Origin of the sequence: Bacillus sp. AR8-1 (assembly GCF_008042345.1) — a bacterium.
GTDB lineage: Bacteria > Bacillota > Bacilli > Bacillales > Bacillaceae_G > Bacillus_A > Bacillus_A cereus.
The window spans coordinates 171,066-228,736 of sequence record NZ_QNUB01000018.1 but is presented as its reverse complement, the minus strand read 5'-3'; the positions used below and the strand labels follow the sequence as shown (position 1 = coordinate 228,736).

Below are 57,671 nucleotides of genomic sequence, written 5' to 3'. Positions count from 1 at the left end.
TTCTAGTTTTGAGTGAAAGGAGAAACCATAATTATGAAAAAATTTCATTCCAATTATAATTTGAGCTCCAAAAAACAAAGAAATTCCAAATTGAAAAAATAATAAATCAGGCCCTCTCTTAATAACAAAAGTAATGAACGAAATGAAAAGTAAAAATACCCCTAAATAAATTGTTACATTTAATAATCGATCTAATGTAAGCATGAATAGTTTCCCCTTTAATAGCATATTCATATATAAATAACAATTTTATATAATTATAATATAACAATAAAATATTTTAAATGTTGGAAGTGTTGAGTTTTATAAATAAACTGTACAGACACAAACAACCTCAAGCCCACATACACATAATAAAGACCACTATTTTGGCGGAGGTGAAAGGTTTGAGTCTATTCGCCGCAATTGGATATATGGTTCGAGAAGTGTTTGTCTTTGTTTCTTATGTGAAAAATAATGCGTTTCCGCAGCCGTTATCATCAGATGATGAGAGAAAGTACTTAGAGTTAATGGAGCAAGGTGATGCTCAAGCGAGAAATCTTTTAATTGAACATAATTTACGGCTTGTAGCTCATATCGTTAAAAAATTTGAGAACACAGGAGAAGATGCAGAAGATTTAATTTCAATTGGTACGATCGGGCTCATTAAAGCGATCGAGAGCTATTCTGCAGGAAAGGGAACGAAGCTTGCGACGTATGCAGCACGCTGTATTGAAAATGAAATTTTGATGCATTTACGTGTACTAAAGAAAACGAAAAAAGATGTTTCACTTCATGATCCGATCGGGCAAGATAAAGAGGGCAATGAAATATCGCTTATTGATATATTAAAATCAGAGTCTGAAGATGTAATTGATATGATTCAGCTTAGTATGGAGTTAGAAAAAATTAAAGAGTATATCGATATTTTAGACGAAAGAGAAAAAGAAGTGATTGTGAAACGTTTTGGACTTGGGCTAGATAAGGAGAAAACACAGCGGGAAATCGCTAAGGCGCTTGGCATTTCTAGAAGTTACGTATCACGGATCGAAAAGCGTGCTTTAATGAAAATGTTCCACGAGTTTGTAAGGGCAGAGAAAGAGAAAAAAGCGAAAGAGTAAAGTGTATTAGAAGCAGCCATATTTTAAAATAGGCTGCTTTTCTTATTGTAAATAAGAAAAGAAAACGCGTTATGCTAAGAAGAAATACATGTTCACTGTTGAAAATGACGGATTCTATCTGTAATATTAGAAGGTGCTAAATAATTTAAGAATAATACCATACTTAGTTTTCTGTATGTATAATAAGGCTGCTTTATATGATATGTGGGAATAAGAACCAATTTTACGTATGATATAGAAAGAAAATAAGGGAAAACTAAAGTTATAGACTGATTAGGGGGTTTCGCAATTTGCGACGTACATTATATCGACTTATGATAGAACTTACAAATGGTCGCTTTACTTCTTATATATTACGTAAATTTGCACAATCTCGTTTGAGCTCTATCATTATTCCATCGTATGCGAAAGTTTTTCAAATTAATCAAGATGAGATGGAAAAGGGTTTGAAGGAATATAGAACGTTGCATGAATTATTTACGCGTAAGCTAAAAGAAGGAAAGCGTAGTATTGATACAGATGCATCGAGTATTGTTAGTCCTGTTGATGGTGTTTTTGCAGATTATGGTCCTATTGAGGATACAAAAACATTTGATATTAAAGGAAAGCGCTATTCAATTGTGGATATGCTAGGTAATGAGGAACGTGCAACGCGATATGCAGGCGGTACATATATGGTAATTTATTTGAGTCCAAGTCACTATCATCGCATTCATAGTCCGCTTTCTGGTTCTGTGACTGAAAGATTTGCACTCGGTAGAAAATCGTATCCGGTAAATGCAGCTGGTATGGAATATGGGAAAGAACCGTTGTCAAAAAATTATCGTTCTGTTACAGAAGTAAGCAGTGATGGCGAACATATGGCTCTTGTAAAAGTAGGGGCCATGTTTGTTAATAGTATTGAGCTTTTGCATGAGAGAGACACTGTTCAAAAAGGTGAAGAAATGGCATACTTTACATTTGGTTCAACAGTTGTGTTATTGTTTGAAAAAGATATGATAGAAGTAGTGCAGGAATTAAAGAGTGGGCAAGAGCTGCGTCTTGGTGAAAAAATAGCTACTCGATTAGCTCATAAATAAAGAAACGCTTTTATAACCGTAAGTAAGAGTTATGGGCAAAGATACTTAATGATGAAATCCCCTAGATGGGAGTACTTGTTTATTCGAGAGCCATCGTAGGATGGCTCTTTTTACAGGGCATTCAATAATGTATCCTGTAACTGTTTGATTGGTACGGGCTGATTAAACTTTCACTTTATATATAATCAAGAAGATTTGACAAGCTTGTCCTCTAATGAGCGTCTAATGATTTCTTGTTTTATAAGTAAAATGAAGTCGGGATTTAATTTTAGTTCTTTTGCTTTATAATAAGACTCAGTGAGTAACTCAGTGGATAACTGTTCCATATGTTTTGTTTTCAAGGTGAGTCACCTCCTAATAATATAAGGATTGATTCGTTGATGCATTTAATGTACCAAAAAAATATGACAGTCACAAACGAGTGGTTATCCACATACCTAGGTGGATAAAGTGTGTATAGTTTGTTAGTAAATTCCAAATTAACTGAAAAATTAATGTGGAAAATGTGTACAATTTTATCCACAGGTTATATATCGAAAAATGTTGTCGAAAAATTTTATGAAAAATCCTCAAAGAGGTGAAAGAAATTGAAACTATTTTTACCAAATGAATACGTGAAAAATGTATATCATGTTCAACCAGAAGATTTAAAAAAACGTGGGATTAAAGGTGTTATTACTGATTTAGATAACACTTTAATTGAATGGGATCGTCCAAATGCAACCCCGCAACTTGAAGAATGGTTCTTAAAAATGAAAGAGCAAGGCATCCAAGTAACGGTTGTTTCAAATAATAATGAGCAACGTGTAAAAGATTTTGCTGACCCATTAGGTATTCCATTTATTCATAGTGCACGTAAACCATTTGTTCGAGCGTTTAAGCGTGCGATACAAGAGATGCATCTGCAGGCAGAGGAAGTTGTAGTAATTGGAGATCAGTTACTGACTGATGTGCTTGGTGGAAACCGAGTAGGGCTTCATACAATTTTAGTTGTACCGGTAGCACAAACGGACGGATTAGTGACGCGCTTTAATCGAAAAATTGAACGAAGAATCATGAAAAATATGAAGAAAAAAGGTTTAATTAACTGGGAGGAATAAAGTTTGACTGAAACAATTAAATGTATTGGTTGCGGTGTAGAAATTCAAACAGAAAATAAAAACGAAGTGGGGTATGCTCCTACCTCATCTTTAGAGAAAGAACAAGTCATTTGTCAACGTTGTTTTCGCTTGAAGCATTACAATGAAATTCAAGATGTATCGTTAACAGATGATGACTTCCTACGCATTTTAAATGGAATTGGAAAATCAGATGCATTAGTAGTCAAAATTGTAGATATTTTTGATTTTAATGGTAGCTGGTTACCTGGCTTACATCGTTTCGTAGGGAATAATAAAGTATTACTTGTTGGAAATAAAGCTGATTTAATTCCAAAGTCAGTAAAACATGATAAAGTAAAGCATTGGATGCGCTATAGTGCAAAGCAGCTAGGATTAAAACCAGAAGATGTCTTTTTAATTAGTGCAGCGAAGGGACAAGGAATTGCTGAACTAGCAGATGCTATTGAGTATTATCGCGGCGGCAAAGATGTTTATGTTGTTGGATGTACGAATGTAGGGAAATCGACATTTATTAATCGTATGATTAAAGAATTTAGTGATGAGACTGAAAATGTAATTACAACATCTCATTTCCCAGGAACAACACTGGATTTAATTGATATTCCATTAGACGAAGAATCTTCTTTATATGATACGCCAGGTATTATTAACCACCACCAAATGGCTCATTATGTTGGGAAGCAAAGCTTAAAGCTTATTACACCAACAAAAGAAATTAAGCCGATGGTATTCCAATTAAATGAAGAACAAACGTTATTCTTTAGTGGATTGGCACGTTTTGATTATGTAAGTGGTGGTCGTCGTGCGTTTACTTGTCACTTCTCGAATCGTTTAACAATCCATCGTACAAAGCTTGAGAAAGCAGATGAATTATATAAAAATCATGCTGGAGATTTACTAAGCCCGCCAACGCCAGAAGAATTAGCAAATATGCCTGAGTTAGTGAAATACGAATTTAATATTCGTGAACCAAAGACGGATGTTGTATTCTCTGGATTAGGATGGGTTACTGTGAACGAACCAGGCGCGAAAATTGTTGCACACGTACCAAAAGGAGTAAGTGTTTCACTACGTAAATCTTTAATTTAATATGGAGAGGGATTTATGAAACAATTATATGGTGTAATCGGAAATCCAATTGGACATTCATTATCACCCGTTATGCATAACGATGCATTTGAACACTTGAATATGGATGCCCATTATCATGCATTCCTTGTTGAAGAGGAAGCGCTAGGGGAAGCAGTAAGAGGTTTAAAAGCATTAGGTATTTCAGGATTTAATGTAACAACTCCGCACAAGGTTGCTATCATGGAGTATTTGGATGAGATTGATCCATTGGCAAGGAAAATCGGTGCAGTAAATACAGTGGTTCATAAGAATGGAAGGTTAATTGGCTACAACACAGATGGAATTGGTTTTGTTCGAGCGCTGCAGTCAATTAGTAATGAACCACTTCAAGGGAAACGTATTTTGTTACTTGGTGCAGGTGGTGCTAGCCGAGCTATTTATTTTTCTCTTGCTGATGTAGGTGTAAAAGAGATTGATGTAGCCAATCGTACAGTAGATAAGGCGAAAGAACTTATTGCTGCACGTACGGCCGATGTTCATTCTGTTGCTTTGTCGTTAGAAAAAGCGACAGAAGAACAAGGAAATTATGATATTATCATTCAGACGACAACGATAGGTATGCATCCACACGTCGAACATACGCCATTACAAATGTGTTCGTTAAAAAAAGGAACGATTGTATCAGATATAATTTATAATCCATTTGAAACGAAAATTTTATGTGAGGCAAAAGAGCAAGGCGCAATCATTCAAAATGGTATTGATATGTTTGTTTATCAAGGAGCACTTGCATTTGAAATGTGGACAGGACGTGTACCAAATATTGATCGAATGAAACAATTAGTTATAGAAAAGCTTGGAGGCTAACATATATGTTAACAGGAAAACAAAAAAGATTTTTACGTGCACAAGCACATCATTTAACACCAATTTTTCAAGTAGGAAAAGGCGGAGTAAATGAAAATATGGTAAAACAAATTGGAGAAGCGTTAGAAGTTCGTGAACTATTTAAAGTGAGCGTATTACAAAACTGTGAATTTGATCGCCGTGAGGTTGCGGAAGAACTTGCAAAAGGTGCACGTGCTGAAATCGTTCAAGTAATTGGAAGCACAATCGTTTTATACAAAGAATCAAGAGAAAATAAACAAATTAAGCTTCCTCGATAAAAAGAATAGCATGCGCTATTTTTTATCGCTGATGCGTAATGATGTAGAGAGCGAAACCAATTGAACTTTTATTAATAGCAACTCTCTTCGTTCCTAACCAAGGAGAGTTGCTGTATGTAAGAGGAAGGGGCGTTTCTTTTGAGGAAAATTGGCATCATTGGCGGTACATTTGATCCGCCTCACTATGGACATTTGCTAATTGCAAATGAAGTATATCACGCTTTGGAATTGGAAGAAGTATGGTTCTTGCCAAACCAGATTCCGCCACATAAACAAGGACGTAATATTACAAGTATAGAAAGTCGTTTACATATGTTAGAGCTTGCGACTGAGGCAGAAGAACACTTTTCTATTTGTTTAGAAGAGCTAAGCAGGAAGGGCCCATCTTATACGTATGACACTATGTTACAATTGACGAAGAAGTATCCGGATGTGCAGTTTCACTTTATTATCGGTGGGGATATGGTTGAGTATTTACCGAAGTGGTATAACATTGAAGCTTTACTTAATCTTGTAACATTTGTTGGAGTTGCAAGACCTGGGTATACATTGCATACAACATATAAGATTACTACAGTGGAAATTCCGGAATTTGCAGTTTCTTCATCCTTATTACGTGAGAGATATAAGGAGAAGAAAACGTGTAAATATTTACTTCCTGAAAAAGTACAGGTATATATCGAGAGGAATGGGTTGTATGAATCGTGAGAATGCACTGCATATTGTCAAACAACAAATGCATGAAAAACGTTATATACACACAATTGGTGTAATGGAGACAGCGATTGAGCTTGCTAAGTTATACGGTGTAGACGAGAAAAAAGCAGAGATGGCAGCTATATTCCATGATTATGCGAAATGTAGAGCGATTTCAGAGATGGAAGAGATTATTAAACGTGAAGATTTGCCGAAAGATTTACTTTGCTATAATAAAGAGTTGTGGCATGCGCCTGTTGGGGCATACTTAGTAGAAAAAGAGGTAGGCATTACGGATTCTGAAATATTGCAAGCTATTACATATCATACAAGTGGTCATGAGAACATGACGATGTTAGATAAAGTGATTTATGTAGCTGATTACATTGAGCCAGGGCGAAAGTTTCCGGGTGTGGAAGAGGCTCGTAAACTCGCATATACGGATATAAATCAAGCTTTATTATTTGCGTTAAAGAGAACAATTCAATTTTTAATGGAAAAAAATCAGACGATTTATCCATTAACATTCCAAACATACAATGCAGTTATCAAGGAGGAAATGAGTAAATGAACGATAAAGATTTATTAGTGTTAGCGGCAAAAGCAGCTGATGATAAAAGAGCAGAAGATATGGTTGTCCTAAATATGCAAGGTATTTCACCAATTGCAGATTATTTCATTATTTGTCACGGTAATTCAGATAAACAAGTGCAAGCAATTGCACGTGAAATTAAATCAAAAGCACATGAGTTCCAAATCGACGTACAACGTATGGAAGGTTTTGACGAAGCACGTTGGGTATTAGTTGATCTTGGAGATGTAGTTGCCCATGTATTCCATAAAGATGAGCGTAATCACTATAATTTAGAGCGTCTATGGGGCGATGTGCCACGTGAAGATATAACAGAAGAGCTAGGCCAATGAAATACGAACAATTTGCATTGTTGTACGACGAACTGATGAATGATGTCCCTTATGATAAATGGGTAGAATTCACAGAGGAAAGCCTGCAGCAGGCAGATATGAAAGATGCAAAAATTCTTGATGTAGCATGCGGTACGGGTAATGTAACCCTTCCACTTGTGCAAAAGGGTTACGATTTAATAGGTGTCGATCTTTCAGAAGAAATGTTAACAGTCGCTCAGCAAAAACTAGGAGGAGAGGGATACTTTATTCCTTTTTACCAACAAGACATGCGAGAGCTTGATGTTCCAGGTGAGTTTGACTGTGTCACTATCTTTTGTGATTCATTAAATTATGTATTGCAAGAAGATGGAGTACAAGAAACATTTAGAAGAGTGTTTCACCATTTGCGTCAAGATGGTTTGTTTTTATTTGATGTACATTCTTTATATAAAATACATCATGTATTTCAAAATGAAACGTATACAGTGAATGGAGAAGAAATATCTCTTATTTGGAATTGCTTCCCTGGTGAAGAATCAAATAGTGTAGAGCATGATTTGACATTCTTTGTTCAAGATCCGGAAGAAGATGTGTACCATCGGTTTGACGAATGTCACGTGCAACGTGCATATCAAGTGGAAGAGTTAACGAAATGGCTTGAAGAAGCAGGTTTTACAGTTCTTCGTGTAACAGGTGATTTTGAGCGACTTGAAGTTACAGAACAAACAGAGCGTATTTTCTTCATGGCGAAGAAAAACGGATAAAACAAATAAAACAAAAGCAACCGAGAAGGTTGCTTTTGTTTTATAAAGAAGATGTATTTTTAGTTCTAGCATAATCTGAAGATCGTATGCGTAAAGTGTGGGAATAGTAGTTGAAATGAAAATGTATTGTAAAAAAGTAAGTATTTATAAAAAGGATTTGGAATGAAAATGACGTATTTATTATGTGTGTTTATTGAATTGCTGATCAACGCATTCTAAATCTTCATCAAATTTTTCATGTGTTCGCTCGATTAACTTATGGAACATATCTCCAACGTGTTCTTCTAAAACCCGAATGCCTTCCCCGGTAACGCCGCCTTTCACGCAAACCTTTTCTTGTAAGGTAGGTAATGTGAAGATTTCTTTTTCAAGTAATTTCCCCATCCCCACGACCATTTCACTTACTAAAGTAGTAGCCTCTTCGTGTGTAATATTTGTTTTATCTACAGCAGCGTTAATGAAGCATTGTAGTAAATAACTAAAGAAAGCAGGACCGCAACTTGCTATATCAGATGAAACACGTGTTATATCTTCTTCTATTACAAGAGGTGTAGAAATATTTTTGAATAGACGAAGTAGTTTTTGTTGCCATTCTTCAGAGCAATTATCTCCAAATGTAAATAGTGAGGCGCCAGAGAGGGCGCGATTTGTGATACTTGGAATGATACGTGCGACGTGGCACGGTACGAGAGTCTCTAATTGTGATGGAGATATTGGACTTGTAATAGAAACTAAGCACGTTTCATCAGAAAAATGTTCAGCGTATTTTTTTAGGATAGGGTATATATCTATCGGCTTAACGCAAATAAAAATAAGTTGTGATTGTTCGATTACTTCCGGGATTGTTTTTGCTATATGAACAGAAGGGTATTTTTCTTTTATATGATATGCTTTGGCAGGCGTCCGATTAATGATTGTAAGGCACGAAGGTTTGACAGCACGGGTTTCTAAAAATGCATCGATTAGTATATTCCCCATGTTTCCTGTCCCTATAATTCCTATGTTCAAAGTTTCATCCCTCCTTCGTAACAGCTTTCTCCTAAACAATATGAATGATGTTATAAATTTATGATTAGAGGTGTAAAATGATGTGGGATTTTCCGAAAAAGTGGTTAGGTTTAGTAGCTATTATTGGAACTTTACTTTTTCTTGTTTTTTGGAAAACGAATCAGAGTGTAGAACGAACGCCTATTACAATGAATGTGCAAGAGAAGGAGATAGAAAAAAAGGGTAAACCGAAAATATCGGATACAAAGGAACAGAAAAGAACAATTATAATTGATGTGAAAGGAGCGGTTAATAAAGAAGGGGTATATGAAATGAAGGAAGGGGATCGCGTAAAGGATGCGGTTCAAAAGGCTGGTGGTTTTTTATCAGAAGTAGATATGAAAAAAGTGAATTTAGCACAAATTGTACAAGATCAAATGCTTCTTTATATACCGAGTAAAAATGAGTCAGAACAAGGGATGTTTACTTCTTCTAAGGAAGATGGCAAGATTCGAATAAATACAGCAGCGAAAGAGCAATTGGAAAAAATTACAGGGATTGGCTCTCGAAAGGCAGAAAGTATTTTGAAATATCGAGAAGAACATGGTCCGTTTCAGAAAATAGAAGATTTATTAGAGATTGATGGGATTGGTGCGAAGTCTCTTGAAAAGATAAAAGATCAAATTATTATTCCGTAAAAGATTGACGAAGTTTTTCTTCTTTCGCTACACTACAAGTAGACAAAAAAGTAGGTGAAAAATATGGAACGAATTTCATGGGATCAATATTTTATGACGCAAAGCCATCTACTATCGTTACGTAGTACATGTACAAGGCTTGCGGTAGGAGCGACAATCGTTCGCGATAAACGAATTATTGCTGGTGGATATAATGGTTCGATTAAAGGTGGCGTACATTGTATAGATGATGGTTGTTACGTAATCGATAATCATTGTGTTCGGACAATTCATGCCGAAATGAATGCTTTATTACAATGTGCCAAGTTTGGTGCGAAAACAGAGGAAGCAGAAATTTACGTTACGCATTTCCCTTGTTTACAATGTTGTAAGGCAATTATTCAAAGTGGTATTACAGCGGTTTATTATGCGCAGGATTATAAAAATCATCCATACGCCATAGAGTTATTTGAACAAGCGAATGTAACAGTGAAGCACGTTCCGCTAGAATATGATATCGCTGCATTAGAGGAGCAAAAACGTTATACGGAGTTAAAAGAATTATTTGCGTCTTTAGAAAAAGATAATTTATCAATGGAAGAATTACAGCATGTATTCACGAAAGCAAAAATGATGCTATAAGGAGTGAGTATAAGTTGCAGGAACAATGGGGTTATGTTGCAATCTCGTTTATAATAGGGATTGCAATTGCCTTTTCCTCGTCACTTTTATTGATAGTTTTTTGCCTCTTTTTAAATGTTTTCTTCTGTTTATATCGCACTTCGCGTAAAACCTTCTTTTTTTGCATTGTAGCGTGCTTTAGTGGCGTTATATACACTTCCTATGTTCAAGGGTGGAATAAGTCTCTAGGAGAGCCCTATGGAGTTACAAGAGGGGTTATACAAAATACACCGCTTGTTAATGGGGATCGCCTATCTTTTCAGTTTGAAGATCACAATAAAAATATAGTGCAGTTAAGTTATAGAATAAAATCAGCCTTGGAAAAGGAAAAAATGCAGCAATTATACGCAGGGATATCATGTGTATTCGAGGGTGAGAGGAAAGAACCGCAAACAGCTCGGAATTTTCATGGTTTTAATTACCGTGATTATTTATACAAGCAACATATTCATTTCACATTTGAGGCTACATATATTTCTGAATGCTATAAAACATCACTGTCGCTCATGCAACGGATTCTCCTTTTGAGGCAACAAGTAATCTCGAAAGTTACAGAGATGTTTCCAGAGCAATCAGGTGCTTTTATGAATGCGTTACTATTTGGTGATAGACAACAAATGACGTTTGAAGTGGAAGAGCAATATCAACAGTTTGGTCTTGTACATTTGTTAGCAATTTCAGGTTCGCACATTGTATTGTTAATGGTGATAGTATATTTTATTTTGCTAAGAAGTGGTGCGACGAGGGAGGTAGCAACAATTTGCCTTATCATTTGTATTCCTTTGTATATGGTTTTAGCAGGGGCGTCACCCTCTGTTATAAGGGCTTCTATAACAGGAGTTTTGACGTTGATTGCTTTTATGTGCTCGATTCGTTTATCTAGTTTAGATGCTTTAAGTGTAACAGCTATATGTATGCTTATATATGACCCTTATCTTGTTTTTAATATTGGATTTCAGTTTTCTTTTGTAGGTAGCTTCGCTTTACTTTTGTCTGCTCCGTTATTGTTAGTGAGTAGCAACGGAGTAATCCGAAATTCTATTTATATTTCTATCATTTCACAGCTCGTTAGTACTCCGATTTTGTTATATCACTTTGGTTATTTTTCTCCATATAGCATTTTCCTCAATCTTTTATACGTTCCGTTTTTATCTATCATTGTATTACCATGTAGCATTATTATTTTACTGTGTATGCCAATTGTCCCGTTTCTCGCAAAAGGATTTGCGGATGTGTTATCAATAGGCTTGAGTATGTCTAATGTTTTTCTAAGTTATTGTGAAAGTTTACCATTTAACCAGCTTATTTTCGGGAAAACGTCCTTCAATCTTGTAGCTGTATATTGCGCGAGTATTGTCAGTATATTGATGGTTTGGGAAAGGAGAGCGCCGAAAAAAATGGTTTGTATAGTTGTGAGTATATTTCTTTTTATTAGCACGTGTCATTATGTATATCCATATTTTAGAGGAAGTGGAAGTGTAACATTTATTGATGTTGGACAAGGTGATGCAATATTAATTCGCCTTCCGTATGATAAAGGGGTTTATCTTATTGATACAGGTGGAACGCTTCGTGTCAATAAGGAAGAGTGGCAACAAAAAAAGCATGAATTTTCTGTTGGAAATGATGTTTTAATACCCTATTTACAAAAAGAAGGTATTAAAACAATTAATAAATTAATCGTAACGCATGGAGATGCAGATCATATAGGTGCTGCGCAAGAATTATTATCATATATACCTGTAAAAGAAGTTGTGTTTGGCCGGAAGGGAAAAGATGCAGTATTAGAAAAAGTAGTAAAGAAACAGGCATTAGAAAAGGAAATGAAAATAACTGAAGTGGGGGAAGGGGAAAGTTGGAGTGTAAATGAAGCTGAATTTTTCGTTTTAGCTCCAAAAGGAAAAGAAAAAAGTGAAAATAATGCTTCAATTGTAATATGGGCAAAATTTGGAGGATTGACGTGGCTATTTACAGGCGATTTAGAAGAAGAAGGAGAGCAGTTTTTAGTATCTGCGTATCCAGATTTGCGAGTAGATGTTTTAAAAGTTGCTCATCATGGAAGTAACACGTCATCTATAGAGTCTTTTTTGAACGTTATACAGCCCCGTGTAGCGATTATATCTGTTGGTAAGCAGAATAGATATGGACACCCACATAAAGAAGTGATAGAGCGTTTGGAGAAGATGGGGAGTGTGATATGGCGCACGGACAAGCAAGGTGCTATTTCCTATGTTTTTAAAGGGGAAAATGGAACCTTTCAAAGTAAAATCACATACGATAAGACATATAATAGGTGAAAAAGAGAAGACTGCCATGAAGTGGCAGCCTTTAAGAACCGATAAATTTAATAACAGTTGCAATGATGAAAAGTGTTGCGAAAAAACCAAATGAGACGATAAATCCTACCCCTGAATCAATAGCGTCATTGCGTTTACTTTGAACGTTTTGTTCAAAATCATTCATTTAGAATCCCTCCCCAACATTCCACTTTAGTATAAAATATTGTCAGAAAAAAATCTACAATTTCCATATGAAGAGAAAATGAGCTTTTTTGCTACTTTTAGATCATGAAGTAACGTGAGTTTTTTGTTTCCAAGCATGTTAACAGTTGGCACTTATACTCGAATTTTTATTGTGAATAATAAAGGGAAGGTGATTACCGCACACCAATAAGAAACCCGGGGCTTATTGCGTGGCGTTTAATATAAATAAAGGGACGGGTTATAAAGCCTGTTCCTTTGTACTTGTAAAACAAAAGCTAGGGCATTAGTATAAATATATATTGCCAAGTTAGGGAGTAGGAAAAAGTATGAGTGATATACATAAAAAAATTAAAAAGAAACAGTTTGCTTCGTTATATTTACTATATGGAACGGAAGCTTTTTTTATAAATGAAACGATAAAGCTTATTACGACAGAAGCACTTGAAGAAGAAGAAGATCGAGAGTTTAATGTTGTGACATACGATTTGGAAGAAGCATATTTAGAAGATGTGGTTGAGGATGCGCGTACGCTTCCTTTCTTTGGAGAACGGAAAGTACTGTTAATAAAATCACCGCTATTTCTGACTTCGCAAAAAGAAAAGTTAGAGCAAAATATAAAAATTTTAGAAGAATACATTGGTGAACCTTCTCCATTTTCTATTCTTGTTTTTGTTGCGCCTTACGAAAAACTTGATGAGCGAAAAAAAATTACAAAACTATTAAAGAAAACAGCAGATGTAGTAGAAGCGAATGCGATGCAAGTGCAGGATGTTCAGAAGTGGATTATTGCTCGTGCAGATGAAGTGCATGTGCACATTGATAACGCGGCTGTTAGTTTGTTGCTAGAGCTTGTGGGAAGTAATGTAACGATGTTGGCGAAGGAAATGGACAAGTTAACGTTATACGTTGGTATGGGCGGAGAGATTACGACGAAACTTGTTGCAGAGCTTGTGCCAAAATCAGTTGAGCAAAATGTATTTGCTTTGACAGAAAAAGTGGTGAAAAAAGATATTGCAGGTGCAATGCAAATTTTGGATGGATTATTTACGCAGCAGGAAGAGCCGATTAAATTGCTTGCGTTATTAGTGAGTCAATTCCGTTTGTTGTATCAAGTGAAAGAGTTACAGCAACGTGGTTATGGGCAAAATCAAATTGCATCTCATATTGGTGTACATCCGTATCGTGTAAAATTGGCGATGAATCAAACGAAATTTTTCTCTTTTGAAGAATTAAAAAAAGTGATTATAGAATTAGCAGAAGCTGATTATAGTATGAAGACGGGAAAGATGGATAAGAAACTTGTGCTCGAGTTTTTCTTAATGCGATTAAATCATATGTGATGACACAAAAAAAGTTCATGTACCTAGTGCATGAACTTTTTTTGTATATAAAAAAACGATCCAAATGGATCGTTTTTTAAACGCCTTACGCGTTTACTTGTTTCGCTAAGCGAGATTTTTGACGAGATGCAGCGTTTTGGTGGATAAGACCTTTACGAGCTGCTTTGTCAAGTTTTTTAGAAGCAGTTTTGAAAGCTTCTTTAGCATTTTCAAGATCGTTATTAGTAACTAAAGCTTCTACAGTTTTAACAGCAGAACGCATGTCAGACTTGATAGAAGCGTTATGTGCACGACGCTCTTCGCTAAGTTTAGCGCGTTTGATAGCAGATTTGATGTTTGCCATACTTTTCACCTCCCTGGTGCAATCGAATGACTCGATTCTTACATAGAACAAGTGATATTCTATCAAACGGTGAAGAGAATTGCAATAGTATATCCATGAAATTTCACGTAAAGGAAAGAATGACCTTATATAACTTTGGGAAATCTAACGATATTTACTATGAATTACGGAGGAGATACGATGAAAGAACCATTGGATTTAAGTAAATATAGCGTTAGAACTGACCTTGCTGTAGAAGCTCATCAAATGTTGCAAGAAAGCCAAGAAGAACAAAAAGGGATACAGGGGGTAATTGTAAAAGAGAGGGAAGAAGAAGGTACTATAATTACAAAAGTAACAATTGATGAAGCTGCCTCTGAAGCGATGGGTAAAAAACCTGGAAATTATTTAACGCTTGAAGTACAAGGTATACGTCAGCAAGATACAGAACTTCAACAAAAAGTGGAGCGTATTTTTGCAAAAGAATTTTCTTATTTCTTAGAAGAGGTTGGTGTTACCAAAGAAGCGAGCTGTTTAATTGTAGGCCTTGGGAATTGGAATGTAACACCGGATGCTCTTGGGCCAATAGTTGTAGAAAATGTATTAGTAACGAGACATTTGTTTCAATTGCAGCCTGAAAGTGTAGAAGAAGGATTCAGGCCTGTTAGTGCAATTCGGCCGGGGGTAATGGGGATTACAGGCATCGAAACGAGCGATGTTATTTATGGGATTATTGAGAAGACAAATCCAGACTTTGTAATTGCGATTGACGCATTAGCTGCCCGTTCTATTGAACGAGTAAATAGCACGATACAAATTTCTGATACTGGAATCCATCCTGGATCAGGGGTTGGGAATAAACGTAAGGAACTAAGTAACGAGACATTAGGTATCCCTGTTATCGCAATTGGTGTTCCGACTGTGGTCGATGCCGTTTCGATTACAAGTGATACGATTGATTTTATTTTGAAACATTTTGGTCGAGAGATGAAAGAAGGAAACAAACCTTCAAGATCTTTGTTACCAGCGGGATTTTCATTTGGAGAAAAGAAAAAATTAACAGAAGAAGATATGCCAGATGAAAAGAGCCGAAATATGTTTTTAGGTGCTGTTGGTACGTTAGAAGAAGAAGAAAAAAGAAGGTTGATTTATGAAGTGCTATCGCCTCTTGGTCATAACTTAATGGTGACCCCAAAAGAAGTAGATACTTTTATTGAGGATATGGCGAATGTAATAGCGAGTGGTTTAAATGCAGCGCTGCATCATCAAATTGATCAAGATAATACGGGAGCGTATACACATTGAGGGAGAAAGATGATAATAGTTTGAGTCGTTTTGCGCTTTTGTGTATATGTAGTGTGGCTTTATGTTTACTTATGATGATAGCAGGAGTGTCACTTGCTAATCATGGTTTGAAAAGTATGAAAGGTTATCGGCAATTGTCGTATGAACAAATAGCTCATATGACAGGGACAGAGAGTACAGGTGCTGAATCAGAAATTTTGGGTAGTTCGTTTTCAGCTTCAGAAAAACAACAACAATTAGAACGTTTAAGAAGTTTTAATGTTGTAGAAGGAATTGGGATGGCGGTAGCAAGTGTAGCTTATGAAATGACGAAGTTCGGAACGGATATAGTTGTTGGGAAAATAAAGGGGATTTTTAGCTAAGAGTAGCATGGGAGATGGTTGTTTTACTGATTTGTAAGACAACCGTTTTAAAATTTGAAAAGGGTTTGTCTCTTATGGTTTATTCGCATAAGATATAGATAGAATGATTTGTATCGTAAGCAGCACGAGTTTTCATTGAATCTTTGTTGCTCTATTGATATAATCAGTGCTAGTGTATATTGGCGAGACTATTAGGAGTTGAGAACATAGATGAACAAAGAAGAAAGAGCAAAAAGACAGTCCAAAATTCGTAATTTCTCTATTATTGCTCATATTGACCACGGAAAATCAACGTTAGCAGACCGTATTTTAGAGAAAACAAATGCGTTAACACAACGCGAAATGAAAGCTCAGTTGCTTGACTCTATGGATTTAGAGCGTGAGCGTGGTATTACAATCAAATTAAACGCAGTTCAATTAAACTATAAAGCAAAAGATGGTGAAGAGTATATTCTTCATTTAATTGATACACCAGGACACGTCGACTTTACGTACGAAGTATCTCGTAGTTTAGCGGCTTGTGAAGGCGCGATTCTTGTAGTAGATGCAGCGCAAGGTATTGAAGCTCAAACGTTAGCGAACGTATACTTAGCGCTCGATAACAACTTAGAAATTTTACCAGTTATCAATAAAATCGACTTACCAAGTGCGGATCCAGAACGTGTACGTCAAGAGGTAGAAGATGTAATTGGTTTAGATGCATCAGAAGCGGTACTTGCTTCTGCGAAAGCTGGAATTGGTATTGAAGAAATTTTAGAACAAATTGTTGAAAAAGTACCAGCTCCGGCAGGTGATTCAGAAGAGCCGTTACAATGTATGATTTTCGACTCTTTATATGATCCGTACCGTGGTGTAATTGCTTATATCCGTGTTGTAAATGGAACGGTAAAAGTTGGCGATAAAGTACGTATGATGGCAACGGGTAAAGAATTTGAAGTAACAGAAGTAGGTGTATTTACACCGAAAACTACGCAACGTGACGAGTTAACAGTAGGTGATGTAGGTTTCTTAGCAGCATCTATTAAAAACGTAGGTGATACACGTGTTGGTGATACGATTACACATGCGAAACGTCCAGCTGCAGAGGCGTTACCAGGTTACCGTAAATTAAACCCGATGGTATTCTGTGGGCTGTATCCAATTGATTCTGCTCGTTATAACGATTTACGTGATGCGTTAGAAAAATTAGAGTTAAACGATTCTGCTCTTGAGTTTGAACCAGAAACATCTCAAGCGTTAGGATTTGGTTTCCGTTGTGGATTCTTAGGACTTCTTCACATGGAAATCATTCAAGAACGTATTGAACGTGAATTTAAGATTGACTTAATTACAACAGCGCCAAGCGTTATTTATAAAGTTTATTTAACAAACGGTGAAGATGTTATTGTTGATAATCCATCTAATATGCCAGATCCACAGTCTATCGATCGTGTAGAAGAGCCGTTTGTGAAGGCTTCAATTATGGTTCCGAATGACTATGTTGGAGCTGTAATGGAAATTTGCCAAGGTAAACGTGGAACGTTTATTGATATGCAATATTTAGATGAAACGCGTGTTACATTAACATATGAAATCCCGTTATCAGAAATCGTATATGACTTCTTCGATCAATTGAAATCAAATACGAAAGGGTATGCATCATTTGACTACGAGTTAATTGGTTATAAACCATCTAAACTTGTGAAAATGGATATTCTTTTAAATAATGAACAAGTGGATGCTTTATCATTTATCGTACACCGTGATTCAGCGTATGACCGTGGTAAAGTAATTGTAGAGAAATTAAAAGAATTAATTCCGAGACAACAGTTCGAAGTACCAATTCAGGCGACTATCGGAAATAAAGTTGTAGCACGTTCTACAATTAAGGCGATGCGTAAAAACGTACTTGCAAAATGTTACGGCGGTGACATTTCTCGTAAGCGTAAACTTCTTGATAAGCAAAAAGAAGGTAAAAAACGTATGAAGTCTGTTGGTTCTGTAGAAGTGCCACAAGAGGCATTCATGGCTGTACTGAAAATGGATGACAACTAATATTTGAAATAAAAAAGAAGTCGTTTGTGCGGCTTCTTTTTTCTGTATAATTACTTTTTAGACATCTGAGCAGCTCTCATTTACAATAATGAGAGAGCTTTTTAGTTCATATAGAGTTAGGAGATTGTTAATGTCCGAAAATATTCGAAAAGATATTCAAGATAAAATACAAAATGGCAATTTTAATTGTGAAAAGGAATTGACGCTTTCTATTATTAGTGGAAAGTGGAAAGTTGTGATACTGTGGCATCTTGGTGTGGAAGGGCCTCATCGTTTTAGTGAATTACAACGGTTATTCCCAAGCATTTCTCATAAAGTTTTGTCGAACCAATTAAAAGAGTTAATGGAAGATGGGATTGTTGATCGAACAGTATATCCCGAAATTCCTCCTCGTGTTGAGTATTATATGACGGAACTAGGCATGTCACTTTTACCGATCGTTGAAATGATGTATGATTGGGGAAAAATGCGAATGGAACAAATTCGTAATACGTTAGAGAAGTAGAGAATCCTCCGGAGTGCGGAGGTTTTCTTTTTAGAAAGGTAGGAGTTATATTTGGTACAAGCTGCATATATTCATATTCCGTTTTGTCAGCACATTTGTCACTATTGTGATTTTAATAAAGTGTTTATTGAACGCCAACCGGTTGATCAATATTTAGATTATTTAGAGAAGGAAATAATAAATACGGTTCAAAAAGTTCCGTTTGATAGTATGAAAACGATTTTTGTGGGCGGTGGAACTCCGACAGCGTTAAATATGGAACAGACAAAAAAATTACTCGAGATTATTAATCGTCATTTGCGTCCGTTTGCTCCGAATTGTGAATTGACATTTGAAGCGAATCCAGGAGATCTACCGAAAGAGAAGTTGAATGTACTACTAGAAGGTGGAGTGAATCGAATTAGTTTTGGTGTGCAAACGTTCCGTGATGAACTGCTTGAGAAAATCGGGCGCAAGCATACGAGGGAAGATGCATTCCTAGCGATTCGAGAAGCTCAGGAAGTAGGCTTTAAAAATATTAATGTAGATATTATTTATGCTTTGCCAGGACAAACGATAGAAGATGTGAAGGAAACATTAGACATTGCTTTTACGCTTGGTGTACAACATTTCTCGGCATATTCATTAATTGTGGAACCTAAAACGGTGTTTTATAACTTAATGAATAAAGGGAAATTGCGTCTTCCGGGTGAAGACCATGAAGCTAAAATGTATGAAATGGTAATGGATGAAATGGAGAAACACGGTTATAACCAGTATGAAATTAGTAATTTCTCAAAAGGTGACAATAAAAGTAGACATAATCTCACATACTGGAATAATGAAGAGTATTATGGCTTTGGAGCTGGAGCTCATAGTTATGTGAATGGGGAACGTATTCAAAATGTAGGTCCGCTGAAGCAATATTTTAATAAAATTGATGAAACAGGATTTCCGTATTTAGATGTTCATAAGGTGACGGAGAAAGAAAGAATGGAAGAAGAACTGTTCTTAGGACTTCGAAAAACAAAAGGTGTTTCTAAAACGGCATTCCGCAATAAATTTAATGTGGAGATGGATCAAGTTTTCGCGAAGCAGTTACAAAGCAATCAAGAACAAGGATTACTTGAAGAGGAAAATGGACATGTGCGTTTAACGCGAAAAGGAAAATTATTAGGGAATGAAGTATTCCAATCATTTTTGATTGACTAATTAAATGTTCCATAGGCGTGAAAAAGTTTCATTATTTCGTGACGTTTCCGTTGACAATTGAATGTCAATTTTGGTAAGTTATTAATAGATTTAGCACTCAAAGACAAAGAGTGCTAACAGAGGTGATGATGAGATGCTTACGGAACGTCAGCTCTTAATTTTACAAACAATTATTGATGACTTTATTGGATCAGCGCAGCCTGTTGGGTCTAGAACGTTGGCTAAAAAAGATGAAATTACATTTAGTTCAGCTACTATTCGAAATGAAATGGCGGACTTAGAAGAATTAGGTTTTATTGAAAAAACGCACAGTTCTTCTGGACGTGTTCCTTCTGAGAAAGGCTACCGATTTTATGTAGACCATCTTTTAGCGCCGCAAAACTTACCGAACGCTGAAATTGTACAAATTAAAGATTTATTTGCTGAAAGAATTTTTGAAGCGGAAAAAATTGCACAGCAATCTGCTCAAATTTTATCAGAACTTACGAATTATACGGCCATTGTTCTTGGACCGAAGTTAAGTACAAATAAACTTAAAAATGTACAAATTGTGCCGCTTGATCGTCAAACTGCAGTCGCTATTATTGTAACTGATACAGGGCATGTACAAAGTAAAACGATTACCGTTCCGGAATCTGTTGATTTATCAGATTTAGAAAAAATGGTTAATGTTTTAAATGAAAAGCTATCTGGCGTACCGATGGAAGAACTTCATAATAAAATCTTTAAGGAAATTGTTACAGTTTTACGTGGGTATGTTCATAATTACGATAGTGCAATAAAAATGTTAGATGGTACATTTCAAGTTCCGTTATCGGAAAAGATATACTTTGGAGGAAAAGCAAATATGCTTTCGCAGCCAGAGTTCCATGACATTCAAAAGGTTAGATCTTTGCTTACCATGATTGATAATGAAGCCGAATTTTATGACATTTTGCGTCATAAACAAGTCGGGATTCAAGTGAAAATTGGTAGGGAAAACACTTCGACGGCTATGGAGGATTGCAGTTTAATTTCTGCAACATATTCGATCGGCGAAGAGCAACTTGGAACAATTGCTATTTTAGGTCCTACGAGAATGCAATATTCTCGTGTAATTAGTTTGTTACAGTTATTTACGAGACAATTTACTGATGGACTTAAAAAGTAAATGAGAGTAATACATTCGCTCAAGTGATGAAATTTTCATTGCTGTGTGTAATATATAATGCTTAGGTAATCATGCTATGCATGATACCTAATACCTTTTAAGGAGGTGAATATTGTGGAAGAGCGTAACGAACAAGTGGTAGAAGAAGTAAAAGAAGCGCAAGTTGAAGAAGCTGTCACGCCAGAAAACAGTGAAGAAACTGTAGAAGAAAAAAGTGAGGCTGCTCTTTTACAAGAAAAAGTAGATGAGTTACAAGCGAAACTAACGGAAACGGAAGGTCGCACATTACGTCTACAAGCTGATTTTGAAAATTATAAGCGCCGTGTCCAAATGGATAAACAGGCTGCTGAAAAATATAGAGCACAAAGTCTAGTTTCAGACATCTTGCCAGCTCTTGATAATTTTGAAAGAGCAATGCAAGTGGAAGCCACTGATGAGCAAACGAAATCCTTGTTACAAGGTATGGAAATGGTGCATCGTCAATTGTTAGAAGCGCTGACTAAAGAAGGTGTGGAAGTGATTGAAGCTGTTGGTAAACAGTTTGATCCTAATGAACACCAAGCTATTATGCAAGTGGAAGATAGTGAATTTGAATCAAACGCGGTTGTGGAAGAATTCCAAAAAGGTTATAAATTAAAAGACCGTGTGATTCGCCCATCAATGGTAAAAGTAAATCAATAATTTACATAAAACTAGGAGGATTCGCCATGAGTAAAATTATCGGTATTGACTTAGGTACAACAAACTCTTGTGTAGCTGTTATGGAAGGTGGAGAACCAAAGGTTATCCCAAATCCAGAAGGAAACCGTACAACACCTTCTGTTGTAGCTTTCAAAAATGAAGAACGTCAAGTTGGGGAAGTTGCAAAGCGCCAAGCAATTACAAACCCAAATACAATCATGTCTGTTAAACGTCATATGGGTACAGACTACAAAGTAGAAGTTGAAGGTAAAGATTATACACCTCAAGAAATTTCTGCAATCATTTTACAAAACTTAAAAGCTTCTGCTGAAGCATACTTAGGTGAAACAGTAACGAAAGCTGTTATTACAGTACCTGCATACTTCAACGATGCAGAGCGTCAAGCAACGAAAGATGCTGGTCGTATCGCTGGTTTAGAAGTTGAGCGTATCATTAACGAGCCAACAGCAGCAGCACTTGCTTACGGTTTAGAAAAACAAGACGAAGAACAAAAAATCTTAGTATATGACTTAGGTGGCGGTACATTTGACGTATCTATCCTTGAGTTAGCAGACGGCACATTCGAAGTTATTTCAACTGCTGGTGACAACCGTCTTGGTGGCGATGACTTTGACCAAGTTATCATCGATCACTTAGTAGCTGAGTTCAAAAAAGAAAATAACATTGATTTAAGCCAAGATAAAATGGCGCTTCAACGCTTGAAAGATGCAGCTGAAAAAGCGAAAAAAGATCTTTCTGGTGTAACACAAACTCAAATTTCATTACCATTCATTAGTGCTGGAGCTGCTGGTCCATTACACTTAGAATTAACGTTAACAAGAGCGAAATTCGAAGAGCTTTCAGCAGGTCTTGTTGAAAGAACATTAGAGCCAACTCGTCGTGCATTAAAAGACGCTGGTTTTGCTCCAAGCGAATTAGATAAAGTTATTCTTGTTGGTGGATCTACTCGTATCCCAGCTGTACAAGAAGCTATTAAACGTGAAACTGGTAAAGAGCCATATAAAGGTGTAAACCCTGATGAAGTTGTAGCATTAGGTGCTGCAGTTCAAGGTGGCGTACTTACTGGTGATGTAGAAGGCGTTCTATTATTAGACGTAACTCCACTTTCTTTAGGTATTGAAACTATGGGTGGCGTGTTCACGAAATTAATCGAGCGTAACACTACAATTCCAACAAGTAAGTCACAAGTATTCTCGACAGCTGCTGATAATCAACCAGCAGTAGACATTCACGTATTACAAGGTGAGCGTCCAATGTCAGCTGACAACAAAACGTTAGGTCGTTTCCAATTAACTGACCTTCCACCAGCACCACGTGGTATTCCACAAATCGAAGTAACATTCGATATTGATGCGAACGGTATCGTTAACGTACGTGCGAAAGACTTAGGAACAAGCAAAGAGCAAGCTATTACAATCCAATCTTCTTCAGGTCTTTCTGATGAAGAAGTAGAACGTATGGTACAAGAAGCGGAAGCAAATGCTGACGCTGACCAAAAACGTAAGGAAGAAGTTGAACTTCGTAACGAAGCTGACCAACTTGTATTCCAAACAGACAAAGTTGTAAAAGATTTAGAAGGTAAAGTAGATGCAGCTGAAGTTGCAAAAGCAACAGAAGCGAAAGAAGCATTACAAGCTGCAATTGAGAAAAACGAGCTTGAAGAAATTCGTGCGAAAAAAGATGCTTTACAAGAAATCGTACAACAATTAACTGTTAAATTATACGAGCAAGCTCAAGCAGCTGCTGGTCAAGCAGAAGGTGCGCAAGGTGCACAAGACGCTGGCACGAAGAAAGACAATGTAGTTGACGCTGAGTTTGAAGAAGTAAAAGAAGACAAGTAATTCAACTGTAAACATAATAAGTAAGATGACAAAAAGTCAAAGTCAAGCGTGCCTTGACTTTGGCTTTTTTCACGAATGAGAAGCGATGTGTGAGGATCTTAAGTTTTTCGCTTTGCATACTGTAAGTGAGGAAACTTTGTTGCAAAGCACTTTCTTTCGGTGTTAAAATTACGTTTATGTGAAAGATTCGGGGGTTGTAAATTTATGAGTAAACGAGACTATTATGAGGTCCTTGGGCTTAGCAAGGGCGCTTCAACAGATGAAATAAAAAAAGCGTATCGTCGTTTGGCTAAAAAATACCATCCAGACGTAAGCAAAGAAGAAAATGCAATTGAAAAGTTTAAAGAAGTACAAGAAGCATACGAAGTGTTAAGTGATGATCAAAAGCGTGCGCAGTACGATCAATTTGGTCATGCTGGTGCAAATCAAGGATTCGGTGGATTTGGCGGCGGAGGAGACTTCGGCGGTGGCTTCGGTTTTGAAGATATATTTAGTTCTTTCTTTGGCGGTGGCGGCGGCAGACGTCGTGATCCAAATGCTCCGCGCCAAGGTGCTGACTTACAATATCAAGTCACTTTAGATTTTGAAGAAGCTATTTTTGGTAAGGAATTAAATGTGGAAATTCCAGTAGAAGATCCATGTGATACTTGTAAAGGTAGTGGAGCAAAACCAGGAACTTCAAAAGAAACATGTAAACATTGTTCAGGCTCTGGTCAAGTGAGTGTAGAACAAAACACACCGTTTGGTCGTATCGTAAACCGTCAAGCTTGTGGTCATTGTTCAGGAACTGGACAAATTATTAAAGAAAAATGTACGACATGTCACGGTTCAGGTAAAGTTCGTAAGCGTAAAAAAATCAATGTTAAAATTCCAGCGGGTATCGATAATGGTCAACAAATTCGTGTGTCTGGAAAAGGTGAAGCCGGCGTAAATGGCGGACCAGCAGGAGACTTATATGTTGTCGTTCATGTAAGAAATCATGAATTCTTCGAGCGTGAAGGAGATCACATTATTTGCGAAATGCCATTAACATTTGCGCAAATGGCGCTTGGTGATGAAGTGGAAGTTCCTACTGTTCATGGTAAAGTGAAGCTGAAAATTCCAGCAGGAACACAAACTGGAACAGAATTCCGCTTAAAAGGAAAAGGTGCTCCGAACGTACGTGGATACGGCCAAGGAGATCAATATGTAGTCGTTCGTGTTGTTGTACCGACGAAATTGACTTCACAGCAAAAAGATTTATTACGTGAATTTGCAGGACAAGAAGAGCAGGATGATAGTTTATTCGGAAAGCTTAAACGTGCTTTCAAAGGGGAATAATGGAAATAAAAAATGGAGTTGGTAAATTGTGAAATGGTCAGAAATTAGTATTCATACAACAGAAGAAGCAGTAGAAGCTGTCTCTCATATTTTACATGAAGCTGGTGCTAGCGGAGTTGCGATTGAGGATCCAGCGGAGTTAACGAAAGAGCGCGAGCAACAATATGGTGAAATTTATGCATTGAATCCAGATGAATATCCGGCGGAAGGTGTATTAATAAAAGCATATTTCCCGCAAACGGATTCTTTACATGAAACGATTGCAGGTGTAAAATCATATATTGATGTGCTTCCATCTTACGACATTGAAATTGGTACTGGAAATATTACCGTTAACGAAGTCAATGAAGAAGATTGGGCTACTGCTTGGAAAAAATATTACCATCCAGTACAAATTTCTGATACATTCACAATCGTACCGACGTGGGAAGAATATACACCATCTTCTCCTGATGAAAAAATCATTGAATTAGACCCAGGTATGGCGTTTGGTACAGGAACTCATCCAACAACAACGATGTGTATTCGTGCTTTAGAAAAAACAGTACAGCCAGGTGACACTATCATTGATGTAGGAACAGGTTCTGGTGTACTTAGTATTGCAGCGGCAAAATTAGGTGCGTCTTCTGTTCAAGCATATGATTTAGATCCGGTTGCAGTTGAAAGTGCAGAAATGAATGTGCGTTTAAATAAAACAGATGATATCGTGTCTGTTGGGCAAAATAGTCTTTTAGAAGGTATTGAAGGTCCTGTTGATTTAATCGTAGCTAACTTATTAGCAGAAATTATTCTTTTATTCCCTGAAGATGCAGCGAGAGTTGTGAAGTCAGGTGGATTATTTATTACATCGGGCATTATTGCTGCGAAGGAAAAAGTAATTTCTGAGGCGTTAGAACAAGCTGGATTTACAATTGAAGAAGTGTTACGAATGGAAGATTGGGTAGCAATTATTGCACGAAATGCGTAATATAGATTTTAGTCTATAATGAAAAGGGGAGTCTCTCACTATAAGGTGAGGGACTTGCCGTTTGTTATATGAAAAATGATAATGTTTCGTTCTTTTCGTAAGTGTTGACTTACGAAAGGAACGAAACTCTACTAAGGTGATTATATGCAACGTTATTTTGTAGAAGAAAAACATGTAAGTGAAGCAAAAATTCGCATTGTAGGTGATGATGTACATCACATTGCGAGAGTAATGCGTATGACAGCTGGCGATCAAATTTATTGCTGTGTAAACGGAAAAACAGCAGTATGTTCAATTGATGAAATTACCAGTGAATTTATTAATACGGCTATTGTAGAATGGGTAGAGGCGTCAAGTGAACTTCCTGTTTTCGTGACGATTGCAAGTGGACTGCCAAAAGGAGACAAGCTAGAGTTGATTTTTCAAAAAGGAACTGAGCTTGGGGCAGCTGCATTCTTACCATTTCAAGCATCTCGCTCTATCGTAAAATGGGATGCGAAAAAAGCTGATAAAAAAGTTGAGCGTTTAAGAAAAATTGTGAAAGAAGCTGCGGAACAATCACATAGAAGTGAAATTCCGGAAGTACATGCTCCGGCATCATTTAAGCAACTGCTTACAATGAGTGGTGAGTATGATGTTTGTCTTGTTGCTTACGAAGAGGAAGCGAAACAAGGCGAGAAATCTAATTTTGCGAAAGCTTTAACGACAATGAAACCAGGTCAAAAGCTATTGATTGTATTTGGCCCAGAAGGCGGTTTAGCTGAGGAAGAGATTACAGCGCTTCGTGAACATAAATTTGTACCATGTAGTTTAGGACCAAGAATTTTAAGAACAGAAACGGCGCCGTTATACGCGTTAAGTGCTGCTTCGTATCATTTTGAATTGATGGGGTGATGATCAATGTCAACTGTTGCGTTCCATACGTTAGGTTGTAAAGTAAACCACTATGAAACAGAAGCCATTTGGCAATTGTTTAAACAAGGTGGTTATGAAAGAACAGAATATGAAAAGAAAGCTGATGTATATGTTATTAACACATGTACAGTAACGAATACTGGGGACAAAAAAAGCCGTCAAGTAATCAGACGTGCTGTGCGTCAAAATCCAGATGCAGTTATTTGCGTAACGGGATGTTATGCACAAACATCTCCAGCTGAAATTATGGCGATTCCAGGTGTAGATATTGTAGTTGGTACACAGGATCGTGAAAAGATGTTAGGTTACATCGAAGAATTCCGTAAAGAGCGTCAACCAATTAATGCTGTCCGTAATATTATGAAAACACGTGTGTACGAAGAACTTGATGTACCTTATTTCACGGATCGTACACGTGCGTCTTTAAAAATACAAGAGGGTTGCAATAACTTCTGTACATTCTGTATCATTCCTTGGGCGCGTGGTTTAATGCGTTCTCGTGATGGAAAAGAGGTTATTAAACAAGCACAACAATTAGTGGATGCAGGCTATAAAGAAATCGTATTAACGGGTATTCATACAGGTGGATACGGCGAAGATATAAAAGATTATAACTTAGCTGGATTACTTCGTGATATGGAAGCGGAAGTAGGCGGATTAAAACGTCTTCGTATTTCTTCTATTGAAGCGAGTCAAATTTCAGATGAAGTAATTGAAGTGTTAGATAAATCTGAAGTAGTTGTACGTCACTTGCATATTCCGTTGCAATCTGGTTCTAATACTGTATTAAAACGTATGCGTCGTAAATATACGATGGAATTCTTCCAAGAGCGTTTAGATCGTTTGAAAGAAGCGTTACCAGGCCTTGCGATTACATCTGACGTAATCGTTGGTTTCCCAGGTGAAACAGAAGAAGAATTCATGGAAACATACAATTTCATTAAAGAGAACCGCTTCTCTGAGTTACACGTGTTCCCTTATTCAAAACGTACAGGAACACCTGCAGCACGCATGGAAGATCAAGTTCCTGAAGATGTGAAGAACGATCGTGTTCATCGTTTAATTGAGCTATCTAATCAATTAGCGAAAGAATATGCATCAGCGTTTGAAGGTGAAGTGCTTGAAATCATTCCAGAAGAGCAATTTAAAGACGGCGACCGTGAAGGGTTATATGTAGGGTATACAGATAACTACTTGAAAATTGTATTTGAAGGATCAGAAGAATTAATTGGTAAGCTAGTGAAAGTGAAAATTACGAAAGCTGGCTATCCATATAACGAAGCGCAATTTGTTCGTGTTCTTGAAGATGATGTGAAAAAAGAATCAGCAAGCGCATAAAAAAGAGCGTGCAACCGGAAACGGTTTGCATGCTTTCTTTATTTGAAGCGGTTAAGTACTAGAAGGTGGGGAGGCGTTTCGTGCATCCCTGTATGAAAAAAGTTGAAATGATAAAAATATAGTTGTCTTCATGAAAGAAGGATACTAGCTATTTGTATAACTTTTGAAAAGGAAATGCTTCTATTCTTCTTTTATTCTGCCAAATAGTTGACCTGAAGTGATAAAATGTATTATAATCGTAAAAGACATGCTGAAGAAGTGTTTCTTTTTGCATGCTGAAGTTAGTATGTAAGTGTGATGTTTCGGAGGGAGGGAAAGAGAATGTCAAAAACAGTCGTTCGTAAAAACGAGTCTTTGGAGGATGCACTTCGCCGTTTTAAAAGATCGGTTTCTAAAACTGGTACACTTGCTGAAGCAAGAAAGCGCGAGTTTTATGAAAAACCAAGTGTAAAACGTAAGAAGAAATCTGAAGCGGCAAGAAAGCGTAAATTCTAAGAGAGGGTGTAAGTTATGAGTCTTCTCGGTCGTTTAAACGATGATATGAAACAAGCGATGAAGAATAAACAAAAAGAAAAATTAACCGTTATTCGTATGGTTAAGGCTGCTTTACAAAATGAAGGTATTAAACTGCAACATACTCTTACTGAAGAAGAGGAAATAACAGTTTTAGCTCGTGAAGTAAAACAGTATAAGGACTCCCTCCTTGAATTTAAAAAAGCTGGTCGTGAAGACCTTGTTAATAAACTGCAAAGTGAAATTCAGATTTTAAGCGCATATTTGCCAGAGCAATTAACTGAAGAAGAACTAGTTGATGTAATCAAGCAAGTTATTTCTGAAGTTGGTGCGACTTCTAAAGCAGATATGGGTAAGGTGATGACTGCTGTTATGCCGAAAGTAAAAGGTAAAACAGACGGATCACTTGTGAATAAGCTGGTTATCCAGCTATTAGCATAAAAAAACGTCTCATTTCGTATGAGACGTTTTTTTATTGTTCTTATTAAGAAGAAACGCTATATTGCTTAAAAAGCGTTTCTGTAAGTGATAGAAACCCCTCTGGTATGTAAAAAAGATAACAGCCTTAGTTGTGATTAATCCCACCATAAAAAAGCTTTTTCATTTTCTTAATTTCTTCGACTAACTCCTCAATGCTTTCTGTTCCTTGTTCCACTATATCTGGACAAAATTCATACATTTCTTGCGCGAAAGATTGCATTTCTTCGTCTGTAGGTAACGCGCTAAAAATGGCATCAACCCAGTCATGATCTGCACCGATTATGATAAAAGGATAGCGATCATTCCATTTTCTTAGTTTAAAAATAACATCTATATTGCTAACTTCGTAATTAACGCCATTTGTTTGTTGGATTGTATGGATATCAAATTGGTCATTTCCTTGTGTAATTGCAATTCTACACTCACTCTTACTTCCTTGACTAAAACTTCTTTCGCAAATAAAAGCTAAGTATCCAAGTTTCTGAACCTCAGATTGAAGTTTTATAACTTGCTGTTCAGCAGAATCCTCAAAGGTAACGAAAGAGACTCCGGCTATTTTAGATTTTGACTCAGTTGCATAAAAGGGCTGGATGCTGCTGTTAGTAACTTGTTTTATAACATTCAAAATTTCTTGACTAAATCCAATTTCCTTTCGTATTTCCTCGCTTATTAATTCATTTTTTTGTTTTTTAATGAATCCTAATATTTTTTGAAATTCATATAACAACCACCTATAAAATATTCTTACTTACACCGCAAAATTCAGAGTGGAGCAATTTCCTTTTTCGGATTTTATCTCATTTGTCTAATGAATGACAACTACTTATTCTATGGTCAGTATGTCACGTCCAGAACGAATTGTAACAGGTTTTTTCAAGTTTCCAACTTCTTGCTAGGCTCAATTTCTTAATTTAACTTGTACTGATATCCCCTGAGGGCGCATATTCTTGTATTAATACTTCTATTATTATGGGTAACATTCTCTGATCCATCATTGTCCTGATAAATATGATTTCATATAGCGACTGTTTTAATTAACATGAGATGAACTCTTACAGAATATAGTTATGTTAGTGAAGTCGTTATAACACGATAGGCACTTGTGAAGAAATACATATATATGGGATGAGGAGGGGGTCTTTCGAGATGAAGAAATTAGAACAAATGAAAAATTGGTTAACAAAACAAGTAGACCTACCAGTGGATGTATTAATGGATCTGCCTCGGATTACTCTTGTTGGGCAAATACATATTTATATAGAAAATCATCGGGGGCTATTAGTGTTTTCAGATAAAGAAGTGCGATTGCTTTTAAAACATGGTCAATTACTAATTAAAGGACAATCCTTTGTTATTAAAACGATTCTTCCAGAAGAGCTTTTGCTCGAAGGGATAATTGAGCAAGTAACATTTTTAGAAAATGAAAAAAAAGGTGATTGAAGTGAAACTTCCATTTGTGAAGTTTTTCTTCTTTATCCTGTAAAAGTTTCGTTGATAGAGACCGATTACAGTTTTAATTTGTTTCATTTTAGTACGAGCTATTTTAATGCTTCAAATAAAAAGTAGTATATCTACTTTTAGAAAGGCAGTGAAGGTGGTAAATGAAAAATAAATGGTTTATAAAGTGGCTTGGATATGTAAAAGTGCGGATTGAAGGTAGAGGAGCGGAACGGTTTGTTAATGAATGTGTACGGAGGAATTTGTTAGTTTGGGATGTTAAGAAAATAGCTGATGAAACGTTAGTTTTTTGTATGTTGTTACGCGATGTGAAAAAAATAAAACCAATTTATAGAAAAAATGAATGTAAATTATATTTTATTGGACGTTATGGTTTTCCTTTTTGGAATAAGCGTTTAATTAAAAATAGTGGATTTTTAATTGGGTTTTTAATTTTCTTTTTTGGCGTGATTGCAATGTCAAATATGGTTTGGAAAATTGAAATTACAGGAGCAAAACCCGAAACAGAATATATATTGATGAAAGAATTGGATAAAATGGGTATTAAAAAAGGGAAACTACAATTTCAAATGCCGAATGTAGAAGATGTACAACGCCATTTGACAGATAATATTAATGCCATTACTTGGGCGGGACTAGAAGTAAGAGGAACGACGTATCATTTTAAAATTGTTGAAAAAAACGAACCGAAAAAAGAAAAGGAACAAAGGCCGCAAAATTTAGTAGCAAAAAAAGAAGCGATTATTACAAAAACGTTTGTAGAAGTTGGAAAGCCGGTTGTACTGAAGAATGATCATGTAGAAAAAGGGCAGATTCTCGTATCAGGAATATATGGTAATGAGGAAAGTCCGACGATTGTTTCAGCGAAAGGTATTGTGTATGGCGAAACGTGGTATACATCTAAGGTAGATGTTCCGCTAAAGACGCAATTCCAAGTGTATACTGGTAATGTATACAATGAACATTTTCTTAAATTTGGGGATACGAAAATAAAAATATGGGGATTTCAGCATGATAAGTATAAACGCTCTCGTACTGAAAGTGTAAAGCATGATGTGAAATTATTTGGTTTTACACTGCCGATTGCATATGAAAAAGATGTTGTGAGAGAAGAGGAAGAAGCGAATCGAGAATATACAGAAAAGCAAGCGCTGAAAGTAGCGAAGGAGATGGCCGAAAAAGAACTAAAGAAAAAATTGGATGAACATGCTATGATTGTAAGTGATAAGATTTTGAGTAAAGAGGTTGAGGCGGATCAACTAAAAGTCACATTGCATTATACTGTGGTTGAAAATATTGCAGAGCCACAACCAATATCCGAATCCGATATTCAAGGAGACTGAGTAATGGCAGAACAATTAGTAGAAATGAACCAACAATTGGAAAATACTAACGAAGCAATCGCTCTTTTTGGAGTCAATGATGCACATTTAAAAGTAATTGAACGAGAACTGAATGTATCGATTGTAACTAGAGGAGAAACTGTTCATGTATCTGGATCAGTTGAAACGGTGACACTCGTAGAAAAAATCTTACAGCAATTACTTGTTGTAATTCGTAAAAGTATATCAATTTCAGAGAGAGATGTTGCGTATGCAATTCAGCTCGCGCAACAAGGGAAAATTGCTCAATTTGAAGAGTTATATGAAGAAGAAATTTTCAAGACTGCAAAAGGTAAATCCATTCGTGTAAAAACAATGGGGCAAAGAAGATATATTCATGCGATGAAGAAGAATGATATTGTCTTTGGGATAGGGCCTGCAGGAACTGGAAAAACATATTTAGCTGTAGTAATGGCTGTGAGAGCTTTAAAACAAGGATATGTAAAGAAAATTATTTTAACAAGACCTGCTGTAGAAGCTGGAGAAAATTTAGGTTTTTTACCAGGGGATTTGAAAGAGAAGGTAGATCCATACTTACGTCCATTATATGATGCCTTACATGATATTCTTGGACAAGAATATACGCAGCGTATGATGGAGCGAGGAGTAATTGAAATCGCGCCGCTTGCTTATATGAGGGGGCGTACGCTTGATGATTCATTTGTTATTTTAGATGAGGCTCAAAATACAACGGGTGCTCAAATAAAAATGTTTTTAACAAGATTAGGTTTTAGTTCTAAAATGGTTATTACAGGGGACCCTTCACAAGTAGACTTGCCAAAAGGGGTAAAATCAGGGCTATCTATAGCTGCTAATATTTTATCTGGTGTATCAGGTCTGTCATTTATTACATTAGAACAAACGGACGTTGTGAGACATCCATTGGTGCAACGTATTATTGAGGCATATGATAAAATGGAATGATCCTATTTGTCAGGATCATTTCTTTTTGTATGATAAGGTTGGCGAACGTCATATTTTTTACTATCATGAAAGATAAGGAAAATAAACTATAGGTACTGGTGTGTAAAATGTTGCCTCAAAGTATCGTTGGGTAGAAGAAATGAAAGCTATAAATAGTTTCACTTTATTTCTGGAGAGGAGAAGGTATTGAAATCATGTCAAGATCTCAAGAAATTTCTAAGTGGTTTCGTAATTTACAACATTCGAAAAAACTAAGTTGGATTTCTTACGTTGTGTTAGGAGCAGTGCTGTTTTTTGCGCTTATGAATAATGTAAAACCAGAACAATTAGATGTTAATATGTATTCTATTGCGAAAAAGACAATCCATTCTCCTATAAAAATTGAAGATAAAGTTACAACGGATAAAAAGAAAAAAGAAGCCGCTACAAAAGTTGAAGATCAATATACATATAAAAGTGAGTATAAACAAAACAAAGTTGATATTGTGAATGACGTCTTTGCTAAAGTGGATGAAGTGGTGCAAGAGATTAAAGCTGTTGGACCGGATGATCAAAAAAAGATGACTGATGCTGAGAAAGTAGATAAGTTAAAAAAGAAACTACCCGCTGACTTAACGAAAGAATTATCTGATTCAAACTTACTAAATTTGATTAATGCAGATTCGAGCCAATTAGTATTAGCGAAAGATGCTGCGGTCACAGCGATTAATAGTATCATGACTGAGCATATTAAAATGGACGAATTGAAAGATGCGAAAGAACGATATGTAAGTGAGATGAATAGTGTTAATGTTGATAATGGTTTAAAAGAGTCAATTAAGGCGCTAGGAAGATATGCAATTTCAGCGAACTATTTTTATGACCCGATCTTAACGAAAGAGAAGAGAAAAGCAGAGGAAGATTTAGTTCCACCTGTTTATATTCTTCAAGGACAAGTTCTTGTTAGAGAAGGTGAAACGATTTCAAGTGATGTGTATAATCAGTTGAAATTAGTTGGTTTGTTAGAAAAAGGGAACGGCTTTCAACCTTATGTTGGATTAGCGGTACTCATTGGTGTATTACTATACTTTATGCATAAACAATTTGAATTATTTTTAAAGAGAAAAAGAGAAGATAGACCGTATGTTTTAGCGTATATTACAATTTTGTCTATCACAATCGTCTTAATGAAAATCATTAGTTTGTTTCAAAAACTTGAATACGCAGGGATTGCATATGTTGTCCCAGTTGCGATGGGAACAATACTTGTAAAACTAATGATTGGTGATCGATTTGTCTTTTTAACGAGTATGATTTTTTCTGTATGCGGAAGTATTATGTTTAATGAAGGAGTAACGAGTACATTAAATTATAGTGTAGGGATTTACGTATTGTTAAGTTCATTATCGGTTAGTATTTTCTTGCGAGAAAAAAATCGTCGTACAATGATTTTACAAGCTGGTATACTCGTTTCTGTATTAAATGTAGTCGTATTAGCGGCGCTCTTATTATTACGTAATGGGAATTTTTCGCCTCTTGAAATTGGTACGCAATTATTAATGGCTTCACTTTCAGGGATTATATCATCCGTTTTGGCTATGGGGATTTTACCATATTTAGAAAGTGGACTTGGAATCGTATCAAGTATGAAGCTTATGGAACTATCAAGTCCAAATCATCCGCTTTTACGCAGAATTTTGTTAGAAGCGCCAGGGACATATCATCATAGTGTAATGGTAGCGAATCTTTCTGAGGCTGCTTGTGAAGCAGTTGGGGCAAATGGTGTATTAGCGCGTGTAGGGGCATATTATCATGATGTAGGAAAAACAGTACAACCGCAATTCTTTATTGAAAACCAAATGGGAATTAAAAACCCGCATGATAAATTAGATCCTGTAACGAGTAAAGATATTATAATTGCTCACGTAACGGATGGAGTAAGAATGCTCGAAGAATATCATATTCCACAAGAAATTATTGATATCGCTGGGCAACATCACGGTACAACGTTACTGAAATATTTTTATTATAAAGCTATTAAAGAAGATAAAGAAAAATATACAGAAGAGATGTTCCGTTATCCAGGTTCAAAAGCAACTTCGAAAGAATCGGCAATTGTTGGTATTGCTGATAGTGTAGAAGCTGCGGTACGTTCTATGAATCACCCAACGCCAGAACAAATTAATAATTTGGTGCAAAGTATTATTAAAGATCGACTGCAAGACGGTCAATTTAGTGAATGTGATTTGACGTTTAAGGAACTACAAATCGTTGGAAAAACGTTGTGTGAAACGTTAAATGGTATTTTCCATTCGCGTATTACATATCCGGAACCTCCGGAAGAAAAGGAGAAAGAATGAGTTTGTTAATTGATTTTATTGATGAAACAGAAGAAGTAAAAGAAGAGTATATGAGTTTAATTCGTGAAGTGTTAGAAAAAGCAGCTCAAATGGAAAATATCGAGGATGGTGCGGAGGTATCGGTGACATTTGTAGATAATGAGCGCATTAGAGAAATTAATCGTGATTACCGAGATAAAGATCAACCTACAGATGTAATATCCTTTGCCATGGAAGAGATGGGAGAAGGAGAAATGGAGATTGTTGGTGCAGAGATGCCGCGCATGTTAGGGGATCTTATTATCTCTATTCCAAGGGCGAAAGAGCAAGCTGAAGAGTACGGACATTCTTTCGATCGTGAACTTGGATTTTTGGCGTTACATGGCTTTTTACATTTACTTGGTTATGATCACATGACAGAAGAAGATGAAAAAGAAATGTTCGGAAGACAAAAAGAAATTTTAGAAGCTTTTGGATTAGGACGATGAAAAAAGGAAAACTTATAGATAGTTTTGGATATGCTATAGCTGGTATATTCTTTTGTTTTCGTCATGAACGAAATATGAAAATCCATTATTTAGCCGCAGTCATTGTTATATGCTGCGGCTTTTATTTCCATATTACGAAAATAGAGTGGATGATATTACTTATTGTAATAGGGAGTGTAATGAGTTTAGAGATGGTAAATACGGCTGTGGAAAAAACGGTAGATTTAGCGACTGCCGATATTCATCCGTTTGCAAAAATTGCAAAGGATGTTGCGGCAGGAGCGGTTTTATTGTTTGCAATTATAGCTGTTATAATTGGTGCTATTATCTTTTTACCGTATATGGTATAGTTGCATTCCGAAGCTTTTATTAAGCTTTGGAAGTGCTGTAAGGGCCTTTAATGAGAGAGTGTATCTCTTCATAGCTGTGAACAGGAAGGATGCGGGAATATGAATAGTAAACAATTAATTCTAGAAGCAATCGAAGCGCGTAAACAAGCGTACGTACCATATTCTAAATTTCAAGTAGGTGCAGCATTATTAACGCGCGGTGGAAAAGTATATCGTGGATGTAATGTTGAGAATGCATCATATGGCTTATGTAATTGTGCTGAAAGAACAGCTTTATTTAAGGCGGTTTCTGAAGGAGATAAAGAATTTGTAGCCATTGCGGTTGTAGCAGATACAAAGCGCCCAGTACCTCCTTGTGGAGCATGTCGACAAGTTATGGTAGAATTATGTAAACAGGATACGAAAGTATACTTATCAAACTTACATGGTGACGTTCAAGAGACGACAGTCGGAGAATTGTTACCAGGAGCATTTTTAGCGGAGGATTTACATGAATAGAAAAGGTTATAAATCAGGTTTTGTCTCTATTATTGGCAGACCGAATGTTGGAAAATCTACATTTTTAAACCGTATTATCGGCCAGAAAATTGCTATTATGAGTGATAAGCCACAAACGACTCGTAATAAAATTCAAGGTGTATATACAGAAAATGATGCACAAGTTATTTTCATTGATACACCAGGAATACATAAACCTAAACATAAATTAGGCGACTTCATGGTAAAGATGGCGCAAACGACATTAAAAGAAGTTGATATTGTTCTGTTTATGGTTAATGCAGTTGAAGGATTTGGTCGTGGTGAGGAATTCATCATTGAGAAATTAAAAGAAACGAAACAACCAGTATTTTTAGTCATTAATAAAATTGACCAACTTCATCCAGAGCAATTACTAGAGTTAATTGATCAATATCGTAAACTACATGAGTTTGCAGAGATTGTACCAATTTCTGCGTTAGACGGTAATAATGTGGACGCTTTAATTGGAACAATTAAAAAGTATTTACCAGAAGGACCACAATACTATCCAGAGAATCAAGTAACGGATCATCCGGAGAGATTTATTATTGCAGAGCTTATTCGTGAGAAAGTACTACATTTAACACGTGAAGAAGTGCCGCATTCTGTGGCTGTTGTTATCGATGCGATTCAAAAGCGTGAGGGCGGGGCAGTTTATATAAATGCAACGATTGTTGTTGAACGTGCATCACAAAAAGGAATCATCATCGGAAAACAAGGAAAAATGTTAAAAGAAGTTGGTAAGCGAGCTCGTTTTGATATTGAAGCGCTACTTGGTTCTAAAGTATTTTTAGAAGTATGGGTAAAAGTGCAAAAAGATTGGCGTAATAAAATGTCTCAGCTTCGTGACCTAGGTTTCCGCGAGGATGAGTACTAAAATAGAGTAAAGTTGTAATCAGTGGATGGTTGGTTCATCCACTGATTATTGGTTTTTATGAACTTTGATAAATTAGGAAAAATTTTTCTCACATGAAAATGGACAAAATGGGTCAATTTAATAACAACAAAGGAAATTGGTTTATAGGCTACGCTTATTGAGAAAGGTGGATTCTTATGCTAGATTTTACCTGGAAGTTTTTCTCCAAAACAGGAAGCATTGAAACGTACTTGCTTTTGAAAGAAATGGAAAAAGACGTAAACGATGAGATGGATCAACATGAAGAGGAGCTAGCGCATCTAGACTCTCCAATTTCTTGACCCGTTTTGTTCAAACCTTGGATGGTGACGAACATGTTTCAAAAAGTTGAGGGCATCGTTATCCGTACGACAGATTACGGAGAAACGAACAAGATTGTTACAATATTCTCAAGAGAACTTGGTAAGGTAAGTGCAATGGCAAGAGGGGCAAAAAAACCGAAAAGCCGATTAGCATCTGTGTCGCAATTAATGACACATGGCCATTTTCTTATTCAAATGGGATCTGGGCTTGGAACATTGCAACAAGGCGAGATTATTTCAACTATGAAAGAAATTCGCGAGGATATATTTTTAACTGCTTATGCATCATTTATTGTTGAGTTAACTGATAAAGCAACAGAAGATAAAAAACATAATCCGTATTTATTTGAAATGTTATATCAAACGTTGCATTATATGTGTGAGGGTGTTGATCCAGAAGTATTATCATTAATTTATCAAACGAAAATGCTTCCGGTATTAGGGATGCGCCCGTACTTTGATACATGTGCGATTTGTCATCAAGAAACAGACTTTGTCGCCTTCTCCGTAAGGGAAGGCGGTTTTCTGTGCTCACGTCATGCAGAGCAAGACCCATATCGTATACCGGTAGGAGAAGCTGTTCATAAATTATTACGTCTTTTCTTCCATTTCGATTTACATAGGCTCGGAAATGTATCGGTAAAGGATAGCACAAAAAAACAAATGCGTTTAGTATTGAATACATATTATGATGAATATTGCGGAATTTATTTGAAATCAAGACGTTTTTTAGAACAACTTGATAAGTTTCAAATATAATTTTGGGCCGTATACGGTCCTTTTTACATACTTTCTTTTTCGAATAGCATATTTAGTATATAATATTTAAGAGATAGTATAACTTTTTTCGTTGTGCATTAAAGGTGGTGATTATCATAGAGCTGAATAAACGGCAAGAACATATCATTCAGATTGTAAAAGATCACGGTCCTATTACAGGGGAATCAATTGCAGCGCAATTGGGTCTAACACGTGCGACGCTAAGACCAGACTTAGCAATTTTAACGATGGCTGGTTATTTAGAAGCACGTCCACGCGTAGGTTATTTTTATACGGGTAAAACTGGGGGGCAGCTATTATCTGAAGCTGTTAAGAAAATTAAAGTACAAGATTATCAATCTAGACCGGTTGTAATTGATAAAAATGTTTCCGTATACGATGCAATTTGTACGATGTTTTTAGAGGACGTTGGTACATTGTTCGTTGTAGATCAGATGACTCTATTAGTTGGTGTTGTGTCTCGTAAAGATTTATTAAGAGCGAGCTTAGGAAAGCAGGATTTAACCTCTCTTCCGGTTAATATTATCATGACAAGGATGCCAAACATTGCGATGTGTCGTAGAGAGGATTCTTTATATGATATTGCGATGGAATTAATAGAAAGACAGATTGATGCAATGCCAGTTGTAAAAGATACGAAACAAGGTTTAGAAGTGATTGGGCGAATTACAAAAACAAATATTACACGTGCGTTTGTAAATTTAGTAAATAACGAATAAGTGTAATTTGTTTAAAGTGAGGTAATGTAATGGATAATAAAATCGTATATGTCGTATCTGACTCTGTAGGGGAAACGGCTGATTTGGTTGTTCGAGCAGCAATGGGGCAATTCCCGTTTGCTCCTGATATTAGACGTGTACCGTATGTAGAAGATACAGGGACATTAAAAGAAGTGATTTCGATTGCTAAGAGTAATCAAGCACTTATATGTTTTACGTTAGTTAAGCCTGATATGCGCCAGTATTTAGTAACAGAGGCTGCAAAAGAAGGGGTAGAGGCATACGATATTATCGGCCCTCTTATTGATCAAATTGAAGAAATTACGGGGCAAGTGCCGAGATATGAGCCAGGTGTTGTCCGTAGGTTAGATGAAGAATACTTTAAAAAGATTGAAGCGATTGAATTTGCTGTGAAGTATGATGACGGCAGAGATGCACGAGGTATCTTAAAAGCAGATATCGTGTTGATTGGTGTTTCGCGTACATCAAAAACACCACTTTCCCAATATTTAGCTCATAACAAACGCTTGAAAGTTGCGAATGTACCACTCGTGCCAGAAGTTGACCCACCTGAAGAACTATATCAAGTGGCAAAAGAAAAATGTTTCGGTTTGAAAATTACGCCAGATAAGTTAAATCATATTCGAAAAGAACGATTAAAATCACTTGGATTAAGTGATGGAGCAACATATGCAAATATTAATCGTATTCAAGAAGAAATTGATCACTTTGAGGAAGTAATTAGTAAAATAAATTGCCAAGTAATCGATGTATCGAATAAAGCGATTGAAGAAACAGCAAATATTATTGTGAATGCAGTGCAAAACCAAAAAATGTTTTAGCACATTTACCAAAGGTGAATGTGCTTTTTTCGCTCGTGTGAAATATGATACCTATGGATTTTGTAATAGATTGTAGTGTAATGGTTATACTTATACTCCTTTGTCTTTTAGTATATTCAAGGTGTGAGTTTGTCATCCTGAAATGTAAGCTGAAAAAATAAAGGGATATGTAGCGTAGTTGAAGAAAATATATTATAATAAAAAATTGTGATAAAAACCTATATTTTACGTTTAGACTTTAATTTTTCAGAATAAACTAGGGATAGGATTTACGAAAAAGACATGTAATTACGTTAAATCGACAAAATCTATACAAGAAAACGCACATTATGGAAGGATTCACAGAAGGGATGTAGAATACAGAAATATGCAAAACATCAACAACATATTAGTTGGTGTAGATGTATATCCCGTGAAGGCTGAAATTGTGCAAGTTGGAGCGGAATTTCATGTCGGAATTTTGTTTGTCGCATCATATGCTCATCCTTTAAGGAAATAGCAAGGCAATTGGATCATTGTAGATACTGAACAAAATGGAGTTGATTGTTATATGGATCAACATGAAAAAGTTACAGATCTCAAGATCAAACAGTATATGTGGCTTGCTACTCTTCTTGTAAAAAGGTGTATATGTATTGTTTCTAAGAGATACATTTGTAACAGATGAGCAAATGTATACAATTTTATATAGCAAGTATGTATATGCGATTTATGCAGATAAAGGACCTATAGGAAAGGTTCAAAATCGTTTATACAATGTAATCGGCAACACTTTCTAACAAGTTTAGAAAAATATTGTCGAATTATAAAGGAATTTTTTAATTTATATCGAATACAAAATACGACACGGAGATGGAGTTATGGGGAACAGAATTCCCGAAGAAGTTGTTGAACAGATTCGGACATCATCCGATATTGTAGAAGTCATTGGTGAATACGTTCAACTTAGAAAACAGGGGCGTAACTATTTCGGCCTTTGTCCATTTCATGGTGAGAATTCTCCTTCATTCTCTGTTTCATCTGATAAGCAAATTTTTCATTGCTTCGGATGTGGAGAAGGTGGAAATGTATTTTCCTTTCTAATGAAAATGGAAGGACTGGCTTTTACCGAGGCTGTTCAAAAGCTAGGCGAAAGAAATGGAATTGCGGTTGCAGAGTACACATCAGGACAAGGACAACAAGAAGACATATCTGATGACACTGTCATCATGCAACAAGCTCATGAATTATTGAAAAAGTATTATCATCATTTATTAGTAAATACGGAAGAGGGAAATGAAGCACTTTCATATTTATTAAACCGTGGTATTACGAAAGAGATGATTGAGAAGTTTGAAATTGGTTATGCATCACCTGCTTGGGATGCAGCGACGAAAATTTTACAAAAAAGAGGTTTATCGCTGTCTAGTATGGAACAAGCTGGCCTTCTAATAAGAAGTGAGAAGGATGGTAGTCATTACGATCGCTTCCGTGGAAGAGTTATGTTCCCGATCTATACGTTACAAGGTAAGGTGATAGCGTTTAGTGGAAGGGCGTTAGGGGATGACACTCCGAAATATTTAAATAGCCCTGAAACACCGATTTTTCACAAAAGTAAATTGTTGTATAACTTCCACCAAGCAAGACCGTTTATTAGAAAGCGTGGGCAAGTGGTTCTTTTTGAAGGATATGCCGATGTACTAGCTGCGGTAAAAAGTGGTGTGGAAGAAGCTGTTGCGACAATGGGAACAGCTTTAACTGAAGAACAAGCAAAACTTCTGCGACGTAACGTTGAAACTGTTGTTCTTTGCTATGATGGTGATAAAGCAGGGCGAGAAGCGACGATGAAAGCAGGGCAATTATTGCTAAAAGTTGGTTGCCAAGTGAAAGTCACATCCTTGCCAGATAAGCTTGATCCTGATGAATATGTGCAACAATATGGGACTACCGCTTTTGGAAATCTTGTGAAATCAAGTGTGAGTTTTGTTGGTTTTAAAATAAATTATTTGCGTTTAGGGAAAAATTTGCAAGATGAGTCTGGCAAAGAAGAATATGTGAAAAGTGTTTTAAAAGAGTTATCGTTGTTACAAGATGCGATGCAGGCAGAGTCATATTTGAAGTCATTATCGCAAGAATTTTCGTATTCAATGGAAACACTTTTGAATCAATTGCACCAATATCGCAAAGAACAAAAGGTACAGCAAAAACAAATAAAGCAGGTTGCTAAACCGTCTCAAGTCGTTCAAACAAAACCGAAGTTAACAGGTTTTGAAAGAGCGGAAAGAGAAATTATTTACCATATGTTGCAAAGTGCAGAAGTAGCTGTTCGTATGGAATCCCATATAGAAGATTTTCATACAGAAGAACATAAAGGGATTTTATATGAACTATACGCATATTATGAAAAGGGAAATGAACCTTCAGTCGGAACATTTTTAAGTTGGCTCTCTGATGAAAAGTTGAAAAATATTATCACTGATATTTCGACGGATGAATTTATTAATCCAGAATACACAGAAGAAGTGTTGCAAGGCCATTTGGAGACGCTTAGACGGCATCAGGAAAAACTTGAAAAGATGGAGATCATCTTTAAAGTGAAACAAATGGAAAAAACAGATCCTGTAGAGGCTGCTAAATATTATGTAGCATATTTACAAAATCAAAAAGCGAGAAAATAGCTTTTTTGATAAAGTTTTAGTATAATGAATGTTTGTATCTCGCGTAAGGAGGGGAACAGATGGCTGACAAACCAGCTCGTTCTAAACAAATTGAAACTGAAATGACCCTTGAGCAAGTGAAAGAACAACTCACTGAGCTCGGAAAAAAACGTGGCGTTCTTACATATGAAGAGATTGCAGAACGCATGAATGGATTTGAAATTGAATCCGATCAAATGGATGAATACTATGAATATTTAGGTGAACAAGGCATTGACTTAGTTGGTGATAATGACAACGAAGAAGGCCCTAATAATCGCCAAATTACAAAAACAGAAGAAGAGTTTGACCTCAATGATTTAAGTGTACCACCTGGGGTTAAAATCAACGATCCTGTTCGTATGTATTTAAAAGAAATTGGTCGTGTAGACTTACTATCTGCAGAAGAAGAAATTCGACTTGCAACGCGTATTGAAGAAGGCGATGAAGAAGCGAAACGTCGTCTTGCAGAAGCAAACTTACGTCTTGTAGTAAGTATTGCAAAGCGCTACGTAGGCCGTGGTATGCTTTTCTTAGACTTAATTCAAGAAGGTAATATGGGTCTAATTAAAGCTGTTGAAAAGTTCGATTATCGTAAAGGTTTCAAATTTAGTACGTATGCAACTTGGTGGATTCGCCAAGCTATTACACGTGCGATTGCGGACCAAGCGCGAACAATTCGTATTCCAGTTCATATGGTTGAAACGATTAATAAGTTAATTCGTGTACAACGTCAATTATTACAAGATTTAGGTCGCGAACCGTCTCCTGAAGAGATTGGTGAAGAAATGGATCTTGCTCCAGAAAAAGTACGTGAAATCTTAAAAATTGCACAGGAGCCAGTTTCTCTTGAAACACCAATTGGTGAAGAAGATGACTCCCATTTAGGTGACTTTATTGAAGACCAAGAAGCAACATCGCCTGCGGACCATGCAGCCTATGAATTGCTAAAAGAACAATTAGAAGATGTGTTAGATACACTAACAGATCGTGAAGAAAATGTTCTGCGTCTTCGTTTCGGTTTAGATGATGGACGAACTCGTACGCTTGAAGAAGTTGGGAAAGTATTCGGCGTAACGAGAGAGCGTATCCGTCAAATTGAAGCAAAAGCACTTCGCAAATTAAGACATCCAAGTCGTAGTAAGCGTCTTAAGGATTTCTTAGAATAGGTTATTTTTTAAGTTTACTTCACCTTTGTGAAGTAAACTTTTTTATTTTGTTAATTTTTGTTAAAATTTAGCTATCGGCAACGATTACAATTTCTTGTAATTTATTTTACAGAATTGTCTTTTGATTTGCAAATGCTCATTTTTCGATTTTTCGATTAATTTTGTTTATTCTATACAAAAATATATGTAGAAAAGCGAAAAATATGATGAGAAACGTTAATAATTATCGAAATAATAAGCTATATGACAATAAAAAACAATAAACTGAATTTATGGAATATTTCGAGTAGTAGTTTTCTCTTTTCTGATAGAGCGTTTTCAAGTACAATGGAAATGACTGAATCATCTAACTATTTAGGGGTATAGAGGGGGGAGAAGAGATATGAAACGTAATCCGCTGATTCCGTTCGCTCTTATTGCAGCATTGGGTATTATCGTTATGTTTGTATTTTCATTTCAGGGGCTAAATAAATCTAAAGAGTTAGCTGATGCAAAAAATGGCGGGAAGCCAGCACAAACAGCATCAAAACCAGAGGATATTGTGAAGCAAAGCTGTACGAGCTGCCACGGTGATCAGTTACAAGGGGCAGTAGGACCTAACTTACAAAAAATTGGTGGGAAACTTTCAAAGGATGAAATTAAAGAAATTCTTTCGAAAGGAAAGGGCAATATGCCTGCTAATATAGTTCCAGCTGATCAAGCCACTAAAGTAGCTGATTGGTTATCGAAGAAAAAATAAAGTTCCGTATGACAAGTCTTTTGCTTATGCAAAGGGCTTGTTTTTCTATATTTTCTAAAATACGATGAATGATAGAGAAGTGAATTGTTGTTATAGGCTTGCAACAACTACTATAAATTCATTATCATGGAGACAGACTGACAAGAGAAGGAGTAATGGAAATACATGAATGAAGTAAGGCTTTCAAAACGATTAGAAGAAGTTGTGCGTGAAATACCGGTAGGATCTACAGTTGCTGATATTGGATCGGATCATGCGTATTTACCGTGTTATACAATTATAAATAATATTGCTACAAAAGCAGTTGCTGGAGAGGTTGTAGATGGACCGTTTCGCTCTGCACAAGCAACTGTAGCTGAAAGTGGCTTGCAAGATAAAGTAGATGTGCGTAAAGGGAATGGATTAGCTGTTATAGCGCCAGGAGAAGTAGATGTAATTACGGTTGCTGGAATGGGCGGAGCGTTAATTCGTGACATTTTAGAAAGTGGTAAAGAAAAATTAGAAGGTGTAACACGTTTAATTTTACAGCCGAATATTGCAGCACATCATATTCGTGAATGGTTTGTTGAAAATGGTTGGGAGCTTATCCATGAAAAAATCGTAAAAGAAGATGGGAAAATTTATGAGATTTTAGTAGGAGAGCGAGGAAATGTCGAAGCACCTTACTTGGAAAATAAACAAGCGGGATTGTTTATGGGGCCATTTTTAATAAAAGAAAAAAGTGAAGCTTTCGTTGAAAAATGGGAAGGGGAATTGAAAAACTTCCAAAATATTTTAAAACAGTTAGAACGTGCGGCTAATTCTGAAGAAACAAAAGCGAAACGTGCAGAAGTAGAAGCGAAAATGAAAATGATAGGGGAGATTTTATCATGAGTAAAATTCCAAACGGCCATGAAATTATTTCTTTATTTGAAAGTATGTATCCGAAGCATCTGGCGATGGAAGGAGATAAAATTGGTCTGCAGATTGGAGCGCTTAATAAATCTGTACAACACGTATTAATTGCATTAGATGTAACGGAGGAAGTTGTGGAGGAAGCGATTCAATTAGGGGCGAATGTCATTATCGCGCATCATCCTTTAATTTTTAATCCGTTAAAAGCGATTCATACAGATAAAGCGTACGGAAGAATTATTGAAACGTGTATTAAAAATGATATTGCCATTTATGCAGCGCATACAAATGTGGATGTTGCCAAGGGTGGGGTAAATGATTTACTTGCTGAGGCGTTAGGGTTGCAAAATACAGAAGTTTTGGCACCGACATATGCAGAAGAAATGAAAAAAGTTGTTGTGTTTGTGCCAGTAACTCATGCAGAGGAAGTACGAAAAGCATTAGGAGACGCAGGTGCTGGTCATATCGGCAATTATAGCCACTGTACGTTTAGTAGCGAGGGTACAGGTACGTTTGTACCTCAAGAGGGGACAAATCCTTATGTAGGGGAAACTGGACAGTTAGAGCGCGTAGAAGAAGTGCGGATCGAAACGATTATTCCAGTTTCACTACAACGAAAAGTGATTAAAGCAATGGTAACGGCACATCCATATGAAGAAGTAGCGTATGATGTGTATCCACTTGATAACAAAGGCGAAACATTAGGGCTTGGGAAAATAGGATACTTAAAAGAAGAAATGACACTTGGACAGTTTGCAGAACATGTAAAGCAATCATTAGATGTAAAGGGTGCACGAGTTGTTGGGAAATTAGATGATAAAGTGCGCAAAGTAGCTGTACTTGGTGGTGATGGTAACAAATACATCAATCAAGCTAAATTTAAAGGAGCAGATGTATATGTAACAGGTGACATGTATTATCATGTTGCTCATGATGCGATGATGCTCGGTTTAAATATAGTTGACCCAGGACATAACGTTGAAAAAGTAATGAAGCAAGGTGTGCAAAAGCAATTACAAGAAAAAGTGGATGCAAAGAAACTCAATGTACACATTCATGCTTCGCAATTACATACAGATCCATTTACATTTGTATAAGAAAAATAAAAACCGTTGCTCATATAGGCAACGGTTTTTATTATTGTTCTTTTTTCACTTTTACACGAGGTAATATTTTTTGTAACGGTACTTTTCGAACTCTCTCCCATGTAGCGGGATTCATTGGGTCATATTGATCTAAGAAAGCGATAACTTCTTTTGTAATTGGAGTTGGAGTAGAAGCACCTGCTGTAACAGCTACGTTTTCTACACCTTGTAGCCACTCTAATTTAATCTCACTTACGTCTGCAACGCGGTATGCTTTCGTACCAGCAATTTCTTGTGACACTTGTGCTAAACGGTTTGAGTTGTTACTTTTCGGATCACCGACAACAATTGTTAAGTCTGCAACATCAGCTTGTTTAGCGACAGCTTCTTGGCGAACTTGAGTTGCTAAACAAATTTCTTTATGGAATTCTGCTGTTGGGAATTTTTTTTGAATGTCCTCCATTAAATGTTGAACATCCCATTGACTCATCGTTGTTTGATTCGTTACTAAAATTTTATCTGTTGGGATTTCTAATGTTTTTAAATCATCGGCTTTTTCGATAAGGTGAACGATGTCAGGTGCAATACCAACTGCGCCTTCTGGCTCTGGATGATTTTTTTTACCGATATAAATGACATGATACCCTTCCGCTTTCTTAGCTTCGATAAGGTCATGTGTCTTGGTAACATCTGGACAAGTGGCATCAATTGTTGTTAAACCTTTTTCTTTTGCGCGTTGTTTAACTTCTGGAGAAACACCGTGTGCAGTGAAAATAACAGTACCAGAATCAATTTTATCTAAAATTTCTAAGCGACTTGGACCGTCTAATGTGATGATTCCATCTTCTTCAAAAGCGTCTGTAACATGTTTATTGTGAACAATCATACCTAAAATATAAATGGGTCTCGGCAATGATTTATCTAATGCGGCGTTACGTGCAATTACCATTGCATCGACAACACCGTAGCAATAACCACGAGGGGAAATTTTAACAATTTTCATATGAGTAATCCTCTCCTTCTAAACAAGGGATACTTTTGTGCATAGTCTTTTACATTATAAAGGAGGAGTGGATAGAAAACAAAGGATTGTTACACATATAGTTTTGGTTTTGTTGCTGTTTTTTGAACAGGCTCCTCTCGTAATTCTTTTTCTATGACTGGCTCAATCACTATTTTTTTTCTTTTTCTTTTTTTTTGTGGAGGAGGTGGAGTTGCTACCTCAACCTTTTCTGTTATGTCTTCAGCCTGATTTTTAGTTGAATCTTCTTCCGTACTTTTTCCAGAGGTGAGGATTTTAACAATGCTTGGTAGGTTACGCATAATAGGGCCGTACTGTTCGACGACAGGGCTTACAGATTGAACGACTTGGGATACTTTTTCTATATTGTTTATCATATTAGTTGGATTCGAAATTAAATTCACAAAAAAACTGCCGATGCCGCTACTGGATGCTGCTGTAGTTGTTGCACCGCCGCGCGTTTCGTTTGATTCGTACATTTGAGGGGGAATCATTTGCTCTGGATGCTGCTGCATGTATGGTTGATATTGCTGTGAGTACTGCTGTGAGTACTGCTGTGGGTATTGCTGTTGATATTGGGGTTGATATTGTTGCCGATATTGAGGTGGCGGTTGCTGGTGCTGGTGCTGGTGCATCATTGGTGGCGGTCCTTCCATTTGTCGATAAGGCGGAACCATTTGCATGTAAGGTTCGGTTGGATCGTGTTTTTTAAAGAGTTTAGCAAGGAACCCTTTCTTTTTTTGTGCCATCGGTGGTAGTTGTGGAATTGGATATGGTGTATAAGGTTGCTGCCCTTGATTTGGATACATTTGTCTTGTGGGGGATTTTGGAAACATGTGAGAAATCCTCCTTTCTTCAGTTAGGTATATACACATACAATATGCAATAAGGGGGAAGAAGGTTAGTTTTTGAAGGGAAAACCTAAACTAAAGATGGATTTTACTTGTAGATTTCGATATAATGTAGACTTGACTGATTTGTGCGCGCAGTAGAAATTTAGAAAGAAGGTGTAACTTATGACACAACAAACTTTTACACAGTATGATTTTAAACCATTTTTAATAGATGCAGTTCGTGAACTACGCTTTACAGAGCCGACAGGAATTCAGCAGAAAATTTTCCCGGTCGTGAAAAAAGGTGTAAGTGTAATTGGACAATCCCAAACAGGTTCTGGGAAAACACATGCATACTTACTTCCTACATTGAACAGAATTAATGCAAGCCGTGAAGAAGTACAACTTGTTATTACAGCACCTACTCGTGAGTTAGCACAACAAATTTACGAAGAGATTGTGAAATTAACAAAATTCTGTGCGGAAGATCAAATGATTACAGCGCGTTGTTTAATTGGTGGAACTGATAAACAACGTTCAATTGAAAAGTTGAAAAAACAACCTCATATCGTAGTCGGGACACCAGGACGTATTAAAGACTTAGTAGAAGAACAAGCATTATTTGTTCATAAAGCAAATACGATTATTGTCGATGAAGCTGACTTAATGCTTGATATGGGATTCATTCACGATGTAGATAAAATTGCAGCACGCATGCCTAAAAACTTGCAAATGCTAGTTTTCTCTGCAACAATTCCTCAAAAACTAAAACCGTTTCTGAAGAAATATATGGAGAATCCAGAGCATATTCATATCAATCCAAAACAAGTTGCAGCTGGAAACATTGAACACTATTTAGTTCCTTCTAAACATCGTAATAAAATTGATTTAGTGAATAAAATGCTACTTCAATTTAAACCGTATTTAGCAGTTGTTTTCACGAATACGAAAAAAATGGCAGATCAAGTTGCTGATGGATTAATGGAACGCGGCTTAAAAGTTGGACGAATTCACGGGGATTTATCACCACGTGATCGTAAAAAAATGATGAAACAAATTCGTGACCTTGAATTCCAATATATTGTTGCGACTGATTTAGCAGCACGTGGTATTGATATTGAAGGAATTAGCCATGTTATTAACTATGAGCTACCATCAGATTTAGATTTCTTCGTTCACCGCGTTGGAAGAACAGCACGTGCGGGGCATTCTGGTATTGCAGTGACGATTTATGATCCAGCAAACGAAGAAGCATTAGATAGCTTAGAAAAACAACGTCATATCGAGTTTAAACATGTAGATTTACGCGGAGATGAGTGGGCGGATTTAGGTGAGCGTCGTCGTCGTAAGAGCCGTAAAAAACCAAATGACGAACTTGATGTTATGGCAACGAAAGTTATTAAAAAACCGAAAAAAGTAAAACCAAACTATAAACGTAAACTTGCAACAGAACGTGACAAAGTGAAGAGAAAATATAGCAATAAAAAAAGATAAGGGGTTTCCCTTATCTTTTTTTAATCCCGCTAATTTAAATGAAGAGTATAGTCTGTTTAAATACTCATATAAATTTGTGTAGTGCGTCTTTTGTGAACAAACAATTCACTACATATTTCTACAAATTATGCTATCATTATATCTATTGTATATTGAAGAGGTGATTGTATGTTAAAGATTGGATCTCATGTTTCCATGAGTGGTAAGAACATGTTATTAGCAGCAAGTGAAGAGGCTGTTTCATACGGTGCAACAACGTTTATGATTTATACAGGTGCACCGCAAAATACACGAAGAAAACCAATTGAAGAATTGAACATAGAAGCAGGAAGAAAACATATGGAGCTGAATGGTATTGAGGAAATTATCGTCCATGCGCCGTATATTATTAATGTTGGGAATACGACGAAGCCAGAAACATTCCAATTAGGTGTAGACTTCCTTCGTATGGAAATTGAAAGAACATCGGCATTAGGTGTAGCGAAACAAATTGTTCTTCACCCAGGAGCGCACGTTGGGGCTGGAGCAGATGCTGGTATTCAACAAATTATTAAAGGGCTTAATGAAGTACTAACGCCAGAACAGACGGTTAACATTGCGTTAGAGACGATGGCAGGAAAAGGAACAGAATGTGGTCGTAGCTTTGAAGAAATTGCAAAAATCATTGATGGCGTAAAATATAATGAAAAGCTATCTGTATGCTTTGATACGTGTCATACGCACGATGCAGGATATGATATTGTAAATGACTTTGACGGTGTATTAAACGAATTTGATAAGATCGTTGGTATAGATCGTTTACAAGTACTTCATATTAATGATAGTAAAAATGTACGCGGAGCAGGAAAAGACCGTCATGAAAACATCGGATTTGGTCACATTGGGTATAAAGCGTTGCATCACATTGTACATCATCCACAGTTAATGCATGTACCAAAAATTCTTGAAACACCGTATGTAGGGGAAGATAAAAAAGATAAGAAGCCACCATACAAATTGGAAATCGAAATGCTGAAAAACGGTACTTTTGATGAAGGGCTTCTTGAAAAAATTAAAGCGCAATAAGGAGGGGATTTCCCCTCCTTATTTTAGTAATTGCTGAAATAAGGTATTTACTTGTTGGGCAGTGGCAGGGGAAGTTACTTTTGCGATCTGTTTTAAGAGCTCTAGTCGCTCGTTGTTATCGTAAATATTAATATTTTTACCTTTCATAAGTAAAACGATTTGGTCAGCTTGTGCAGTCGTAATAGAAACTTCATATTCTTTGCTATATTTTAATAACTCTTTTGTAGAAATATGATTTAATTTTTTATTAACAATTTGTTTAATGAGGTTCATCTTGTTATCCTCCTTCACGCGTTCTTCTATCGAAATATATGAGCATATAGCTTGTACATATTCGTATAGAGTTTCTTTTTTCATGAGGAAAAGAAGCGTATGTTATAATATAAGGACAAAACTACAGAAAAAGAGTAAAGGGAGGACCTATGGAGCAAAAGCAACATCGAAAAGAAAGTGTTATTCATCTCATTTATCGTTTAGTTATGATTATTTTTGGGGCAGCATGCGCAGCGGTAGCGATTGAACTATTTTTAATGCCAAATAAAATTATTGATGGTGGAATTATTGGTATTTCTCTTATATTAGATTATCTTACTCCTAATATTTGGTGGTTAAGTTTTTCTACTTTAGTCGTTGTTCTCAATATCCCATTTATGTATTCGGGTTATAAGCAAATTGGAAAAACATTTATGTTATCTTCGGCATTTGGTATTGTAGCGTTAGCATTCATTGAGTCAACGTTACATGCGGTGCCACCGTTTACAACAGAGCCTATTTTAGCGACTGTGTTTGGTGGTCTTATTTTAGGTCTTGGTGTAGGACTTGTAATTCGTCATGGTGGATCGTTAGATGGAACTGAAATTATGGGGATTTTATTAACGAAGAAATTACCGTTCTCTGTTGGTGAATTCGTAATGTTTGTGAACTTATTTATTTTTGCATGGGCAGCATTTGTGTTTGGTGTGGAACAAGCGATGTATTCTGTTATGACGTACTATATTGCATTTAAAACGATCGATACAGTAATTCAAGGGCTAGATGAAACGAAAGCAGTTTTAATTGTATCTGATCAATATGAGGAAGTATCAAATGCGATTTTACATCGACTCGGCCGTGGAACTACAAAGCTTGTAGCAAAAGGTGGTTACACAGATAAAGAAAAAGAAGTTATTTATGCAGTTGTAACGCGTCTAGAAGTGACGAAGTTAAAGTCAATTGTGCATGAAATTGATGAAAATGCGTTTGTTACGATTATGAGCACGCAAGAGACAAATGGTGGTAAGTTTAAATCGGCTATTCACTAAACATATATAGGAATATTTTTCGAAAGCAGAGAATTTTTCTCTGCTTTTTGTTATAATAGTAAGGTTTCTTGAAAAAATAGATATATTTTAGGCAGATTGGTTTACAACTATAATAAGCTGTACTATAATTCAAATAGATATAAATCGGAATCATTCTGAATTAAAATAGGTGAGATGCTATGAATAATATATTAGAGATTGAAGGTTTAACATTCTGGTATGAAGATCGGAATGTGTTAGAAAATATTAATTTGCAAGTTCCGAAGGGAGCTTTTTTAGGTTTAGTGGGACCGAATGGTTCAGGTAAATCAACTTTACTTAAGTGTTTATTAGGCGTTTTAAAGCCAAAAGAAGGAAGCATTCGTGTGTTTGGCGTTGATAGTAAGAAGTTTAAGGAATGGAATAAAGTTGGTTATGTATCCCAAAAAGCAAATAGTTTCAATTCTGGTTTTCCAGCAACTGTTTCTGAAGTTGTGTCAATGGGACTTGTTTCGAAAAAAGGGCTTTTTCGCTTTTTCACAAAAGAGGATAAGAAAAAGGTAGAAAAAGCAATTGCTGATGTAGGGATGAGTGAGTTTCAAGGTCGTAATATTGGAGAGCTTTCTGGTGGACAGCAACAGCGTGTATTTATTGCTCGTGCGCTCGTTAGTGATCCTGAATTGCTTATTTTAGACGAGCCTACTGTTGGAATCGATGTAAAAAATGTGGAAAGTTTTTACGAAATATTAGAGGATTTAAACAAAAGGTTGGGAATCACATTAATTCTTGTTACTCATGATATGGGAGCTGTTACCGAAAAAGTAACACATGTTGCATGCCTAAACCAACATCTACATTTCCATGGAAATGTAGAGAAGTTCCGAGAGTTAGAAGATGCAGAAATGTCCGTCTTATATGGGCATCATGTTCATCGTTTAGAACACGAACATGAGCATCACGGGAGGATATAATGATACAAGATTTTTTACAATATGACTTTTTACGTAATTCTTTATACGCAGGTATTTTAATTGGACTTGTTGCACCGCTAATAGGTGTGTTTGTTGTTATTCGTCGTTTATCTCTTATTGCGGATGCATTAAGTCATGTGACGTTATCAGGTATTGCAGCAAGTTTATTACTTGAAAAAACCATTTTTACAGGTGGATTTTTAAACCCCTTATATATGGGGATGGTTTTTTCGATTGGTGGAGCGCTATTAATCGAAAAGTTAAGAACTGTATATAAGCACTATCAAGAATTAGCAATTCCGATTATCCTTTCGGCAGGGATGGGAGTTGGAGTTATTTTCATTTCACTTGCAAATGGATTTAACACAGACTTATTTAGTTATTTATTTGGTAGTGTCAGTGCTGTAACAAGTACGGATTTAATTATTATTGGGATTGTAGCAATTGTTGTTGTTGCGACAATTATTTTATTATATAAAGAGCTGTTTCTACTATCATTTGATGAGGAATACGCAGTATCAACTGGTTTAAGAGCGAAATGGATTCACTTTATTTTCATTATATTAGTTGCTCTTGTCATTGCAGTATCAATGCGTGTAGTAGGGGTTCTTCTCGTATCATCATTAATGACGTTACCAGTTGCAGCAAGTATTCGTATTGCTAAAGGATTTAAACAAACAATTTTCTTTTCCATTTTATTTGGTGAAATTGCAGTAATTGGTGGAATGTTTGCTTCGTATCAACTTGATCTAGCACCAGGTGGTACAATTGTTATGATAGCAGTTCTTATTTTAATCGGTGCGATTTTATGGAAGAAGAAAAAAACTGCATAAAGTAGGGATAGGTATGAATCTAACAGAAGCTTTACGCCTAATGAAGGAAAAAGGATACAAACATACTGGAAAAAGAGAAGAGATGCTCAGATTATTTGCAGCACATAATCGTTATTTAACTGCGAAAGACGTTTTAGAGCATATGAAAGACGATTATCCAGGGCTTAGTTTTGATACGATTTATCGTAACTTAACAGTTTTTGCTGAGATTGGTGTTTTAGAACAAACGGAATTAAATGGTGAAAAACATTTTCGTTTCACTTGTTCTATTATGGAACATCATCATCATTTTATTTGTTTGGATTGTGGGGGGACGAAAGAGATTACTTCCTGCCCAATGGATTTTATGAATAAAGATTTTACTGGTTATGAAGTAACGGGTCATAAGTTTGAAATATATGGTCGTTGTCCAAAATGTGCAAAGTAAAAGCTCGTCGGTTATATAACTGACGAGCTTTTTTACGTAGAAAAGAAGGTTGCTCACAAATATTGTGGCAACCTTCTTTTTATTGTTCTTGTGTCTCTTTTTCTTTTTCTTTTTCTCGTTCAGCAGCCATTTCAGCAGCAATTACGTCGATTTCTTTTTTCAGTTCTTCTACCATTGTTTCTTCTGGTACTTTACGAACGACTTGCCCTTTACGGAATAATAATCCCTCTCCACGTGCACCAGCAATACCGATATCAGCTTCACGAGCTTCACCAGGACCATTTACAGCGCAACCAAGTACTGCAACTTTAATTGGTACTTGAAGTGTAGAGATGTATTCTTCCACTTCGTTAGCGATGCTAATTAAATCGATTTCAATACGACCACAAGTTGGACAAGAGATAAGTGTCGCTGCGTTAGAAGCAAGACCGAATGATTTTAATAATTCACGAGCAACTTTTACTTCTTCAACTGGATCAGCACTTAATGAAATACGTAGTGTATTTCCGATGCCTTTACTTAAGATTGCTCCAAGACCAGCGGCACTTTTTACAGTTCCAGCAAACAATGTTCCAGATTCTGTAATACCTAAATGTAATGGGTAATCAAAAGCGCGAGCAGCTTTCTCGTATGCTTCGATTGCTAAGTTAACATCAGAGGCTTTCATAGATACGATAATATCGTGGAAATCTAAGTCCTCTAAAATTTTAATATGATGTAGCGCGCTCTCAACCATACCATCAGCAGTTGGGTATCCGTACTTTTCTAAAATGTGGCGCTCTAATGAACCAGCGTTTACACCAATACGGATTGGAATACCGCGCTCTTTTGCTGCATTTACAACAGCTTCTACTTTATGGCGACGACCAATATTACCTGGATTGATACGTACTTTATCAATGCCACCTTCAATTGCTTTTAAAGCAAGGCGATAATCAAAATGAATATCAGCAACAAGTGGAATGTTGATTTGTTTTTTTATATCAGCAATAGCATTAGCTGCGCGTTCATCTGGAACGGCAACACGGACGACTTGACAGCCAGCTTCTTCTAAACGCTTGATTTCGGCAACTGTTGCTTCAACATCATGTGTTTTTGTTGTTGTCATACTTTGTATAATTAATTCATTATTACCGCCAATTGTTAAATTACCGACTTTAACTGGACGTGTTTTTGTACGATGAGTCATTTCATTCACGAATAGATCGCTCTCCTTATAAAAGAAGTTTCTTATTTAGTCCCTCATATCAATGATAGTATACGTGATATAGGGCTATAGAAACCGAAGTGCTCGGTTTCACTTTTACTATTGTATCAGCGCCTTTATGTAATTGACAAGGATTAAGTGATGGCTTATTGATATAACGGGAATTTATAAGACTTTCCAATTTGTATTTTTGTAGCAGATGTACTTTTGTTTAATTGTTTAAAGTCGTCAATGACTTTTTCTATGGAAGGAATTTTTTTCTTGTTAATTTGTTCTGTAATAGAAAGAACTGTCTCGCCAGTTTTTACTTCAATTGTTTTATAAGATGTATCCGTTTCTTTTTCTGTTTTATTCTCTTTATTTTGTTGGCTGTCTGTGTTTTCTTTTTTAATCGTTTGGGCAGCAGTTGTTTTTTTATATGAACTTAACATCGGTAAAGTACCGATTTTTATATCGTAATAAAATATATAACCGAGAACAAGCACGAATAGGAATATACCTAACCTCTTCATATTCTTCACTCCTTTGCTAGGAATATATGCTTGTCCAAAAAAAAAATGCCTATTTAGGCATTTTTTTATTTTTCTTTCGGTTGGGGTACCTCTTTAATCGTTAAGTATAGAACGATTAAAACAACAGCGATATAAATGAATGTTGCCCCAGGTACGACGATTTTGAATAAATCCATAATCATGAAGAAAATGGTTGGGATTGTGTAGCTGTATGCAGTTAGTGTCCAAACTTGTTTATAGGATAGTTTACGTTGACCGCTCATAGCAGAACCGATGAACGCAAGTAAAGTCACGCCTACAAAAGTGATGAATAATTGGAATAGGTACACTAAGAATCCAATAACAAATAATAAAATTGGATAAATATTATCGAATAAAGAAATAAATTCTTGTAGATCTTTTTTCTCAAGAGATGCACCTAACAAATCGTTATAAGAATACGTTTGTGTTTGACCATTTCCCATAGAGACTACTTTATCTTTTAAAACAAATAAACCTGTTTTATTTTGATATTTTTCTAGGTCTGTTGAATTTGGATCAAATACGAAAAGTGCATTTCCTTCTTCTTTTTCAATAGGCTGATCAATATCGGCTTTTAGTTCGCCATTTTCAATTTTAAAATCAGGTAAATCTTTATCGATGACTTGATTTACCATGCCTACACCATCTTGGATAAAACTACCGTACAAAAAAGTTCTTGGAATAGTAGTAATTAAGCAAAGTAGCATAATATACAAAATGGTTTTACCGATTTTTTGAAAACGGAATAGCGCCATATCTTTAGGCGAGTATATGCTTTTTACGAATTGGGTAAATATGGACATAGATTCACTTCCTTTATGTATGTATAAAATCATTGTAACGTAGGAATCTAGAGAATCTCAAGATATATTATATTTACATATAGTGGAGATAACTAAATTTCTTTTTATTAACTTTCTTCTTTTAAATAAGAAAAATACAATTGACACTTTTCTTTTCTATATGGTAAATTTATCTTACATTTCTTAAAGGGCATATCCGATAGGAATTCCTTTATTTGATATGTTGTTACATACATAATTGTGGACCCTTAGCTCAGCTGGTTAGAGCAGACGGCTCATAACCGTCCGGTCGTAGGTTCGAGTCCTACAGGGTCCATATCCATTTCGCATGTTTATTATGTTAGCAGGAAGCTTCCTTGTAGAAGGAAGCTTTTTTTACGGAATATATGAGCATTTTAATTGAAAAGAAGTGGGAATTTTGCTACTTTAATGATAGCAAGACAATGTGATTTATTTGTTTGCACCCTATGGCAATTAGGGTAGAATGAAGTTGTATGTCACTTAAGTGGCAATACATAAACTGGGAGGAATATAACAATGGCAAAACACGAATTACCAAATTTACCTTATGCGTATGATGCTTTAGAGCCTCACTTTGACAAAGAAACAATGAACATCCATCATACAA

Annotated in this window: 65 protein-coding genes, 1 tRNA gene and 1 pseudogene (2 of these 67 cut by a window edge); 55 read left to right on the top strand and 12 right to left on the bottom strand. The window is 36.2% G+C overall.

Translation table 11 applies throughout. The features are described 5' to 3' along the window. On the bottom strand, window positions 1-234 hold the beginning of the coding sequence (locus DN400_RS14590; RefSeq protein WP_080017650.1) for a hypothetical protein. The gene continues 687 nt to the left of window position 1, outside the view; the window shows 234 of its 921 coding nt (coding positions 1-234); its start codon is at window positions 232-234; the stop codon falls past the left edge of the window. Between the two features lie 152 nt (window positions 235-386). Between DN400_RS14590 and sigK the strand changes: the two genes are divergently transcribed. Continuing rightward, a complete protein-coding gene (gene sigK / locus DN400_RS14585) occupies window positions 387-1,100 on the top strand; it encodes an RNA polymerase sporulation sigma factor SigK (RefSeq protein WP_000051382.1) in 714 nt (237 codons plus the stop codon). 290 nt (window positions 1,101-1,390) lie between these two features. Beyond that, window positions 1,391-2,179 (top strand): phosphatidylserine decarboxylase, encoded by a 789-nt coding sequence (locus tag DN400_RS14580; protein ID WP_001255005.1) that lies wholly within the window; start codon window positions 1,391-1,393, stop codon window positions 2,177-2,179. A gap of 185 nt (window positions 2,180-2,364) precedes the next feature. Here the strand turns inward: DN400_RS14580 and sda are convergent, their stop codons facing one another. Continuing rightward, window positions 2,365-2,520 (bottom strand): sporulation histidine kinase inhibitor Sda, encoded by a 156-nt coding sequence (sda, locus tag DN400_RS14575; RefSeq protein ID WP_000850094.1) that lies wholly within the window; start codon window positions 2,518-2,520, stop codon window positions 2,365-2,367. A 246-nt stretch (window positions 2,521-2,766) separates the two neighbouring features. On the opposite strand from sda, the gene DN400_RS14570 reads away from it, so the two are divergent. The 8 genes from DN400_RS14570 (at window position 2,767) to DN400_RS14535 (ending at window position 7,903) form a co-directional block, all read left to right on the top strand. Beyond that, window positions 2,767-3,279 carry a YqeG family HAD IIIA-type phosphatase gene (locus DN400_RS14570; RefSeq protein ID WP_000765307.1) on the top strand — a complete coding sequence of 171 codons (513 nt, stop codon included), beginning with the start codon at window positions 2,767-2,769 and terminating at the stop codon, window positions 3,277-3,279. Between the two features lie 3 nt (window positions 3,280-3,282). After that, window positions 3,283-4,389, top strand: a complete 1,107-nt coding sequence (yqeH, locus tag DN400_RS14565; protein ID WP_000140807.1) for a ribosome biogenesis GTPase YqeH — start codon at window positions 3,283-3,285, stop codon at window positions 4,387-4,389. A 15-nt stretch (window positions 4,390-4,404) separates the two neighbouring features. Next, on the top strand, window positions 4,405-5,238 hold the full coding sequence (gene aroE / locus DN400_RS14560; protein WP_000812071.1) for a shikimate dehydrogenase: 834 nt from the start codon (window positions 4,405-4,407) through the stop codon (window positions 5,236-5,238). Between the two features lie 5 nt (window positions 5,239-5,243). Further along, the gene (gene yhbY / locus DN400_RS14555) at window positions 5,244-5,537 is read left to right on the top strand and encodes a ribosome assembly RNA-binding protein YhbY (RefSeq protein ID WP_000955227.1); all 294 of its coding nucleotides are present in this window, start codon (window positions 5,244-5,246) and stop codon (window positions 5,535-5,537) included. A gap of 138 nt (window positions 5,538-5,675) precedes the next feature. Further along, window positions 5,676-6,245, top strand: coding sequence for a nicotinate-nucleotide adenylyltransferase (gene nadD / locus DN400_RS14550; protein WP_001226038.1), 570 nt, complete (start codon window positions 5,676-5,678; stop codon window positions 6,243-6,245). Then, complete coding sequence (yqeK, locus tag DN400_RS14545) at window positions 6,235-6,804, top strand: bis(5'-nucleosyl)-tetraphosphatase (symmetrical) YqeK (RefSeq protein ID WP_001078478.1); 570 nt, start codon at window positions 6,235-6,237, stop codon at window positions 6,802-6,804. Before nadD ends, yqeK begins: the two co-directional genes overlap by 11 nt. After that, window positions 6,801-7,157, top strand: a complete 357-nt coding sequence (rsfS, locus tag DN400_RS14540; protein WP_000998173.1) for a ribosome silencing factor — start codon at window positions 6,801-6,803, stop codon at window positions 7,155-7,157. The genes yqeK and rsfS overlap by 4 nt, the downstream gene beginning before the upstream one ends. Beyond that, on the top strand, window positions 7,154-7,903 hold the full coding sequence (locus DN400_RS14535; protein WP_000873062.1) for a class I SAM-dependent methyltransferase: 750 nt from the start codon (window positions 7,154-7,156) through the stop codon (window positions 7,901-7,903). The genes rsfS and DN400_RS14535 overlap by 4 nt, the downstream gene beginning before the upstream one ends. A 180-nt stretch (window positions 7,904-8,083) precedes the next feature. Here DN400_RS14535 and comER read toward each other — a convergent pair whose 3' ends face one another. Next, window positions 8,084-8,911: a late competence protein ComER gene (gene comER / locus DN400_RS14530; protein WP_001020554.1), complete on the bottom strand. Its 828-nt coding sequence runs from the start codon at window positions 8,909-8,911 to the stop codon at window positions 8,084-8,086. A 77-nt stretch (window positions 8,912-8,988) separates the two neighbouring features. On the opposite strand from comER, the gene DN400_RS14525 reads away from it, so the two are divergent. The 3 genes from DN400_RS14525 to DN400_RS14515 all read left to right on the top strand — a co-directional run bounded on the left by DN400_RS14525 (window position 8,989) and on the right by DN400_RS14515 (window position 12,545). Beyond that, window positions 8,989-9,588, top strand: coding sequence for a helix-hairpin-helix domain-containing protein (locus tag DN400_RS14525; RefSeq protein WP_000989936.1), 600 nt, complete (start codon window positions 8,989-8,991; stop codon window positions 9,586-9,588). 63 nt (window positions 9,589-9,651) lie between these two features. Further along, window positions 9,652-10,209, top strand: a complete 558-nt coding sequence (locus DN400_RS14520; RefSeq protein ID WP_000439773.1) for a ComE operon protein 2 — start codon at window positions 9,652-9,654, stop codon at window positions 10,207-10,209. A 14-nt stretch (window positions 10,210-10,223) separates the two neighbouring features. Further along, window positions 10,224-12,545 carry a DNA internalization-related competence protein ComEC/Rec2 gene (locus DN400_RS14515; protein ID WP_016512315.1) on the top strand — a complete coding sequence of 774 codons (2,322 nt, stop codon included), beginning with the start codon at window positions 10,224-10,226 and terminating at the stop codon, window positions 12,543-12,545. A gap of 31 nt (window positions 12,546-12,576) precedes the next feature. On the opposite strand, the gene DN400_RS14510 is transcribed toward DN400_RS14515, so the two are convergent. After that, window positions 12,577-12,711 carry a YqzM family protein gene (locus DN400_RS14510; RefSeq protein WP_000997609.1) on the bottom strand — a complete coding sequence of 45 codons (135 nt, stop codon included), beginning with the start codon at window positions 12,709-12,711 and terminating at the stop codon, window positions 12,577-12,579. Between the two features lie 346 nt (window positions 12,712-13,057). Here DN400_RS14510 and holA point away from each other — a divergent pair, with 346 nt between their 5' ends. Further along, window positions 13,058-14,071 carry a DNA polymerase III subunit delta gene (gene holA / locus DN400_RS14505; RefSeq protein ID WP_147801724.1) on the top strand — a complete coding sequence of 338 codons (1,014 nt, stop codon included), beginning with the start codon at window positions 13,058-13,060 and terminating at the stop codon, window positions 14,069-14,071. 85 nt (window positions 14,072-14,156) lie between these two features. Here the strand turns inward: holA and rpsT are convergent, their stop codons facing one another. Continuing rightward, window positions 14,157-14,414: a 30S ribosomal protein S20 gene (gene rpsT / locus DN400_RS14500; RefSeq protein WP_001274012.1), complete on the bottom strand. Its 258-nt coding sequence runs from the start codon at window positions 14,412-14,414 to the stop codon at window positions 14,157-14,159. Between the two features lie 180 nt (window positions 14,415-14,594). Between rpsT and gpr the strand changes: the two genes are divergently transcribed. From gpr to DN400_RS14430, 14 genes are all read left to right on the top strand, one after another. Then, window positions 14,595-15,698 (top strand): GPR endopeptidase, encoded by a 1,104-nt coding sequence (gpr, locus tag DN400_RS14495; protein ID WP_000662646.1) that lies wholly within the window; start codon window positions 14,595-14,597, stop codon window positions 15,696-15,698. Continuing rightward, window positions 15,695-16,060: a YqxA family protein gene (locus DN400_RS14490; protein ID WP_001207094.1), complete on the top strand. Its 366-nt coding sequence runs from the start codon at window positions 15,695-15,697 to the stop codon at window positions 16,058-16,060. Before gpr ends, DN400_RS14490 begins: the two co-directional genes overlap by 4 nt. Window positions 16,061-16,270: 210 nt before the next feature. After that, window positions 16,271-18,094: an elongation factor 4 gene (lepA, locus tag DN400_RS14485; protein ID WP_001030948.1), complete on the top strand. Its 1,824-nt coding sequence runs from the start codon at window positions 16,271-16,273 to the stop codon at window positions 18,092-18,094. Between the two features lie 130 nt (window positions 18,095-18,224). Then, a complete protein-coding gene (locus DN400_RS14480; RefSeq protein ID WP_001293539.1) occupies window positions 18,225-18,599 on the top strand; it encodes a winged helix-turn-helix transcriptional regulator in 375 nt (124 codons plus the stop codon). Between the two features lie 51 nt (window positions 18,600-18,650). Further along, complete coding sequence (gene hemW / locus DN400_RS14475) at window positions 18,651-19,790, top strand: radical SAM family heme chaperone HemW (protein WP_000249436.1); 1,140 nt, start codon at window positions 18,651-18,653, stop codon at window positions 19,788-19,790. A 133-nt stretch (window positions 19,791-19,923) separates the two neighbouring features. Continuing rightward, window positions 19,924-20,940, top strand: a complete 1,017-nt coding sequence (gene hrcA / locus DN400_RS14470; RefSeq protein ID WP_000954942.1) for a heat-inducible transcriptional repressor HrcA — start codon at window positions 19,924-19,926, stop codon at window positions 20,938-20,940. 114 nt (window positions 20,941-21,054) lie between these two features. After that, entirely contained in the window at window positions 21,055-21,621 is a 567-nt protein-coding gene (grpE, locus tag DN400_RS14465) for a nucleotide exchange factor GrpE (RefSeq protein ID WP_000392711.1), read from the top strand. 26 nt (window positions 21,622-21,647) lie between these two features. Further along, entirely contained in the window at window positions 21,648-23,483 is a 1,836-nt protein-coding gene (dnaK, locus tag DN400_RS14460) for a chaperone protein DnaK (RefSeq protein WP_000034701.1), read from the top strand. Window positions 23,484-23,687: 204 nt separating this feature from the next. Next, on the top strand, window positions 23,688-24,803 hold the full coding sequence (dnaJ, locus tag DN400_RS14455) for a chaperone protein DnaJ (RefSeq protein WP_000043947.1): 1,116 nt from the start codon (window positions 23,688-23,690) through the stop codon (window positions 24,801-24,803). Window positions 24,804-24,831: 28 nt separating this feature from the next. Beyond that, window positions 24,832-25,770, top strand: a complete 939-nt coding sequence (gene prmA / locus DN400_RS14450) for a 50S ribosomal protein L11 methyltransferase (protein WP_065229370.1) — start codon at window positions 24,832-24,834, stop codon at window positions 25,768-25,770. Between the two features lie 144 nt (window positions 25,771-25,914). Beyond that, a complete protein-coding gene (locus tag DN400_RS14445; protein ID WP_001190142.1) occupies window positions 25,915-26,664 on the top strand; it encodes a 16S rRNA (uracil(1498)-N(3))-methyltransferase in 750 nt (249 codons plus the stop codon). Window positions 26,665-26,670: 6 nt separating this feature from the next. Continuing rightward, the gene (mtaB, locus tag DN400_RS14440; RefSeq protein WP_000108679.1) at window positions 26,671-28,023 is read left to right on the top strand and encodes a tRNA (N(6)-L-threonylcarbamoyladenosine(37)-C(2))-methylthiotransferase MtaB; all 1,353 of its coding nucleotides are present in this window, start codon (window positions 26,671-26,673) and stop codon (window positions 28,021-28,023) included. A 321-nt stretch (window positions 28,024-28,344) separates the two neighbouring features. Continuing rightward, entirely contained in the window at window positions 28,345-28,518 is a 174-nt protein-coding gene (rpsU, locus tag DN400_RS14435) for a 30S ribosomal protein S21 (protein WP_000048061.1), read from the top strand. A gap of 15 nt (window positions 28,519-28,533) precedes the next feature. Further along, window positions 28,534-28,977, top strand: a complete 444-nt coding sequence (locus DN400_RS14430) for a GatB/YqeY domain-containing protein (RefSeq protein ID WP_000054562.1) — start codon at window positions 28,534-28,536, stop codon at window positions 28,975-28,977. Window positions 28,978-29,111: 134 nt separating this feature from the next. Here the strand turns inward: DN400_RS14430 and DN400_RS14425 are convergent. Continuing rightward, window positions 29,112-29,743 (bottom strand): annotated as a pseudogene (locus DN400_RS14425) (DUF4253 domain-containing protein). A 419-nt stretch (window positions 29,744-30,162) separates the two neighbouring features. Here DN400_RS14425 and yqfC point away from each other — a divergent pair. From yqfC to DN400_RS14340, 19 genes are all read left to right on the top strand, one after another. Then, on the top strand, window positions 30,163-30,456 hold the full coding sequence (gene yqfC, locus DN400_RS14420; protein ID WP_000732269.1) for a sporulation protein YqfC: 294 nt from the start codon (window positions 30,163-30,165) through the stop codon (window positions 30,454-30,456). Between the two features lie 161 nt (window positions 30,457-30,617). Further along, entirely contained in the window at window positions 30,618-31,817 is a 1,200-nt protein-coding gene (yqfD, locus tag DN400_RS14415) for a sporulation protein YqfD (protein ID WP_000792498.1), read from the top strand. Between the two features lie 3 nt (window positions 31,818-31,820). Next, on the top strand, window positions 31,821-32,780 hold the full coding sequence (locus tag DN400_RS14410; RefSeq protein WP_147801723.1) for a PhoH family protein: 960 nt from the start codon (window positions 31,821-31,823) through the stop codon (window positions 32,778-32,780). Window positions 32,781-32,974: 194 nt separating this feature from the next. Further along, window positions 32,975-35,119 carry an HD family phosphohydrolase gene (locus DN400_RS14405; RefSeq protein ID WP_000091513.1) on the top strand — a complete coding sequence of 715 codons (2,145 nt, stop codon included), beginning with the start codon at window positions 32,975-32,977 and terminating at the stop codon, window positions 35,117-35,119. Beyond that, window positions 35,116-35,586 carry an rRNA maturation RNase YbeY gene (gene ybeY / locus DN400_RS14400; protein WP_000054684.1) on the top strand — a complete coding sequence of 157 codons (471 nt, stop codon included), beginning with the start codon at window positions 35,116-35,118 and terminating at the stop codon, window positions 35,584-35,586. Before DN400_RS14405 ends, ybeY begins: the two co-directional genes overlap by 4 nt. Then, complete coding sequence (locus DN400_RS14395; RefSeq protein ID WP_000715464.1) at window positions 35,583-35,936, top strand: diacylglycerol kinase family protein; 354 nt, start codon at window positions 35,583-35,585, stop codon at window positions 35,934-35,936. Before ybeY ends, DN400_RS14395 begins: the two co-directional genes overlap by 4 nt. Window positions 35,937-36,035: 99 nt before the next feature. Further along, window positions 36,036-36,434 carry a cytidine deaminase gene (locus DN400_RS14390; RefSeq protein ID WP_001086285.1) on the top strand — a complete coding sequence of 133 codons (399 nt, stop codon included), beginning with the start codon at window positions 36,036-36,038 and terminating at the stop codon, window positions 36,432-36,434. After that, complete coding sequence (gene era / locus DN400_RS14385; RefSeq protein WP_001080230.1) at window positions 36,427-37,332, top strand: GTPase Era; 906 nt, start codon at window positions 36,427-36,429, stop codon at window positions 37,330-37,332. The genes DN400_RS14390 and era overlap by 8 nt, the downstream gene beginning before the upstream one ends. A 176-nt stretch (window positions 37,333-37,508) precedes the next feature. Continuing rightward, on the top strand, window positions 37,509-37,652 hold the full coding sequence (locus tag DN400_RS14380) for a YqzL family protein (protein WP_000883924.1): 144 nt from the start codon (window positions 37,509-37,511) through the stop codon (window positions 37,650-37,652). A 33-nt stretch (window positions 37,653-37,685) separates the two neighbouring features. After that, a complete protein-coding gene (recO, locus tag DN400_RS14375; protein ID WP_000487009.1) occupies window positions 37,686-38,432 on the top strand; it encodes a DNA repair protein RecO in 747 nt (248 codons plus the stop codon). A 107-nt stretch (window positions 38,433-38,539) separates the two neighbouring features. Next, window positions 38,540-39,172: a transcriptional regulator CcpN gene (gene ccpN, locus DN400_RS14370; protein WP_000583756.1), complete on the top strand. Its 633-nt coding sequence runs from the start codon at window positions 38,540-38,542 to the stop codon at window positions 39,170-39,172. 29 nt (window positions 39,173-39,201) lie between these two features. Then, window positions 39,202-40,014: a pyruvate, water dikinase regulatory protein gene (locus DN400_RS14365; RefSeq protein WP_000368944.1), complete on the top strand. Its 813-nt coding sequence runs from the start codon at window positions 39,202-39,204 to the stop codon at window positions 40,012-40,014. Between the two features lie 367 nt (window positions 40,015-40,381). Continuing rightward, entirely contained in the window at window positions 40,382-40,513 is a 132-nt protein-coding gene (locus DN400_RS29885; protein WP_002024806.1) for a hypothetical protein, read from the top strand. Window positions 40,514-40,649: 136 nt separating this feature from the next. Further along, window positions 40,650-40,793, top strand: a complete 144-nt coding sequence (locus DN400_RS29475) for a hypothetical protein (protein ID WP_000479733.1) — start codon at window positions 40,650-40,652, stop codon at window positions 40,791-40,793. An 81-nt stretch (window positions 40,794-40,874) separates the two neighbouring features. Next, window positions 40,875-42,671, top strand: coding sequence for a DNA primase (gene dnaG, locus DN400_RS14360; protein WP_065229368.1), 1,797 nt, complete (start codon window positions 40,875-40,877; stop codon window positions 42,669-42,671). 59 nt (window positions 42,672-42,730) lie between these two features. Next, window positions 42,731-43,858, top strand: coding sequence for an RNA polymerase sigma factor RpoD (rpoD, locus tag DN400_RS14355; RefSeq protein ID WP_000764066.1), 1,128 nt, complete (start codon window positions 42,731-42,733; stop codon window positions 43,856-43,858). Between the two features lie 382 nt (window positions 43,859-44,240). Further along, complete coding sequence (cccA, locus tag DN400_RS14350; protein ID WP_000828142.1) at window positions 44,241-44,597, top strand: cytochrome c550; 357 nt, start codon at window positions 44,241-44,243, stop codon at window positions 44,595-44,597. 165 nt (window positions 44,598-44,762) lie between these two features. After that, window positions 44,763-45,470: a tRNA (adenine(22)-N(1))-methyltransferase gene (locus DN400_RS14345; protein WP_065229367.1), complete on the top strand. Its 708-nt coding sequence runs from the start codon at window positions 44,763-44,765 to the stop codon at window positions 45,468-45,470. Then, window positions 45,467-46,588 carry a Nif3-like dinuclear metal center hexameric protein gene (locus DN400_RS14340; protein ID WP_000036248.1) on the top strand — a complete coding sequence of 374 codons (1,122 nt, stop codon included), beginning with the start codon at window positions 45,467-45,469 and terminating at the stop codon, window positions 46,586-46,588. The genes DN400_RS14345 and DN400_RS14340 overlap by 4 nt, the downstream gene beginning before the upstream one ends. A 40-nt stretch (window positions 46,589-46,628) precedes the next feature. On the opposite strand, the gene DN400_RS14335 is transcribed toward DN400_RS14340, so the two are convergent. Beyond that, a complete protein-coding gene (locus tag DN400_RS14335; protein WP_000706657.1) occupies window positions 46,629-47,579 on the bottom strand; it encodes a 4-hydroxy-3-methylbut-2-enyl diphosphate reductase in 951 nt (316 codons plus the stop codon). Window positions 47,580-47,668: 89 nt separating this feature from the next. Then, entirely contained in the window at window positions 47,669-48,433 is a 765-nt protein-coding gene (gene vrrA / locus DN400_RS14330; RefSeq protein ID WP_065229366.1) for a VrrA/YqfQ family protein, read from the bottom strand. 180 nt (window positions 48,434-48,613) lie between these two features. Here vrrA and DN400_RS14325 point away from each other — a divergent pair, with 180 nt between their 5' ends. Next, window positions 48,614-49,924, top strand: a complete 1,311-nt coding sequence (locus tag DN400_RS14325; RefSeq protein WP_000194023.1) for a DEAD/DEAH box helicase — start codon at window positions 48,614-48,616, stop codon at window positions 49,922-49,924. A 168-nt stretch (window positions 49,925-50,092) separates the two neighbouring features. Further along, on the top strand, window positions 50,093-50,989 hold the full coding sequence (locus DN400_RS14320; protein WP_000912471.1) for a deoxyribonuclease IV: 897 nt from the start codon (window positions 50,093-50,095) through the stop codon (window positions 50,987-50,989). 18 nt (window positions 50,990-51,007) lie between these two features. Here DN400_RS14320 and DN400_RS14315 read toward each other — a convergent pair whose 3' ends face one another. Then, complete coding sequence (locus tag DN400_RS14315; RefSeq protein ID WP_001048958.1) at window positions 51,008-51,262, bottom strand: DUF2624 domain-containing protein; 255 nt, start codon at window positions 51,260-51,262, stop codon at window positions 51,008-51,010. 149 nt (window positions 51,263-51,411) lie between these two features. On the opposite strand from DN400_RS14315, the gene DN400_RS14310 reads away from it, so the two are divergent. The 4 genes from DN400_RS14310 to DN400_RS14295 all read left to right on the top strand — a co-directional run bounded on the left by DN400_RS14310 (window position 51,412) and on the right by DN400_RS14295 (window position 54,500). Beyond that, window positions 51,412-52,290 carry a YitT family protein gene (locus DN400_RS14310; protein WP_000435960.1) on the top strand — a complete coding sequence of 293 codons (879 nt, stop codon included), beginning with the start codon at window positions 51,412-51,414 and terminating at the stop codon, window positions 52,288-52,290. A gap of 179 nt (window positions 52,291-52,469) precedes the next feature. Further along, window positions 52,470-53,240: a metal ABC transporter ATP-binding protein gene (locus DN400_RS14305; RefSeq protein ID WP_147801722.1), complete on the top strand. Its 771-nt coding sequence runs from the start codon at window positions 52,470-52,472 to the stop codon at window positions 53,238-53,240. Further along, window positions 53,240-54,073, top strand: a complete 834-nt coding sequence (locus DN400_RS14300) for a metal ABC transporter permease (RefSeq protein WP_000613817.1) — start codon at window positions 53,240-53,242, stop codon at window positions 54,071-54,073. Before DN400_RS14305 ends, DN400_RS14300 begins: the two co-directional genes overlap by 1 nt. Before the next feature lie 13 nt (window positions 54,074-54,086). Further along, entirely contained in the window at window positions 54,087-54,500 is a 414-nt protein-coding gene (locus tag DN400_RS14295; protein ID WP_001054516.1) for a Fur family transcriptional regulator, read from the top strand. 79 nt (window positions 54,501-54,579) lie between these two features. Here DN400_RS14295 and ispG read toward each other — a convergent pair whose 3' ends face one another. The 3 genes from ispG to yqgB form a co-directional block, all read right to left on the bottom strand. Then, the gene (gene ispG, locus DN400_RS14290) at window positions 54,580-55,689 is read right to left on the bottom strand and encodes a flavodoxin-dependent (E)-4-hydroxy-3-methylbut-2-enyl-diphosphate synthase (RefSeq protein ID WP_170956784.1); all 1,110 of its coding nucleotides are present in this window, start codon (window positions 55,687-55,689) and stop codon (window positions 54,580-54,582) included. Window positions 55,690-55,853: 164 nt separating this feature from the next. Next, window positions 55,854-56,219, bottom strand: coding sequence for a protein YqfZ (gene yqfZ / locus DN400_RS14285; protein WP_000825415.1), 366 nt, complete (start codon window positions 56,217-56,219; stop codon window positions 55,854-55,856). 65 nt (window positions 56,220-56,284) lie between these two features. Further along, window positions 56,285-57,043 carry a protein YqgB gene (gene yqgB / locus DN400_RS14280; RefSeq protein ID WP_000021895.1) on the bottom strand — a complete coding sequence of 253 codons (759 nt, stop codon included), beginning with the start codon at window positions 57,041-57,043 and terminating at the stop codon, window positions 56,285-56,287. Between the two features lie 242 nt (window positions 57,044-57,285). On the opposite strand from yqgB, the gene DN400_RS14275 reads away from it, so the two are divergent. Both DN400_RS14275 and sodA read left to right on the top strand, forming a co-directional pair. Next, window positions 57,286-57,359 (top strand) — tRNA-Ile (locus DN400_RS14275). Between the two features lie 221 nt (window positions 57,360-57,580). Next, window positions 57,581-57,671, top strand: partial view of a superoxide dismutase [Mn] gene (sodA, locus tag DN400_RS14270; protein WP_001052031.1) — the start only. Its footprint extends 521 nt past the window's final position; only the first 91 of its 612 coding nucleotides appear in the window; the start codon lies at window positions 57,581-57,583; its stop codon lies beyond the right edge, outside the window.

Coding starts and splice junctions, on each gene's coding strand:
- aroE (WP_000812071.1), top strand. CDS start 4,405: ATGAAACAATTATATGGTGTAATCGGAAATCCAATTGGACATTCATTA.
- yhbY (WP_000955227.1), top strand. CDS start 5,244: ATGTTAACAGGAAAACAAAAAAGATTTTTACGTGCACAAGCACATCAT.
- yqeK (WP_001078478.1), top strand. CDS start 6,235: ATGAATCGTGAGAATGCACTGCATATTGTCAAACAACAAATGCATGAA.
- rsfS (WP_000998173.1), top strand. CDS start 6,801: ATGAACGATAAAGATTTATTAGTGTTAGCGGCAAAAGCAGCTGATGAT.
- DN400_RS14535 (WP_000873062.1), top strand. CDS start 7,154: ATGAAATACGAACAATTTGCATTGTTGTACGACGAACTGATGAATGAT.
- DN400_RS14525 (WP_000989936.1), top strand. CDS start 8,989: ATGATGTGGGATTTTCCGAAAAAGTGGTTAGGTTTAGTAGCTATTATT.
- DN400_RS14520 (WP_000439773.1), top strand. CDS start 9,652: ATGGAACGAATTTCATGGGATCAATATTTTATGACGCAAAGCCATCTA.
- DN400_RS14510 (WP_000997609.1), bottom strand. CDS start 12,711: ATGAATGATTTTGAACAAAACGTTCAAAGTAAACGCAATGACGCTATT.
- holA (WP_147801724.1), top strand. CDS start 13,058: ATGAGTGATATACATAAAAAAATTAAAAAGAAACAGTTTGCTTCGTTA.
- rpsT (WP_001274012.1), bottom strand. CDS start 14,414: ATGGCAAACATCAAATCTGCTATCAAACGCGCTAAACTTAGCGAAGAG.
- gpr (WP_000662646.1), top strand. CDS start 14,595: ATGAAAGAACCATTGGATTTAAGTAAATATAGCGTTAGAACTGACCTT.
- lepA (WP_001030948.1), top strand. CDS start 16,271: ATGAACAAAGAAGAAAGAGCAAAAAGACAGTCCAAAATTCGTAATTTC.
- DN400_RS14480 (WP_001293539.1), top strand. CDS start 18,225: ATGTCCGAAAATATTCGAAAAGATATTCAAGATAAAATACAAAATGGC.
- hrcA (WP_000954942.1), top strand. CDS start 19,924: ATGCTTACGGAACGTCAGCTCTTAATTTTACAAACAATTATTGATGAC.
- dnaK (WP_000034701.1), top strand. CDS start 21,648: ATGAGTAAAATTATCGGTATTGACTTAGGTACAACAAACTCTTGTGTA.
- dnaJ (WP_000043947.1), top strand. CDS start 23,688: ATGAGTAAACGAGACTATTATGAGGTCCTTGGGCTTAGCAAGGGCGCT.
- DN400_RS14445 (WP_001190142.1), top strand. CDS start 25,915: ATGCAACGTTATTTTGTAGAAGAAAAACATGTAAGTGAAGCAAAAATT.
- mtaB (WP_000108679.1), top strand. CDS start 26,671: ATGTCAACTGTTGCGTTCCATACGTTAGGTTGTAAAGTAAACCACTAT.
- rpsU (WP_000048061.1), top strand. CDS start 28,345: ATGTCAAAAACAGTCGTTCGTAAAAACGAGTCTTTGGAGGATGCACTT.
- DN400_RS14430 (WP_000054562.1), top strand. CDS start 28,534: ATGAGTCTTCTCGGTCGTTTAAACGATGATATGAAACAAGCGATGAAG.
- yqfC (WP_000732269.1), top strand. CDS start 30,163: ATGAAGAAATTAGAACAAATGAAAAATTGGTTAACAAAACAAGTAGAC.
- yqfD (WP_000792498.1), top strand. CDS start 30,618: ATGAAAAATAAATGGTTTATAAAGTGGCTTGGATATGTAAAAGTGCGG.
- DN400_RS14410 (WP_147801723.1), top strand. CDS start 31,821: ATGGCAGAACAATTAGTAGAAATGAACCAACAATTGGAAAATACTAAC.
- DN400_RS14405 (WP_000091513.1), top strand. CDS start 32,975: ATGTCAAGATCTCAAGAAATTTCTAAGTGGTTTCGTAATTTACAACAT.
- ybeY (WP_000054684.1), top strand. CDS start 35,116: ATGAGTTTGTTAATTGATTTTATTGATGAAACAGAAGAAGTAAAAGAA.
- DN400_RS14395 (WP_000715464.1), top strand. CDS start 35,583: ATGAAAAAAGGAAAACTTATAGATAGTTTTGGATATGCTATAGCTGGT.
- DN400_RS14390 (WP_001086285.1), top strand. CDS start 36,036: ATGAATAGTAAACAATTAATTCTAGAAGCAATCGAAGCGCGTAAACAA.
- era (WP_001080230.1), top strand. CDS start 36,427: ATGAATAGAAAAGGTTATAAATCAGGTTTTGTCTCTATTATTGGCAGA.
- DN400_RS14380 (WP_000883924.1), top strand. CDS start 37,509: ATGCTAGATTTTACCTGGAAGTTTTTCTCCAAAACAGGAAGCATTGAA.
- recO (WP_000487009.1), top strand. CDS start 37,686: ATGTTTCAAAAAGTTGAGGGCATCGTTATCCGTACGACAGATTACGGA.
- DN400_RS14365 (WP_000368944.1), top strand. CDS start 39,202: ATGGATAATAAAATCGTATATGTCGTATCTGACTCTGTAGGGGAAACG.
- DN400_RS29885 (WP_002024806.1), top strand. CDS start 40,382: ATGCAAAACATCAACAACATATTAGTTGGTGTAGATGTATATCCCGTG.
- dnaG (WP_065229368.1), top strand. CDS start 40,875: ATGGGGAACAGAATTCCCGAAGAAGTTGTTGAACAGATTCGGACATCA.
- rpoD (WP_000764066.1), top strand. CDS start 42,731: ATGGCTGACAAACCAGCTCGTTCTAAACAAATTGAAACTGAAATGACC.
- cccA (WP_000828142.1), top strand. CDS start 44,241: ATGAAACGTAATCCGCTGATTCCGTTCGCTCTTATTGCAGCATTGGGT.
- DN400_RS14345 (WP_065229367.1), top strand. CDS start 44,763: ATGAATGAAGTAAGGCTTTCAAAACGATTAGAAGAAGTTGTGCGTGAA.
- DN400_RS14340 (WP_000036248.1), top strand. CDS start 45,467: ATGAGTAAAATTCCAAACGGCCATGAAATTATTTCTTTATTTGAAAGT.
- DN400_RS14335 (WP_000706657.1), bottom strand. CDS start 47,579: ATGAAAATTGTTAAAATTTCCCCTCGTGGTTATTGCTACGGTGTTGTC.
- vrrA (WP_065229366.1), bottom strand. CDS start 48,433: ATGTTTCCAAAATCCCCCACAAGACAAATGTATCCAAATCAAGGGCAG.
- DN400_RS14325 (WP_000194023.1), top strand. CDS start 48,614: ATGACACAACAAACTTTTACACAGTATGATTTTAAACCATTTTTAATA.
- DN400_RS14320 (WP_000912471.1), top strand. CDS start 50,093: ATGTTAAAGATTGGATCTCATGTTTCCATGAGTGGTAAGAACATGTTA.
- DN400_RS14315 (WP_001048958.1), bottom strand. CDS start 51,262: ATGAACCTCATTAAACAAATTGTTAATAAAAAATTAAATCATATTTCT.
- DN400_RS14310 (WP_000435960.1), top strand. CDS start 51,412: ATGGAGCAAAAGCAACATCGAAAAGAAAGTGTTATTCATCTCATTTAT.
- DN400_RS14305 (WP_147801722.1), top strand. CDS start 52,470: ATGAATAATATATTAGAGATTGAAGGTTTAACATTCTGGTATGAAGAT.
- DN400_RS14300 (WP_000613817.1), top strand. CDS start 53,240: ATGATACAAGATTTTTTACAATATGACTTTTTACGTAATTCTTTATAC.
- DN400_RS14295 (WP_001054516.1), top strand. CDS start 54,087: ATGAATCTAACAGAAGCTTTACGCCTAATGAAGGAAAAAGGATACAAA.
- ispG (WP_170956784.1), bottom strand. CDS start 55,689: ATGACTCATCGTACAAAAACACGTCCAGTTAAAGTCGGTAATTTAACA.
- yqfZ (WP_000825415.1), bottom strand. CDS start 56,219: ATGAAGAGGTTAGGTATATTCCTATTCGTGCTTGTTCTCGGTTATATA.
- yqgB (WP_000021895.1), bottom strand. CDS start 57,043: ATGTCCATATTTACCCAATTCGTAAAAAGCATATACTCGCCTAAAGAT.